A 56,529-nucleotide genomic window follows, 5' to 3' on the forward strand; every position below is an offset into this window, starting at 1 on the left:
AGACGAGGACGTTCGTGCCGGGGCGCATGTCGCCGGAGATGATGTCCCAGGCCGAGACGACGAGGTCGTTGCCGGCGGTCAGGATTTCGGTGTGGGGCAGCCCCCCCGTCGCGATCACCACGACATCCGGCTTCTCGGCTTCCACGGCCTCGGCGTCTGCCCAGCGGTTGAAATGGAAGGTGACGCCAAGCTTCTCGCACTGGTTCACGCGCCACTCGACTATGCCGATCATCTCGCGGCGGCGCGGGCTCAGCGCGGTCAGGCGGATCTGGCCGCCGGCATGCGGAGCGAGCTCGAAGAGCGTGACTTCGTGCCCGCGCTCGGCGGCCACACGTGCGGCCTCGAGCCCCGCCGGGCCGGCGCCGACAACCACCACCTTGCGGCGCGTGCTCGCTTTCGGAAGAACATGCGGCACGCTCTCCTCGCGCCCCGTCGCGGCATTGTGGATGCAGAAGGCCGCGCCCCCCTGATAGATGCGATCGAGGCAGTAATTGGCGCCGACGCAGGGGCGGATGTCGTCTTCGCGCCGCTCGGCGATCTTTCGAACGATATGCGGGTCGGTCATGTGCGCCCGCGTCATGCCGACCATGTCGACCTTGCCCGAGGCGACGGCGTGGCGCGCCGTCGCGACATCCGGAATGCGTGCGGCATGGAAGGTCGGGAAGTCGGTCGCGGCCCGGATCTCACCGGCGAAATCGAGATGCGGCGCGCTCGCCATGCCTTGGATCGGGATCACGTCGGTCAGCCCGGCGTCGGTGTCGATGTGGCCGCGCACGACGTTGAGGAAGTCGACGAGCCCGCTGTCCTTCAGCCGGCGCGAGATGGCGAGACCATCCGCGCCGTCGAGGCCACCGTCCATCCGCTCGTCGCCGGTGTAGCGGACTCCGACGATGTAGTCCGGGCCGACGCGCTCGCGCACGGCGCTAAGCACGTCGAAGGTGAAGCGCAGCCGGTTGTCGAGGTCGCCGCCGTAGGGCGCGTCGAGATCGTTGGTGAGCGGCGACCAGAACTGGTCCATCAAATGGCCGTAGGCCTCGATCTCGATCCCGTCCATGCCGGCCGCCTTCATGCGCTCGGCAGCATCCGCATAGTCCTTCACGATGCGCTCGATGTCCCAGTCCTCGATCCGCTTGGGAAAGGCACGGTGCGCGGCCTCGCGCTCGTGCGAGGAGGAGACGACGGGCAGCCAGTCACCCTTGTCCCAGCGGGTGCGGCGGCCGAGATGGGTGAGCTGGATCATGACGGCCGCGCCCTCCTCGTGGACGGCGTCGGTCAGCTCGCGCATCCAGGGCACGACCTCGTCCTTGTAGACGAGGATGTTGTTGAAGGCGGGCGGGCTGTCACGCGAGACGGCGGCCGAGCCGGCCGTCATCGTCATCGCGACGCCGCCCCGCGCGCGCTCAACGTGATAGGCGCGGTAGCGCCCCTTTGGCATCCCATCCTCCGGGTAGGCCGGCTCGTGCGCCGTCACGATGATGCGGTTGCGCAGCGTCAGATGCCTGAGCTGGAAAGGCTGGAGAAGCGGATCGCCGGACATGCATCACCTCCGGCCCAAGAGGGGGCGATCGAGAGGCTAGGCCTGAATGTACAGTGGTGTCAATCTGGAAGACATTGACGTGCATGTTCGCGACGGTGATGTACAATGCGCCTGAGAGGAGCGGAAGATGGCGATGGAGCGGACGAGCGGAGATGGCGGCTGGCGTGGTTCGCCCGACATCTGGCTGAACGTCGCATACGATGCGCTGCTGGAAGGCGGCGTCGATGCCGTCCGCATCCAGGTCCTTGCCAAGACGCTCGATCTGTCGCGAACAAGTTTCTACTGGTTCTTCAAGGATCGCGACGCGCTCCTCGCCGCGCTGATCGAGCGCTGGCGGGAGACGAACACGCGCAACATCGTGCTGCGGTCGCAGGCCTATGCGGAGACGATCGCTGAGGCGATGCTCAACGTCTTCGACTGCTGGCTCGACCGCGCGCTCTTCGACGCACCCTTCGAATTCGCGGTGCGAAGCTGGGCACTCCAGTCCGAGGACACACTGCGCGAGGTTCAGGAGGCCGACCGCGACAGGCTGGCGGCTCTGGGCGAGATGTTCAAGCGGTTCGGCTTCGCCGAGAGCGAGGCGGACGTGCGCGCGCGCACCGTCTATCTCGTCCAGATCGGCTACATCTCCATGCAGACGCGTGAGGACAGCGAGACGCGGCTGCGTCGCCTGCCAGACTATGTGGAGATCTTCACCGGCACGCGCCCGCTGGCGCGCGAGTTCGACCGTTTCCGCTCGCGCCACATGGCTGCGACCGGGTGAACGGTCGCGAGGTCAGCCTACGGCGCTGTTTCCTCGCGCACGATCAAGCGCGGCACTTCAGCCGAAGTCGACGCGCGTCAGCTCACGGGACACATCCCAAAGCCGGGCGGCGACGGCGGTGTCGAGCGCCCGCTTCGGCGGCGCCTCCTCGCGCGGATAGCCCCTTATCCCGCTGAGCTTGTCCGGTCCGTAATAGTGTCCGCTGCGCGCGGCCGGGTCGGTAGCCGCGTAGAGCGTCGGCAGGGCGCCCTGCCAGACCGGCTGGAACAGGAAGGGCAGGAAGCGCCGGGCACGACCCTGGATGCTGTTGGCGCCCGCGCCGTTCGGCAGGAGGTCGGTGCGCGAAATGCCGGGATGGGCGGCCATGCTCGCGATACCCCAGCCGGCCGCTTCGCTGCGCCGCGCGAGTTCGAGGGCGAACATGATGCAGGCGAGCTTCGACTGGCTGTAAGCCGGCCCGGCCTTGTAGTTGCGCTCGGCCTGCAGGTTGTCGAAGTCGATCGCACCCTGGCGCGCGGCGACGCTGCCGAGCGTCACGACACGCGCATCGCGGCCTTTGCGCAGAAGCGGCAGGAGATGCGCGGTCAGCGCGAAATGGCCGAGATAGTTCGTGCCGAACTGCAGTTCGAAGCCGTCCGATGTCTCCCGTCGGTCGGGGGGCGTCATGACGCCTGCATTGTTCACGAGGAGGTCGAGGCCGTCTGCCTCGCCCGCCAGCCGTTCCGCGAAGGCCGCGATCGAGGCGAGGTTCGCCAGGTCCACCTCACCGAAACGCACGGCGGCGCCTGGAACCTGTGCCTCGATCTTCGCCACCGCATGCGTGCCTTTTTGCAGATTGCGGCCCGCGAGTACAACTTCGGCGCCAGCGCGTGCGAGTGCCAGAGCATCCTCATAGCCGAGCCCGCCGGTGCCCGTGACGACCGCTTGGCGCCCGCGTTGCGATGGCATGTTCTTCGACGTCCATTTCGTCATGGGCTGCTCCTTGCCCGCCAGGCCGGCGCCTCCCCGATGGATGCTTCCGACCGTCTCGATGGACGGGAAAGTGCACTCGAAGGCATGGAAGCTCCATGCCCGGAACGTCGAAAAACTTGCCTGATCCTGCAAATGACGATGCGCGAAGGTCACCGGTTTCAGGCGCTTTGCAACTCCCGCCCGCCATACTGGTCGTAGAGGCGATGCAAGCTGGCAGCGTCACGCTTCGGCGCTATTCCGAAGGTGCGGGAATACTCGCGGCTGAACTGCGAAGCGCTTTCGTAGCCGACCTGATAGGCGGCCTCCGAAACGCTCGCCGCGTCAGCGATCATCAGCCGGCGCGCTTCCAGAAGGCGAAGCTGCTTCTGGAACTGCAGCGGCGTCATGGAGGTCATGGCCTTGAAGTGCTGGTGAAAGGACGAAGGGCTCATGCGGGCTTCGCTCGCCAATTGCTCCACACGCATCGTGCGGGCGAAGTTCCGACGCAGCAGGTAGATGGCCCGCACAATGCGTTCGGTGTTCGATTCCGGCAAGGCGAGGTTGCAGATTTCTCCCCCGTGCGGCCCACTCAGAAGCCAGTAGCAGATTTCGCGCATCACTGACGGGTAGAGGATGGGAACGGCCTTCGGCGTCTGCGACATGCGGATGAGGCGGCTGACGCAATCGGCCAGCGGCTCGTCGACCTTGCCGACGAAGGCGCAGGGGCCGGGCCCCGATGCGGGTTCGGGCGTGGCATCCATCTGGTTCAGCACATCGCGCAGCATCGCGATGTCGAGGTCGATCATCATGCCGACATAGGGAGCTGCCTCGCTCGCTTCGATGACACGTCCGCAGGCCGGCATCTCGACGCTGACGACGAGGCATTCCAGTTCGCGATATTCCAGCCTCTCGGCGCCGAAGAGGATTTCCTTCGCTCCCTGAAGCACCACGCAGAGCGAGGGGCTGTAGATCTGCCGGATGGGCATCATCGCCTGGAAGGATCGGACAATGTTTACGCCTTCCATCGCAGTCGGGAAAAGCCCTTGTCCGCCACCCTGCGCGTCGATGTGCGCGGTGGCGGTGGCAAGAAGTTGGGGGAGTGGCAATGCGGTCTCCGCGTCGGTCCACGATCGTGCGATCAACGATCGTCCCACGATCCAGGTTGTGACACCATAAACGATGCGGGGCGTCGTTACAGGCAACTTCGCGTGTCTCGACAGGACTTCCCAGAGGTCCGGTGCGTCGCCTGCGTTCAGGGGCCTTCGCAATCCCCCGCTCGCACCAGTTCGCGCTGGCCGACCTCCCGCGCATAGGCGCGCAGGCCGTTCTCGTCGAGCATCACGATCCGGTAGCACGGGTGGTCTTCGACCCAAAACGGCGTCGGATCGTCGAGTTCGGCTGCGAAGCGGTGGGCGCTGGACTGGCCCGACGAATAGGCAAAGCCTTCCGCGCTCGTTCCCGAGAGCGCCACGTGGATGTGGCCGAAGAGGATGTGGCGGACCCCGCCGCGATGGGCACGCAGAGGCGCGAGCACCGCTTCGGCATCGTGCAGGCCGATATTGCGGAAATGGGCGAGGCCGCAGGAGAGCGGCGGATGGTGCAGAAAGACTGTGACGGGGGTGTCGCCGGCCTCTGCCAAAGCGCTCTCCAGCCAGCCTCGGCGCGCCGCGCAATAACGCCCGCCGAGCGTCTTCGGATGATGGGTGTCGAGGAAGAGAAGCCGTCCATACGCGGTGTCGAGAACGGATTGGACGAAGCCGCCCGCATCCACCGGCTGTTCCGGAAACGCCTGCCGGAAGTTCAGCCGGTCGTCGTGATTGCCGAGCATCAGGCGCACCGGCATCGGCAACGGCGAGAGGATGTCGCGCAGCAGCGCGTAGGCGCCCGGTTCGCCGTCGTTGCAGAGATCGCCGGTGATCGCGAGGAGATCGGCGTCCGCGTGCCGGGCCATGACGTCCTCCACCACAAGCTCGAGTCGCGCCGCCGGGTCGAGCCCGTAAAGCGTCAGTCCGCGCGGCACGAGATGGGTGTCGGTAATCTGGATGATCTTCATGGGGCTCGCTCCGCATCGGGGCGCGGGCGGAGCCTCGGCTCCGCCCGCGGGTTTGGCTTTCCGATCGCGTGCTCAGTCGATCAGCGCGTTTGTCTGCTCGACGATCTGCTCGAGGGCCTGTTCAGGCGTGATCTCCCCGCGCATCACCGTGCCGATGATGTCGCGCTGGGTGCGCCAGATGCGCACGGAATCGCCGCCCGGATAACCGGCCCAGGGCATCGACTTGTCGGCCTGTCCGGCCGCGGTCGCGACATTGGGGTTCTCGCGGTAGTAGGGCGCCAGGAAGTCCTCGCCGGTGGCGCGGATGTTGGTCGGAAGGTAGCCGGTGATGCGCACGATGATGTTCTGCGCCTCCGGCCCGGTGACGAACTTCGCGTATTCCCAGGCGGCCTGCTGCTTGGCTTCGTCCTGCGTCAGCATGACGATGGCGTTGCCGCCGGTGGGCACGCCGCCGTTCTCCTTGTCGTCGAGCGGGAAGGTGGCGGTCTTGAGCTCGAAGCGATCGCCGACCAGCTCCTCCACGCTCTGCACGTGGGCGGGCGTGGAGAAGAGGAAGCCGGTGCGCCCGGCGCCGAACTGCTGACGCGACTGGTCCCAGTCGAGGACGCCCTGGCCGCCGCGGGTGACGAACTCGCGGGTAAGCTGGAGCGCGCGCAGGCCGGTCTCGCCGTCGAAGCCGGCCTTGCCGCTCTCGGGGTCGGTCAGCTCGCCGCCCTGCTGGTAGATCAGCGCCTGCCACAGCCAGTCGTCCGGCCAGCCGCCGATGTCGTAGGCCATGCCGGCCACGCCCTCGTTCTCCTCGCGGATGCGCTCGGCGAGGTCGACGAGCTCGTCCCATGTGTCGGGCATGGCGTCCGGGTCGGCGCCGACGGAGCGCACGAGATCCGGATTGATGTACATGATCGGCGAGGAGGCGTTGACGGGCAGGCCGTACTGCATGCCGCCGACAACGCCGAGGGCGGCCATCTGCGGGGTGAAGTTCTCGTCGAGAAACGCTTGCCCGCCATCGGCCTCGATGAAGGGGGCGAGATCGGTGATCTGACCGCGCGCGGACAGCGTTTCGGTCAGTTCCGACAGGAGGTGGTAGCCGGAGAAGAACACATCGGGCGCCTCGCCCGTGACGACCGAGCGCAGCACCTGCTGATGGCCGGCGTTGTAGTCCGGCGCGGGCGCGAGGAAGTTGATGCGGATGTCCGGATGAAGCTTCTGGAATTCCTCGGCGATCGGCTGGTGGAAGCGCGTGAAGCCGGGAAGGTTGTAGAGGACGTTGAGCGTCACCTCTTGCGCGCCGGCCAACGTGGGCAGGCAGACGCCGAGCGCGAGCGCTCCCGCGGCGATGCGGGTCAGGAACGACATGGAAGTCTCCGTTTTAGGGGTCGAGGGGTCTACTTCACGCCCGTCATGGTAATGCCGGCGATGAACTGCTTTCGGGCGAGGAGGAAGCACGCGACCATCGGCGCGGTGATGATCGTGGCGCCTGCCATCAGCGCTCCGTAGTCGGCGCCCGCTTCGGCGTCCGAGAAGAAGAGCATGCCGAGCGGCGGCGGTGCATAGGAAATGTCCGTGACGACGATGAGCGGCCAGTAGAGGTCGTTCCAGTGTGCCACGACCGAGAAGACGGAAAAGGCAGCGAGCACGGGCAGCGACCCGCGCAGGACGAGCCCCCAGCAGATCTCCATCTCGGTGAACCCGTCGAGGCGCGCGGCCTCGATGATCTCGTCGGGATAGGAGCGGAAGCTCTGGCGGAACAGGAAGATCGCGAACACCGAGAGAAAGAACGGCGCCATCAGCGCGAAATAGGTGTTGAGGAGCTTCATCTGCGCCAGCCCGACGAATAGCGGCAGGGCGAGCGCTTGGATCGGCACGCAGAGCGCGGCGATCACGAGCGTCAGGAACAGGCGCGAACCGGGGAAGCGCAGCTTGGCGAGCGCATAGGCGGCGGGGACGGCCGTCGCGACCTGAACGACGAGAATGCCGAGGCACACGATCACGCCGTTCAACATGAAGGTGCCCATCGGGGCCTGCGTCGCCGCACGCCCGTAGTTGCGCGCGGCGGCGAATTCCTCCGGGATCGGCCACAGCGAGATGTTGAAGATCTCGGCCGGCGGCCGGATCGAGGTCAGCGCCATCCAGTAGAAGGGCAGGAGCGTGAACACCGCGCCTACGGCGAGAAGAAGGTGCGGCACGAGCCTGCGGATAGCGGCGGGCATCAGTAGTGCACCTTCCGGTCGAGATGGATCGTCTGGCCTATGGAAAGCGCCAGAACGATCAGGAGGAAGAGGAGCGTCAACGCCGCCGCATAGCCGGTTTCGGCGTATTCGAACCCTTCGAGATAGATCGTGTAGAGCAGCGTCTCCGAGCCCGAACGCCCCTTCGTCAGCACCGCGACCGTCTCGAAAACCTTGAAGGCGGAGATCGAGGTCGTGACCGCGACGAACATCGTGGTCGGGCCCAGCATCGGCCAGGTCACCGTCAGGAAGCGGTCGATCGGGTTCTTGGCGCCGTCGAGCCGGGCCGCCTCGTGCAGATCCTTGGGAACGCCCGCGAGGCCGGCGAGGAACAGCACCATGTTGAAGCCGAGCACCTGCCACACGCCGATCAGCGCCAGTGTCGGCACGATCAGCGACGGATTGGCGAGGAAGGAAACGGGCGGGGCACCGAACCACTGGATCGCGGCGTTTACCGGCCCGAGCGTCGGGTGGAGGACGAACTGCCAGACGGTCGCCATGGCGACCAGCGTCGCGGTGACGGGCAGGAAGTAGGCGACCTCCCAGATGCCTCGCGTGCGGGTTCGTCCATGCACCAGAAGCGCGATGCCGAGCGCGAGCCCGACGCCCAGCGGAATGACGATCGCGGCGTAGACGACGGTGTTCCACAGAGCGCGCCGGAACACGGGATCGGCGAGCGCGCGGGTGAAATTGTCGAGCCCGGTGAACTCCATCGAGATCGCGCCGAGGCGGTAGTCTGTCAGGCTGAAGACGACGAGCGAGAGGAGAGGGAGGATGTAGATCGCAAGCAGAAGAAGGATCGCGGGCGCCGCGAAGAGGAGTCCGCGCCGGACCACTCTGCGCTCGATGCGACCGGGACGGCGTGTCGTGCCGTCAGCGCGGGGAGGCGCAAGTTCGGCCGTGGCGCTCATGCCGCCATCCGCCCGGCCACATCGCACGACAGGCGCGCGCCGTCGGCGCCGAAGAGGTGCGCGCCCTCCGGCGAGAAGCCGATCGCCGCCTCCTCGCCCTCGGCCGCCATCGGCGCGGAGCCGGCCGGCCTCCTCATGGTCAGCCGGACGTCTGCCTCGCCCGCGAGCGCCAGCGTCACATATCGGTCGGCGCCGTGCATCTCGCTGCGCAGAACCCTCACACGGAAGCCGTCTGCCGCCGGATGCAGAGCGTCCGGCCGAAGCGCGAGCGTGACCGGGCCGCCGTTCGCACCTTGGCTGACGAGGCCGACATCGCGCCCGAACGCGGAGACACGCCCGTCGCTGCCGATAACTGCGGGAAGGGTGTTGATCGTCGGCGAGCCGATGAAACGCGCAACCGCCAGCGAGGCCGGCCGGTCGTAGAGATCGTCGGGCGTGCCGACCTGGAGGATGCGTCCACCTTCCATCAGGGCGATGCGGTCCGACATGGTCATCGCCTCCACTTGATCGTGGGTGACGTAGACGAAGGTCGCGCCGAGACGGCGGTGAAGCGCGGCGAGTTCCTCGCGCATATGCGCCCGAAGGCGGGCATCGAGATTGGAAAGGGGCTCGTCCATCAGGAAGGCCGAGGGGTCGCGGACAAGGGCCCGTGCGAGGGCTACGCGCTGGCGCTGGCCGCCGGAAAGTTGCGCGGGCTTCCGGTCGAGAAGCGCCCCGATCTCGAGCATCTCGGCGGCGCGCGTCACCTCCGCGTCGATCTCGCGTGTCAGCCTGCCGCGGCCCGGCGAAAAAGCGCCGAGGACGGGAAGGCGCGCGGCAAGCGAGAGGCGGCGCATGCGCAGCGGCGTCGCGATGTTCTGGCGCACGCTCATATGCGGGTAAAGCGCGTAGCTCTGGAACACCATGGCGAGGTTGCGGTCGGCCGGGTCGGTATCGGTCACGTCCTGCCCGCCGATCGAGACCGTGCCCCGGTCGGGGCTTTCGAGACCGGCGATGATGCGCAGGAGCGTGGACTTGCCGCAGCCCGACATGCCGACGAGCGAAAGGAACTCGCCCGCACGGATCGAGAGGTCGATCCCGGAGAGCACGTCGCCCGCGCCGAAGCTCTTGCCGATGCCCGACAATTCCAGGGAACGCGCCGTCATGACACGACCCTCCGGCAGAGGCCGGGATCGGCTGGCGATGGCTTCATTTGGCGAGCTTGGATGGCCATGCGTTCCCCGACATCTCCTCGAAAAGGATGCGGTCGCTCTAACGCTCGCCTGTAACAAAGCGATGACGTATGGAAGCTTTCTTACGTCGGCTGCAGGATCCTGGCCGATATGAGTTCCATCGCTTCCGCGACACTCTGGACGATCGGCACGTCGTCGACCGCCGGAGCGTCGTTCATGGCCAGCACGAGGCGGCCGAATTGCAAACCGAGCGCCATCTCGGAGAGGGTGCCGACGCCGCCGCCGACCGCCACGAGCGCGACGCAGGCACGCGCGATGATGGCGTTGCGTGCGGGCCCGATGCCGGTCGCGATCGGGATGGCGACGAACGGGTTGGCGGCTTGCCACTCGTCGTCGGGCAGGATGCCGATCGGGATGCCTCCCGCTTCCGCATGGCCGCGACAGGCCGCCTCCATCACACCGTTCCTGCCGCCGCACAGGAGTTGCAGGCCATGGCGGGCCAGTTCGGCGCCCAGGGCCTCAGCCGTTTCGAGCTGATGGGGCTTGGCCTCGCGCGGGCCGATGATGCCGACCGGCACGCGGCGAAGCTGTGCCGCCTGTGACAGGAGCCGAAGCGCGCGAGCCGGCGAGACGGCCTCGCCCCGGTGCCCCCCGTCCGCCTTCGTCCACGCGAACCGGACCGGATCGAATACGCACCCGTTCCAGATCGGACGCTGCAGGGCGCCACTCCATAGTATCTGCTGCAAGATGGTCTTTCCTTATGTCTTCATTCGCGCGGTGATGTGGGAAAAATCCTGAGCCCGGCGACAAATTGCTCGCAGATAGCGCGCGGTGATGTAAGTTATGTTACAGATTGGTATCGGAGGGAAATGCGTGTCTGCACCGGATGAACTGACCGACCGGCAGCGCGAGATCGTTCGGCTCGTTGGACAGCAGAGTTACTCGACGATCGAAGCGCTGGCGCAGCGTTTTGAGGTCTCGATGCAGTCGATCCGGCGCGATGTCATCCATCTCGATCGGCTGAAGCTCCTTCAGCGCTTTCACGGCGGTGCCGGCGCCACCGACAACACTGTGAGGCTCGGCTACGGAGAAAAGCGCCTGCAGGCGCTGGACGCCAAGCAGCGCATAGCGCGCGCCGCTGCGGCCCTTGTGCCGCCCGGCAGTTCGATCTTCCTCGATGTCGGCACCACGACCGAGGCGCTCGCCCGTTCCCTCGCCGAGCGAGAGGTCGCGCTGCGCGTCTTCACCAACAGCATGGCGATCGCAATGGCGCTGGCGGGACGACGACAGCTGGAACTGTATGTCTTCGGCGGTTCGGTTCGCGGGGCGGACGGATCGCTGACAGGGGCGGCGACCCTAGCCGGAATCGACGCGATGGGGTTCGACGTCTGTTTCATCGGTTGCTCCGGGGTCGACGACCGCGGCCGGGCGACGGACTACGATCTGGAAAAGATCGCCGTCAAGCAGGGCGCGATGCGGCGCTCTGACAGCCGTGTGCTGTTGGCCGATGCGACCAAGTTCGAACGCCGCGCGATCGCGGCCATCGCCCCCTTGGCCGACTTCGCCAGTGTGGTCAGCGACGGCGAGCCGAACGCGGCGCTTCGCGCGGAGATCGGCCGGCTCGTCATCGCCGATTGAGGTGGCGTCGCCTGTGGGCGCGCCTGGCAGGCTCTTCCCGCATCCGGCAGAGCGGCGGGCCCACGCTCAGTCGGCCGTGCGTTCCCAAGTTGGGAACGGATCGGTCAGCTTTCTCCACCGCTCTGGCTGAAACTCCGTCTCCGGCACGAGACACGCATCGAGACGCCTGCGAAGAGCAGCCTCGTCCATCGTGCGAGCGCCGATGAAGACGAGTTCCTGACGTCGGTCTCCCCAGACCGGATCGATGTAGGGTCCGACCGCGGCGCGCCATTCGTCGCTGTCGGGCCAGCGCGCCTTCGGCACGGACGCCCACCAGAGCCCGGCCTTCTCGGTGCGCACGAGTGCCCCGGCCTGGCTGAGGCTGCCGACGAAGCGCGGGCGTGTCGCCAGCCAGAAGAAACCCTTCGCACGCACGACCCCCGGCCAGTTCTCACCGATGAAAGCCTGGAGACGTCCCGGATCGAAGGGCCGCCGCGCGCGGTAGACGAAGGAGCGGATGCCGTATTCCTCCGTCTCGGGCAGGTGATCCGCGAAGCCGTAGAGCTCCTTGTACCAGAGAGGATGTTGTTGCGCCTTCTCGAAGTCGAACCGTCCCGTGCCCAGGATGTCGTCGTTCGAGACGCTGGCGAAATCGGTTTCGATGAGCTTGGCGTCCGGGTTCAACCCCTTGATGATTGTCCGTGCGGCCTTCGCCCCGTCCGCTCCTGCCGCGGAGACCTTGTTGAGAATGATCACGTCGGCAAATTCGATCTGGTCGACGAGCAGGTCGATAATGGTGCGCTCGTCCTCCTCGCCGAGGCTCTCACCACGGTCGCGCAGGAAGTCCTGAGAGCCGAAGTCCCGCACGAGATTGGCCGCGTCCACAACCGTGACCATCGTGTCGAGACGTGCGACATCCGCAAGGCTCCGCCCGGCCTCGTTGCGGAATTCGAAGGTCGCGGCGACGGGCAGCGGTTCCGAGATGCCTGTGGATTCGATCAGGAGATGGTCGAAGCGGTCCTGTTCGGCGAGCGCGCGCACTTCCTTCAGAAGGTCGTCGCGCAGCGTGCAGCAGATGCAGCCGTTCGTCATCTCAACGAGCTTCTCGTCGGTGCGCGACAGCTCGGCACCGCCGTCGCGCACCAGGCTGGCGTCGATGTTCACCTCGCTCATGTCGTTGACGATCACCGCGACACGCTTGCCCTCGCGATTGTTGAGGACATGGTTGAGCAGGGTCGTCTTGCCGGCACCCAGAAAGCCGGAGAGAACGGTGACCGGCAGCCGGCGGGGGCGGTCGGCTTTGAAGAGCATGGCAGGCTCCTGGCATGGGTTCAGTCTCAGGCCGCCCGGCCGTCGGGCCGGGCGTTCGCTTGCGAGGCGTGGCGCTCAGTGCGCGATCATCTCGGCGACGATCTCGTCGGCGTCGAGCGATGACGGGTAGTAGGTCGGCCAGTTCGTCACCTCTTCGAGGAGGGCGGCGCGGTCGTCACCCCAATAAATATGGTAGTGATCGGTGTTCTCCGGCGCGATGCGGTGGTCGCTGAACTGGATGAACTGCGGCGCTGCCTCGTCACCTTCGGTCTTTTGGAAGATGAAGCGCACGCCGCGGTTGCCCTTGGCGTAGGTCAGGACCTCGTAACCGTCATAGGTGTAGTGACCCTCCGTCGGCTCGCCATCCTCGTAGAAGGTGACGACATCGCCCGCGATGGTGATGCGGTCGACCTCGGTGCGGTAGCCGGTTTCGTAATATTCGGCGTACTCCTCAGCGGTCATGTCGCCGCTCTCGGCCTTGTGCTCCCACACCGGATCGAGCGTTCCGTCTTGAAGATACGGGTAGACCGACTGCCAGTCGCCCTCGTAGTCCGACAGCGGGCGATCGGCGATCTGGCTGTCCTCGAAGTAGCCGGCGTAGATCTGCGGATCGCCATGGCTGTGCGCGTGTGCGCCGTCGCCATGACTATGCCCGGCGTGGTCGTCCCCCGTGGCTTCATGATCGTGGTCGTGACCGGCATGGTCGTGCTCTTCGCCCTCGTGGACGACACCGCTGCCGCCCACCACGGCGATGTTGTAGGGCATGCCCTCGACATCGATCGTGCCGGCTTCTTCGAGGGTCTCCTTGTCGATCCGACGCACGAGGCCCGCATTGGGATCGCTCATGACGATTTCGTCGCCGGCCATCGCGATGCGCGGCCGCGGATCGTTCCAGTGTCCGTCCATGGAGTAGGGCTCGGTCACACGCGCGCTGTCCGTCAGCGTCGCCTCGAGAACATCCAGCTTGTGGAGCGTGCCGTCCTCGGTCAGCACGTAGCCGAAGCGCGCGTTGGCCGGATCGAGTGCGAAGTCGATGCGCCGGAACGGCAGGTCGACGTGGCGCAGATGCGGCTCGTCCACCGGATCGACGACCACAAGGCCGTCCGCGCCGTAGTTTCCGAGGAACACCTGCATGGCACGCGAACCGATCAGCGTCCCCGTCTTCTGTCCTGCGGGGAGGTCAGCGCCGTATTCGAGCATCGCGGTCTCGATGCCGTCCGCTCCGGTGGTCACGGCCAGCACGCCCTCGTCGCAGCCGGCGATAAGGTACGCGCCGGAGAAGGCTTCACCGTGGATGCCTGTGCAGGTCGCCAGGTCGCCGAGGAGTTCACCTTCTTTCGTCGTTTCCTGAAGGCCGACTCGCGAGGGTGCGGCGTCGCCTTCCACCGGCGCGTCGGAAGCCACGCTCGTCACCCAACGGTTGCCGATCGGGGCGACGAAGCCGTGATGGGCGCGGGACTGGGAAAGCTGCGTCGAGGCGATTTCGCCTTCCGAGAGCGCGTGTCCATCGACGATCGCCGCGTAGCCCCCGCGATCGAAGTTGATGGCGACCTTGCCGTCGTGATCCACGACATGGAACGGTCGCGGGCCGGTGAGGCTACCCTCGATCGCGGTGGGATCTTCAATATCGATGTCGGAATGGTCGCCATGCGAATCGAGCGCGATGCCGCTGCGGAAGAAATGGACGGCATCATCGTCGGACTGGACCGCGACGACGGCAGCGCCGTTGTCGACGCCGTAGAGCCTCGCCTGTCCGTTGGTTTCGAAGCTCCATCGATTGTCCGGTTCGCCGAGGTCGAAGGCGGTGACGCGCCCTTCGGCATGGTCGCCGACGAAGACGCGATAGAGCGTGACATCTCCGCCCTCATGGCTGCGCCCCTCATCCTGGGCATGAGCGCTGACGGTGAGGACCAGTGCGACGGCTGTGGTGCAGCCAAGTGAACGCAGCATTCCTGTATTCCTTGATCGGTGGTGGAGGGAGAGGGCGGGCGAGCCGCGCGGCCGCATCAGTTCGCGGTCAGCGCGCCCGTCATGGTCTGGACGTTGTGGCGCATGAGCGAGACGTAGTCGGGCGCCGGACCGTTCGGATCGGAGAGAGCATCGGAGTAGAGGATGCCCTTGAGCTCGGTTCCAGCTTCGGCCGCGATCCGCTCCACAAGGCGCGAATCCGAAATGTTCTCGGCGAAGACGGCAGTGGTGCCAGCCTCGCGCATCTGCCGGATCAGCCCCGCGACATCGGCGGCCGAAGCTTCGGATTCGGTGGAGATGCCCTGCGGCGAGAGGAACTGCAGGCCATACTCGCCCTCGAAATATCCGAAGGCGTTGTGGCCCACGACGACCGCTCGACGGTTCTCGGGCAGCGCGTCGATGCTCTCGCGGATTTCGGTGTCGAGCGCGTCGAGTTCGGCAAGGTACGCGTCGGCGTTCGCGGTGTAGCTCTCACAGCCCTCGACATCGGCCCTGCAGAAGGCGTCGCGCGTGTTCTGAACGTAGATCTTCACGTTCGGCACGGACTGCCAAGCATGCGCGTTAAGCGCGCCCGCATGGAAGACCGCCTCGCCATCGACGAAGTGGTAATGCCCGCCGCCGGGCTCCTCCTTAGCCTCGATCCCGTCGCTCAAGGCCGCGATATCGGCTTCCGTGCCGCTGGCCGTCACCAGCCGATCGATGAAGCCTTCCAGACCGAGCCCATTGGTGAGGACGACGTCTGCGCGCGCGATCGCGATCGCGTCGGCCGGTCGCGGCTCGTAGACATGCGCGTCGGCGTTCGGCCCGACGAGTGTCGAGACTTCGACACGCTCGCCGCCGACCTCCTTTGCGAAGTCGCCTAGGATGGAAAAGGTGGCGACCACTTGCAGCGGTTCTGCCGCCAGCGCGTGCGTGGATGCATACGTTATAACATATCCAGCGAGTGCAAGTTTGGCGAGTGAGCGTTTCATCGGCAAAGGTCCGTTGGTTCAGGCGGTTGAGGGCGGCGAGGGCCGGCGGAAGGTAAAAATGGCGGCACGCATGGCGACAACGACAACGCTCGAGTGCGAAGACGAACAGGCATCGTTGCTGCCGCCATGCGTCATCCACTTGCCGGTCCTCGACTTCCGCACTCTGATGACGTCCTTGAAGCGTAAACCTCTGCGGGCCGTCGGACCCGACACGCGCGTCGGGGCGCTGGGCCCGGTCACGCTGGCGCCGCGAGGTCGGGCAGGCCTCAGCAGCCTGTCGATGATGATGGTGATCAAAGCTTCAGACATCCCCCTCTCAGGCTTCGGGGTTCGTATCCCACCCGTTGCGATACCTAGGCGACAACATTGTTATGTTATTACATTCGTCGCGAGCTGACTGCAAGGCAAAAAGGTGTAAAATGCGGTGGCGTACGTACCCGAACCGCGCCCTCTACCAATATCCCGCGGGCTCATTCGAGCTCGCGGAAGGGCGATCGGCGATCGTTCGGCGCGCCCGAATGATGAACGGCCGCTCAGAAACGTGTGTCGAGAGCGGCCGCTTGGTCACCTATGCCGGGCGTAGACTAAGAGATGCGGCCATGAGGGGGCTCGCGAGCCTCTGCCACCCGCGCGGTCGACGCGCAGAAGCGTCGACAGCTCCGCGCGCTTCCGCTAGCGATCCCGGACAGCGTCAACCCGGCCCATCCTGAGAATGAGGCTTCAGGATACCGGGGCGGTGGGCACCTGCTGGCGGCGGTCGCAACTCCATGACGCGTTCGTCCGCCGTAAGCGCGACATCGCCTCAACGGACCTGTCGATGCGGATGAAACCTAGACTGCGCGCAGCGTCGGGCGGGAGATCGCGGCGCCCTCCCACAGCTCGTCGTTCAGTCGCTCGAGCCAGCCGGCGCCCGCCTCCGCTGCCGCCGGCGAATGGAGGGAAGCGAGAACCGATGGGTCGAGCCGTTCCGCTTCGGCCAGCAGAGATTGCCATCCTGCGAAGTCACCCGGCCAAGCGGAAGCGCTGACGGCTGCGTTCAGCGCGACGAGCGCATCCGCCTTGCGGTGCTGCTCGGCGAAGTATCGCCATTCGGGCATGACGACGAGCCGGCCGCCGAGCCGGGCAACCTCGTGAACGGTGTTGTCACCGGCCGACGCGACCACGATATCGGCCGCCGCGAGATGGTCGGTGACGTTGTCGACCCATCCGAGTTCGCGCAGGTTCGCGAAATCCGTTTCATGGCCCTCTCGCAAGGTGGGGCCGAGCACGAGCCAGAGCGCATCGGGTACAGCGCGGGCGGCAACCGTCAGCGGCGCGTAGGGGGTGCCTGCTCCTCCGCCGCCCGTCAAAGTCACGACGATCCTGCGGTCGGGGTCGAGGCCGAGCTTGCGCCGGGCGGCAAGCTTTTCGGGCACCGGGTCCCGCGTCGTGCAGAGCCCCCCGGTGTAGAAAGTCCTGGCGCGGAGATAGTCGGGATAGTCGGCCTGCTCCAACCGTTCGTCGAAGGGGGCGAGCATCCCGACACTGGCCTCGTAGGAGCCGATATGGCCGATGTCCGAGCGATCCCCATGCATGCGGATCTGCACCGCCGGAACGCTGGCCGCGCGAGACAGAAGCGTGATCTCGGCCGAGACGTCCACAACGAACAGGCCGGCCTGCCGGTCGTCCAGATGATCGAGGATGGTGCGCATGGTGCGACGCATCTCGGCCACGCCGAGCGGAACGCAGTGCATGACCTGCGGGGTCGGCTCCGCGAAAAGTCGCTCGGTGGGCACGGCCGCGCCGATCATGTCGGGCAGCGGAACGATCTCGATGTCGCGCGCGAAACCCTCGAAGAGCTGTGGCCCCGCAGTCAAAACGGACACGGGGCGGTCTGGCGCCATGCGCTCGATCAGCGCCATGGCGCGGTTGGCGTGCCCGCGGCCCTGATGGTGGACGAAGAAGGCGATCGGCTTTTTCATCATGTCGTTCCGACGCTGTCAGGAGAAGAGGACATCGCTCGTACGGGCTGAGGCGAGGATTTCTGCGTGTGTCGGTCGCCGTCGGACCTCGATCTCCGGTGAATCCTCGCTCCAGCCGATCAGCCCGGCATCGCGGAACTGGCCAAGCCAGTAGTCCATGCACCAGCGCCCATGACGCTCATGGAAGAGCGCGGCGTTGCGTAGGATGTGATCGAACTGGTGAAGCGGCGGAACGTGGACGACGTGGTGCTGGTGGTAGGCGCGCGCGCCGCCCGTCCAGAAGGCGCCGACGCCCGCCGCCTTCACGCGCGCGGCGAAGTCCGTCTCCTCGCCGCCGTAACCGAAGAAGGCCTCGTCCATTCCGCCGAGCGTGCGCCATCGTTCTGCGCGAAGGGCGAAGGAAAGGCCCCAGAGCTGCCCGGTATCCGGTTCGGGAGCGATCCCCTTGGCGGGCACCGGCGGTTTTGAAGGGTGGACGCGGCCGATCTTGTCGAGATGCCTGAAGTCCAGTGCGGCGTCGACGCCGCCTGCCGGCAGATAGAGAACCTCGCCGAGGAAGAGGGCGTCGGCCCGGTCGAGTGCATCGGCATAGGACGCCACGAGCGTCGGCGAGGGGATGCAGTCGACGTCGAGGAAGATCAGACCATCTGCCTGCGCGAGCTCCGCTGCCCGGTTGCGCGCCGCGGCCAGCGGCATGGGCTCGCCGGGAACGGTGACATGACGGACCGCGCACCCGGCGGCCGGGAGATCGGGTTCGGGCTCCTCCTGCATCCAGGCGATCACCAGTTCGGATGGTGCGATCGTCTGCTGGGCGAGGCCTTCGATGAGATTGCGCAGATGCGCGGCACGCCCGCGCACGAGGGTCAGGACGCTGGTTTGCATGCGTTTCGCGCCAGCGCCTGAAAGTGACGCACGCCTTCGATGATCCCCTCGGCATGAGTACGGCGCGATACGTAGGAGTGCTTCAGATCGGGCAGGTTCGGCAGCCCGTCGGAATGGTTAGCGACGATGATCGCCTGCGGGATCGTGCGCAACATCTCGATGTCGTTGCCGCTGTCGCCCGCCACGTAAACGGCGCTCTCGGCAAGGCCGTAATGCCGCCTGACGTGATCGACCGCAGTGCCCTTCGAGGCGCGCAGAGGCAGGATGTCGAGGTAGCGGCCATGGCTGTGGATCACCGATGCCCGCACGCCGGCGCGCTCCAGCCGCTCGCGCACCAGGCGCACGGTGTCCGGCCTACCGTCGGAGAAGTAGGAGAGCTTGAATGCGCGTTGTTCTAGCGGAGCCTGGGGGCGGATGCAGGACAGTCCTTCGAGCGCGTCTTGCGCCCTGTCGCGCTCCCACGCGCGCGCAACGATGGCGCGCCAGCGATCGTCCGCCGTATAGGTCACGCCGCTGCGGTCGAGATGATAGACCTCAGATCCGACAGACGTGATCATGACCTGTGGCCGAGGCGCGTTCTCCTGCTCGAGGATCGCCATCGCGCTATGAAAGGACCGGCCGGTCGCGACGCCGAAGGCAAGGTCGTCCTGCTTGCGGCGCCAATCTCCGAAGATGCGGATGCCTTCGAGGCAGCCGACGAGTGTGTTGTCGATGTCGCTGATGAGAAGTCGGCGCGGTGTGGCCACGCTTCGTGCCGGTGATAGCACGTCACGAACGAGTTCGTCGTAGCGCTCGGCGTGCCGACGCCAGTCATAGGCGGCGGCGACCCGCGCTCCGCTCTTCGACAAACGCTTGCGCAGATGCGCATCCGACAGGATGCGCAGGATCGCCTCCGTGATCGCGCTGTGATCGTGCGGATCGACCAGGAGTCCGTTTCCGCATGTCTCGACAATGTCGTTCGGGCCACCGCTGTCCGTCGCAACGATCGGCAGGCCGGCAGCCGATGCTTCCAGCAGCGTCAGTCCGAACGGCTCGTTGAGAGCGGGGTTGACGAAGATGCCGCCGCGTTCGCGTGCGTAGGCGTAATAGGCCGGGACATCCTGTGGATCGTGATGCTTGGGGTAGGCGACGGTCCCGTAGAGATCGTATCGATCGATCAGAAGGAGAAGCTCGCGCATGGTCTCGGCCATATCGCCGTCCAGATCGGCGATATCGGCGCGGTTGCCCGCGACGATCACGAGATTGGCGCGCTTGCGAAGCGCGGGGTTTTCACCGAACGCCTTGACCAGAGCCGCAAGGTTCTTGCGCGGAACAGGGCGCGCGATCGCGAGAACCACAGGTTTGTCCGGAACCAGAAGGAAACGGGCGAGCTCGGCGTCGACCGAGGGACTGGGTTCTGCGTTCGCATAGGCTTCGAGATCGCTGCCCGGGGGCAAGATCCGGATGCGACCGGCATCGTAACCGAGATATGAGGCATACTGCACTTCGGCCTCGTCCCTCGAGGAGGCGATCAGAAGACTCGCTTCGCGCAACGCGGTCTCTTCGGCCTCGATCCGTTCCGCCATTCCATGGCATTCACGCCCCGAAGCGCGAAGCGCCTCCTCCTTCACGCGGCCCAGCGAGTGGGCGGTGAAGAAGAAAGGGATGCCAAGCCGTTCCTTGACGATCGCCGCGACACGCGCTGCGTCCGCATAGTGGGCGTGGATCAGATCGGGTCGCCCCTCGGCCTCGATGAAGGCCATGAGGTTTTCGGCAAAGCTCTCCACCTCCCGGTGCATCGCTTCCTTCGGCAGGTAGTGCGGGTCGGCAGAAGCGATGCGCACGATCTCGACACCGGGCATGACGGTCTCGCGAGGTGTCTCGTAGGTTTTGCCGAATCCGTCGAAACAGCGGGTCGCGATGACGGCCCGCGACATCGCATCGCGTCCGGCAATGGCGCGTGTCAGATCGAGAAGGTATCGGATATGTCCGCCGGTGTCGGCCGTAAGCCCGTACTCGACATCAACGCCCTTCAGGCACCCTTGCAGTGCGATATGCAGAACGAACACGCAAGACCCCTCACGCTTTACTCGGACAGGAGTGCGGATGCCGCTCTCGCACACACACAGCGCTCCGTTGCGGGTCGCCCAGATCGCGCCAAGCATCTTCCCCGTCCCGCCGACCGATCATGGCGGCACGGAGCGTGTGGTTCATGACCTGTGCACCGCCTTGCTGCGTGCAGGGGTTGATGTAACGCTGTTCGCCCCCTCGGACAGTGCGACAAATGTGTTTCGGATCGGCGCGCTGCCGAGCCTCGCGGCCCTAGAGAAGGAGCACGGCACGGTTCCACCCGGAGTCCCAGGTGTTCTCGATGCCGTTCGCATGGAGGAACTTCGGATCCGGCTGGCCGACTTCGACATCGTCCACTCGCACGGCGAGTTCTTCCATGCCGCGCTTCTCGGCGAAGGACGGCGTCGTTCGCTGACGACCATCCACTGGCGGGTCGACCAACTCGATCGCCGTCTCTTCTTCGAGGCGTTTCCCGACCTCCCCGTCGCCGCGATCTCGCAGGCGCAGGCTGCGATGCTCCCGGAGGCGAACAGGGCCGGAGTGGTGCATCACGGCATCGACGCGCAGCGATACCGACTGTCGGAGGAGCCTGGCGCATACCTTGCCTTCATCGGACGGATGACCGACCAGAAGCGCCCGGATGCCGCCATCCGCGTCGCGCGTGCCGCGGGTCTGCCCATTCGCCTCGCGGGCACGGTCGACGTCGGCAATCCCGGTTACTTCGACGAGCGGGTGCGCCCGCTTCTCGGGCCCGATGCGAGCTATCTCGGGCCGCTCGGCGACGCCGCCAAGCAGACGCTGCTCGGCGGAGCGCGCGCGCTCCTGTTCCCGATCGACTGGCCGGAGCCCTTCGGTCTGGTGATGATTGAAGCGATGGCCTGTGGTACCCCGGTGATCGCCTGGCGGCGCGGATCGGTCCCAGAGGTCGTGGAGGAGGGCGTCACGGGATTCATCGTGGAGACCGAGGCCGAGGCGGTGGATGCGATCGCGCGCCTTCATACGCTCGATCGGCCCACGATCCGGCAGCGCTTCGAGCAGCGGTTCACCGCAGACCGGATGGCCGCCGGCTACATCGCGATATACCGAAGGCTGCTGGAGGCGTGATGCGCACCGCGCTTCTGGCCTGGGACTATCCGCCCGCACCAAGCGGGCTGTCGGTCGCCGCGCGAGAGATCGCTGAAAGCCTTGCGCAGGCTGGGTGCGACGTGACCGTCTTCACGCTGGACAGGCATGGCGAGGAGCGTGTCGGCGGCGTGCGGATCGTCGGTTGCGACATCCCTGCCGGCACCGTGCTCGCTCGCCTTCGCCTCTATGGGGCCGTCGGCCATCTCGCCGCGCCGATCGCCTTCCGCCGTGCCGTGCTACGCGAGCATTCGCGCCTGCCCTTCGCCGTCGTGGAAGCGACGAACTGGTACGCGCCGGCCTCCCTTCTCGTCGGGGCGGGGCTGACCGTCGTGACGCGGAACTCGACACCGGCAGCCTTCACCCGTGGCCGCGCGCAGACGATGCGCGACCGGCTGGATGGCTGGGCGGCCGACACGCTGGAGCGCCGTCAGGCGCGCGGCAGCGCGGCGCTGATCTCCAACACCGCGGACCATGCCGCGAAGATGGCCGCGCTCTACGAGCTGGCGGCGGACGTGCCGCATGCGGTGGCCGGGCTCTCGTTGGCGCCTGAGTTCGTGGCGCGCGCCCGCGACGCCAGCTATCCCCTCGCGGGGCCGGCGCAACTCCTGTTCGTCGGGCGCGCGGAGGCTCGTAAAGGCTTCGACGCGCTGCTGGACGCCATCGTGCTTCTGGCCGGCGAGTGCGAAGCCGGTGCGCTGCCCTCGTTCGATCTGCGCCTTCTCGGGGTGCCGCCCGAAGATCTGCCGCGCGACCTGCCGGGCGAAGCGCGCTCGCGCATCGTCGCTCTCGGTCGCCGTCCCGACGACGCCTTGCAGGCCGAGTACGAGGCTGCCCACATCGTGGTCGCGCCATCGCGATACGAGAGCTTCGGTCTCGTCTACCAGGAGGCGCTCGCATACGGGCGGGCCACCGTCGCCAGCGCCGAGGATGCGAGCGCGCGCGCCTTCGTGGGCGAGAGCGGCGGCGGGGTGCTGGCCGCCAAGACCAGTGCTCAAGCCATCGCAGAGGTCCTGCGTCCGCTGATCCATTCTCATGACGCGCGTCTTTGCGCGCGTAAGGGCGCTCTGCGCGCGGCGGGTCGCTTCACGCGCGAGAGCCTCGCCGAGATGACACTGGCGCTCTACCGAACCGCCATCGCTCGCAGTCAGTCACGATAGGGACGCAGGAGAGCCTCCACTTCCTCAAGCCGTCCGTTGCCCGGTGACAGCGTCTCGTAGCGCTGCGACCGGGAGGCGACATGGGCGCGGGACAGGTGATGGTCGATCGCTCCGTGAAGCGAGATCGTGCTCTGCTGCCAGCTTCGCTCCGGGCGCTCGTGGACCGGGCCCGCGAAGCGGACCTCGCGGCGGTTGAGACGGTATTGCACGTCCGGGAAAACGTCGGAGCGGCTTCCATCGACGAGATTGTTGCGCGGCAGGCCGATCGAGAGGAGGCCATCCTCCTCGCCCATCCGCGCAAGCGCGGGCAGAAGGCTGGCGGCCCCATCGGGCAGGGTCTCGTCCGCATCGAGCTGCATGACCCACGCGCTCCTTGCGAGACCTTGCAGCGCGTTGCGCTGCGCGGCGAAGTCGCCGGCGAGCGGGCGGTGGGCGATCCGCACGGCGCCGGGCGCGAAGCCTGCCACCGCAGTGGCACAGGATGAACGCGACGCTCCGTCGGCGAGCACCACGACATCGCTGGCCCAGCCAGCGTGCGGCGGGAGCGCCCTGAGGACTGCGTCGATCTCGTCTTCGCGACAGATCAGGCCGAGCGTCACCGGGCGCTGCCCCACAAACGGGCGAGACGTTCCGCGGGCGGCAGCGGCGCCGTGCGGGCGAAGCATTTCGTGGCGTTCGTCCTTGTGCGGAACGTACCGCCTGGAAACGGCCGTCGCGGCGATGCGAGCCGTATAGGCGTCCATTCCGAACGGAGACCGGTCGAAGCACGCCCAGTCGCCGCCCTCGAGCAGTTTGCGCATAAGCGCACGCGCCTCGCGATCGAAGGCATCGCCCTCGATCACCAGTCCGCACGAGGCGCAGGCGAGCTCGAAATCACGCGTCCGTCCGCTCGGATCGGCCAGCGTGCGATCCGTCGGCTCCAGCATCCGTGCCCGGCACAAAGGGCATCGCGCGGGCGAGTTGATCATGCGGGCTCGAGTGCCTCGCGCCAGATGCGCCCGATTGGGCCGCTCGCGGTTTCCGGCTTGGCGTCGCCGATGAACACCACGACGGGGCCTGGAGCGGATTTGGATGGATCGTAGAAGTCGACGAGACCGGGGTGCAGGCGCTGCAGGAAGGGCGGGACCCTGTCTTCACGACGCAGCAGATGGTCCACCACCACCTGATCGCCGTGCACGGCATTGGGCACGCGGCCGCACGAGCCGGGCTTCATCCAGCGTTGCGGATCGGCGGCGAAGGTCTCGTATACGGAGGAAAGTTCGTCACCGTCCCAGCGTAAGAGCGCGGTCGACAGCCTGCCCTTCAGAAAATGGTCTTCCATCGCGGCCAAGCCCGGCTCAGCCAGCGCGTCCGCATTGCCGGTAAAGACGTTGTCGAGGTCGCACAGGACCGCTGTACCCGAGACGAGGCCAGGGCGGAACGCTTCCATCTTCGACCACCACCCCGGCCAGTCGTGACGGAGGGGAACGCGCTCGATGCGCTCGCCCGTGACGGCGACGTCGCTCAGGCAAAGCACGCGCTCGAAGCGGCTCGAGTGCCGGAACAGCCCGTTGGCCAGCCGTTCCACCCAATGAGCGGCGTAGCGGCCGCCGCCTCTCAGGACCGTCACCAGCGTCGTCATGCATTCATCCTTGCCGGAGACGATCGGCCTGGCGCCGCTTGCGTCGATTTGCGCATGGTAGTGCGGTGCAACGCGCAGGAAAGGACGGCGTTACGCCGACCCGACTTCGATGAAGGACACTGCGTTGAACCATCAAAGCACGCCGGTCGAAACGGTCGCCATCGTCGGCAATGCGCCGGAGATCGGCGATCATTCCGCTGAAATCGATGCCTGCCAAAGGGTCGTGCGCTTCAACAACGCGGCCGGATTCGGCGACAAGGCGGGCAAGCGTGTGACCGATCTCGCGCTCGTCAACCGTGGTGGACAGCCGCGGGAATGGGTGGAGCGGGATCGTCTGCGCGGACTTGTCGCGCTGTCGGACGCGCGTGAGGTGATCTTTCCGTTTCCCGCGCTCCTCGACGGACCGGCGGGCGTATGCTGGACGCGGGAGATGACATTGGCGCTCGCCCCGTTCAGCCTGCGTCCGCGCTTGCTGGACGAGGCGCTTCATCGGGACGCGAGGATGACGCTGCGCGATTTCGGCGCCATGGGGCGGCTCGACCCGAGCTCCGGCTTTCTCGTCACCTTCGATCTTCTGCGGCGGATGCCTCATGCACGCGTGCGCGCGTTCGGTTTCGGGTTCGCCGGCTGGCCTGGTCATCCGTGGGCGGCCGAACGCCGGTGGTTCGAGCAGCAGCATCTGCGAGGTCGGCTCGATCTCGTGCCGCTCGCGACGTCGGCGGCTTCCAGCGATTGAAAGCGTGCGTTCGCGGTCCAGATGCTTGGTCGTATCCACTCGAGGAGGACAGACAGCTGCTTCAACGCACGATCACCGACGCACTGGCTCGTCTTGTCGCCTCGCGGGACGATACCGACCTTGCGCCCTTCGTGGACGCGCTTCGCGAGTTCGGACATCTGACGCGGTACGTGGTGGCGTCGGACGAGGGTGGCCTGCGATACGAAGCGCCTTCGGCCGAGGTGCTGCGTGATCTCTGCGAAATTGGCGGAGCGGACCTGGCCACGGCCCGCGTGTTCGAAGGTCATCTCAACGCTCTTCAACTCATCGCTCTCTACGGGACGAACGATCAGCAGCGCCGCGTGCGCGAGGCAGTGTCGGATGGCGCGTTGCTGGGTGTCTGGGGAGCCGATGGCACGCCGCCGCTCACCTGCTCGGGACATGGCACGCTGGCGGGTGTCAAGCGCTACGCGTCGGGGGTCGGCGTCGTCTCGCTCGCCATCGTCGCGTTCACGGATGGCGAGGGCGCTCTCCATCTTCTGCTCATGCCGGTGGATGATCAGGAGCGCGTGAGCCTCATGGACTGGGATCATCGCGGCATGCGGCGCTCGCGTTCGGGCCAGTATGACTTCACCGGGCTGTCCGTCGGACGAGAGCACCGCCTGGGCGCCCCCGACGACTATCGCCGGGAGCCGTATTTCGTGGGCGGCATCTGGCGATGCTGCGCGGCCCAGCTCGGGGCGATCGAAGCGCTCGTCACCGCGCTCGTCGACGATCTGACCGCAAGCGGACGAGACGCGCATCCGCTCCAGATGGCGCGGATCGGCGAGGCGATCCTGACGGCGCGCACGTGTCGATTGTGGGTGGAGGATGCGGCCTGCCGCGTCGAGGCGTCAGCGGCGGCGGGGGCGCCTCCGGCGGAGATCGAGCAGGCCGTTTCACTTGCGGCCTATGCCCGGCTCGCGACCGAAAAAGCGGCGATGAGCGTGATCGAACTGTGTGAGCGGGCGCTCGGCCTCAGCATGTTCGCCGGTGCCCACCCGGCCGAAGCGCTGTCTCGCGATCTCGCCGTCTATATCCGGCAGGCCAATCCGGATGCGGTGCTCCTGCAGCATGGGCGGGTCCTGATGCGGGACTTCGCCCGGTGACGGTGGGGCGGTGGCGAGAGCGAATGGCGTCGGCACCCGTCGCCGGCGCTGCCCGCCTTGTCGGCGAGGGCGGCCTGGTGATCCTCTCGCCGCACCCGGACGACGAAACCATCGGATGCTCGACCTTCATTCGCGAGGCCGGGCGGTCGCGACGGCCGCTCGGCATCGTCGCCATGACGGACGGGGAGGGTTCGCATCGCTCCTCACGAACCTTCGATGCGAAGAGGCTGGGGGCCATCAGGGCACGCGAGCAGGAGGCCGCGGTGCGCGCACTGGGCTGCGACCATGCACGCTACCTGCGGCTTGCCCTGCCGGACGGCGCCTCCGGGCGTAGCGCAGGTTTTTCCACGGCCATCGACGAGGTGGCTGCATTCTGCGTCGAACTCGGTGCGACGGCGTTGGCCGCTCCCCATCCCGATGATCCGCATCCGGACCATCATGCCGCCGCGGCCATGGCCTCGGCTCTTCGCGGCCGCATGCCTCGACTTCGCATTATCTTCTACGAAGTCTGGATCCGCCGTCTGGACGCAGAGGATGGCTGGAGGGAGGACGCGCTGACGCCCTTCCGTCTTCGCACCGACCCGCGTGCCAAGAGGACGGCGATCGACGAGCATGCGAGCCAGCTCGGACGGGTCGTGGACGACGATCCCGACGGGTTCGCGCTACCGGCGTGGTTCATCGACGACGCCTGCGGACCATTCGAGCCCTGCTCCTGGCTGGCTCTTCCCGGCACCGGCCCAGGTGCCGAGCACTTCGCCGAGCTCTACGCGGAAGGCGGTGACCCCTGGCATGTGCGCTCGTCCGCCTACGAGCTCGAAAAGCGCGAGGCGGCTGTGAACCTGCTCGGGGAGCGGCGCTATCCTCGAATGCTGGAGGCTGGATGTGGGGAAGGGCATCTGACGGCGGCCCTCCTGCAGGCCGGTATCACAGCGCAGGCCATCGGCTTCGATCGTGAGCCGCTGATCGTCGATCGGGCGAACGCGATGGGGTGGGGTTCGAGCGCCCGTTTCGTCACCGGCACGATGCCAGATGCCATGCCGGCCGGCGGCTACGATCTCATCGTCTTCTCCGAAGTCCTCTACTTTCTCGGCGAGGCGGAACTCACGCAACTCGCCGCGCAGGTTCGGGACCTTCTCAATCCGGGCGGGTCGGTGCTCGCCGTGTGCTATCGTGGCCGGACGGATACGCCTCTCAGCGGTCGCGACGCGCTCGATTTCTTCGCGGCGGCCCTCGGCGACGAGTTCGTCACCGAAGCGGTTCACGAGACGCGCGACTATCGAATGGAGCTCCTCGAGCTTCGTCCAGCGCCAGACGCAGGGCCGGAATCAGTCGCCGAAGATCGGAAAGGCGCAACCTCGTCCGGCGGAGACGCGGGCTGAGATCCTCGGCCTCCTGCCATGCGAGCGGGCCGCCCTGCGCAGCAAGCCGCGCGGCATCCGCTGGGTCGAGGGTGAGCGCGCCGAGCGCCTCCGAGCGCCCCTGCCGTGACGGAGCGCCGAGATATGCGGCCCTCGCCCGTAAGCGCAGGACCAGGGCGTCGGCCGGCTCGAGAAGTTCGTCGACGACAGGATCCTCTTCCAGCCGATCGCGCGCGAGCTCGTCGGCCAGCCCACCGCGTGCGCGTCCGTCGAGGCGGCAGGATGTGTGCACTATGGGCTCGTCCGCATAGCGGATGCGCATGCCGAGAGCTTCGCAGCGCCGTCGCAGCGCCCGATCCTCGCCGGAGGGTGGCGTCGGCAACGGTCCGGCTTTCCTGTAGGCTCCCGCCGCGATCGCAAAATTTGCGCCGCCGATATTGCCGTGGTTCGGCCAGGGATTGTCGGGGTCCGGGCAGAGGAGCGCCGCGATCTCGCGCGAGGTTTGGCGATATTCCCGGACAAGCGCCTGGCTCGCCGGATCGGCCGCAGGCAGCAGAGAGGCCTCCTCCGGAAGAAAGCCGATCCGTCCGCAGACGAGGTCGAAGCCGCGAGCAAGGTCTGCCGCGTAGGCGGCGCGCAGCCCGGGGAGCACGACCGTATCGGCGTCCGTCGAAAAGAGAGAGGCGCATGGCGCCGCGTCCGCGGCGACATCGAACGCCAGGCGACGCGCGAGAGGCGCTGTGCCGAGCCCCTCGCGGAAATGACAGTCCACGAGAAGCCAGGGCCGCTGCCACCCGCTCATGACGCGAAGGGCAATCTGCGTGGTCGCATCCCGGCAGCCATTGGCGACAAGCACCACGCCATCGCTGCGATCGAGGTCGGCATCGAGCGCGGAAAGGCTGCGGGCGATGTGAGCTTCTTCGTTCCGGGCGGGTATGCACGCGACGAAGGAGCAGCCGATGAGTTCGCCCGCGTCTCCGAAAGCCTTCAGATCTGGATGAAGTGACGCTTGCAGAGGCTGCCCTTCGCAGGGATCGGAAACTTTCACCGGCAAACCCGCGTCGAGGTTTCGGTGAGAGTTGTCCGTCCGAAAGCCATGCTAGCCATCCCTATCAAAGGCAGTAACGTCAAGATCAGCTTGCCCGCCCCTTTCGATAAGGCCGGGGCAACTCGACGTCCACCGACGAGAGCCCGGCGCACGTCTTGAACCTGAGGAGTTCACGTACCCTGCTATGTGTCAGATTGGCGCATGTCTGAAACGGGCGGGCCTTCTTGATGGAAACATAAGGATGCTGCCGTAGTCCATTTCCCTACGGAAGGTGGTCGTTGCCGTCCGCGAGTTGATGCCGCCTGGGGGCAACGTGAACCAAACCGCCTTGCATCTCGCCGCGCCCGAGCCGCGCGATGTAGCGCTTCAAAACATGGCGACGGGTGTCATCGTCGTCGACGCCGGCGGTGATATCATGCTGTGCAACGCCGCCATTCCGCGCCTGTTCCGAATTTCATCGGCATCCGTTCCGATCGGCATGCCCTTCCATGGATTCCTGCGTGCGCTGGCGCCTGTGGTGGGGTGGGACGAAGCACGCACAGTGCGGATCATCGACAATCATCGCCTCTGGATGACGCGGTCCGAACCAACGGCGGTGCGGCATCACTTCGACAACGGTTCGGTGCTGTCCATCGTCTGCCGACCATTGGCTGATGGCGGAGCGGTCCTGACCTATGACGACGTGACCGAAGCTGTCGTGCATGCCCGTGAAAGCCGAAAACACGAAACGCGGGCGGAGGACTCCGAACGTTCGTTTCGGCTTCTGGTGAAGGGCATCACCGACTACGCGATCTACATGCTCAACCCGGACGGTACAGTCGCCAACTGGAACGCCGGTGCTCAGCGCGCGAAAGGCTATACCGAGGACGAGATCGTCGGCAGACACTATCGTGTCTTCTATGACGTAGCCGATCAAGCGGCCGGGGTGCCGGATCGCAATCTGGCGACGGCGCTCCGCGAAGGCCGCTTCGAGGACGAGGGTCCGCGATACCGCAAGGACGGCACTTCGTTTCTGGCGCACGTCGTGATCGATCCGATCTTCGAGGAAGACGGATCACTTCTTGGCTTCGCGAAGATCACGCGCGATAGAACCGAACATTTCCACAATGCCGAGCGTATCGCGCACATGGCAAGGCACGACGCTTTGACAGGCCTGCCGAACCGCGTCCAGTTCGTCGAGCGACTGGACGACGCGATCGGCGCGCTGGCCGGCGCAGGCGGGAAGGTCGCGCTCGTGAACATTGATCTCGACGGCTTCAAGCAGATCAACGACACCCATGGCCATGCCGTCGGCGACACCGTGCTCAAGACGCTCGCACAACGTATGACCGCCGATCTTCGCGAAGGCGAGATCATTGGCCGCTTCGGTGGTGACGAGTTCGTAGCGCTCAAGTCGTACCGGCACGCCGGCGAATTGGAAGCGTTCATCGCGCGGACGCAGGGCGCGCTCTCGGAGTCCATCGACCTTCAGCACTGCAACCTCGTCCTGGGAGCGAGCTTCGGTGTTGCGAACTTCCCGGCCGACGCTGACAGCCGTGAGAAGCTGATGAGCAATGCGGATTTGGCAATGTACCGCGCCAAGGCCGCGCTGATCGAGAAGGTATGTTTCTACGAGGCGTCGATGGACGAGGCCGAGCGCGAGAAGCGCAAGCTTGCTGCCGACCTCTGGCGGGCACTCGAACATGGCGATCAGTTCTATCTCGACTACCAGGAGCAGCGCAGCGTCTCCGGGCAGGAGATCATCGGATACGAGGCGCTTCTGCGCTGGCGTCATCCAGAACGAGGGCTCATCTCGCCTGTACGCTTCATTCCGATTGCCGAAAGCTGCGGCGCGATCGTCGCCCTCGGAGACTGGGTTCTGGAAACCGCGTGCCGCGAAGCGGCCCGCCGCGGTCTTACCCGCATCGCCGTGAATTTGTCGCCGCTTCAGCTCGGCAATGTGTCACTCATCGGCAAAGTGCGCGAGACGTTGACGCGGACCGGCCTTGCTCCACACTGCCTCGAGCTCGAGATCACCGAGACGGCCGTCATTAACGACCGTGAGCGCGCGCTTCACATTCTTCGCCAGATCAAGGCCATGGGCGTCGCGATCGCCATCGACGACTTCGGCACCGGCTTTTCGTCGCTCGAGACCCTGCGTCTGTTTCCCTTCGACCGCATCAAGCTCGATCGCTCCTTCACCACGGACCTCGAACATGACGGTAAGGCGCAGGCTTTCGTCAAAGCGATCCTGATGCTTGGCGCCAGCCTCCAGATGGCGGTCCTAGCGGAGGGCGTCGAGCGAGAAACCCAGATGGCGTTTCTCGCCGGCGCGGGCTGCGGAGAAGTCCAGGGCTTCCTGTTCGGACGACCTCGCAGCCTCGAACATCTCACCATCCAGGCGGAAAGCTGCGGTTGACCGCGACGTTCGCGGGTTCTGCACGTCGCAGTCGAGAATCGGTTTGAAGAGCTTTCGGACCGCAGCCGGCGCAGGAAGCTATGCGTCGCTGCCCGGCACGTGTGTTTCTCCCGCGCCGGGGGGCAGCGGCAGCGCGGACAGGCGCCGATCCTCCTTCATCTCGAACCACATGGCGTTGAGGATGGCGAAGGTGCAGGCGAGGCCGACGCCGAGAACCCAGGAGAAGTACCACATCGCGTTAAGCTCCTTCAGTAGGCGTTGGGATTGCGGCCGATGGATTCGGCCGTCACCGGGCCGCTCATCACGCGGTAGACCCAGGCGGTGTAGAGAAGGATCAGCGGCAGGAAGATCACCGTCGAGACGAGCATGATGAACAGCGTCAGATGGCTCGACGACGCGTCCCAGACGGTGAGGCTGATCGCGGGGTTCAGCGAGGACGGCAGGAGGAACGGGAAGAGCGCGAGGCCCGAGGTGGCGATGATGCCGACGATCGAAAGGGAAGAGCCCGCGAGCGCCGTTTTCCAGCGATTGCCCTTCAACCCGAGGAAGGCGAGCGCGGCGCCAACAAGTCCCAGCACCGGCGCTGCGATCGTCCACGGATAGGCCGTGTAGTTGGCAAGCCAGGCCCCCGTCTCAACCGCCACGGTCTTGCCCAGCGGGTTCGACGGAAGGCCGGTGTCCTGCAGGCTGGTAACGACGTAGCCGTCCATCCCGAAGGCCACCCAAAGGCCGCCAAGGGCAAAGAGGACGAGGGTGGCCAGGGCCGCCCCCATGCCGTAGCGCCGCGAGCGCGCGGCGACCGGTCCCGTGGTGCGCGCTATGATCACCGCCGCGCCGTGCATGATCACCATCGACACCGACACGAGCCCGGCCAGAAGCGCGAAAGGCGTGAGCAGCCCGAAGAAGGAGCCGGCGTAGGACGGGCGCAGTGAGGCATCGAGCCCGAAGGGTACGCCAAGGAGGACGTTGCCGACCGCCACGCCGAAGATCAGCGCCGGCACGAAGCCGCCGATGAAGAGGGCCCAGTCCCACGTCGCGCGCCAGCGCGGGTCCGAGACCTTGCCGCGGAACTTGAAGCCGACTGGGCGAAGGATGAGCGCGAGCAGGATCACGATCATCGCCAGGTAGAAGCCGGAGAAGCTCGCCGCATAGAGCGCCGGCCAGGCCGCGAAGATCGCGCCGCCGCCGAGGATCAGCCAGACCTGATTGCCTTCCCAGGTCGGGCCGACGAGGTTGACGAGAAGGCGGCGCTCCTCGTCGGTGCGCGCCGCGAAGGGTAGGAGCGTGCCGACACCCAGATCGTAGCCGTCGGTGAGGGCGAAGCCGATGAGGAGGATGCCGAGCAGCGCCCACCAGATCAGCCGCATGGTTTCATAGTCGAGAGGGATCGTGGTCATGATCGGGTTTCCCTGGCGGAGCGTTCAGTGGCGGTCGGGCGCGGCGGCCGCGCCCTGCGGCACGTGCGCGCCGCCGGTGAAGCCGTCGATGAGCTGGTTGGTCCTGGAGGGGCCGGCCTTGATGACCTTCAGCATCAGGATCACCATGATCACGGCGAGCACCGAGTAGAGCGTCGTGAAGAAGCCGAGGCTGATCGCAAGGCTCGTCACTGAGAGGTCGGACGCGGCGTAGAAGGTCGGCAGCACGCCCTCCACGGCCCAGGGCTGGCGTCCGTACTCGGCCACGAACCAGCCGGACTGGATGGCGATCCAGGGGAGCGGCAGGCTCCACAGCCCCACGTGGAGGAAACGGCGATCCTCACCCAGCCGGTGCTTGGACGCGAGGAAGAAGCTCCAGGCGAAGAACACGATCAGGTAGAAGCCGATCGCCACCATGATCCGGAAGGTCCAGAAGAGCGGCGCGATGCCTGGCACGGTGTCGAAGGCCGCCTGGGTGATCTCCTCCTGCGTCGCGTTCTCGACGTCGTCGCGGTAGCGCTTGAGAAGCAGCGCGTAGCCGAGGTCGCCCCAGTTCTGCGCGAAGGTCTCGCGCGCTGCCTCGTTGCCCGCGTCGGCGCGGATCTCCTGCAGCGCACCGTAGGCGACGAGGCCGTTCTGGATGCGCGTTCCCGCCAGTTCCACGAGGTCGAGGATGCCGGGGATCTCACCGTCGAGCGAGCGCGTGGCGATGAGCCCGAGCGCGTAAGGAACGTGGACGACGTAGGAGTTCTCGCGGTCGCCTGGAATGGCGAACAGGTTGAAGCCGGCGGGCGCGGCCTCCGTCTCCCACATGGCCTCGATCGCGGCGAGCTTCATCTTCTGGTGCTCGGTCGCCGCATAGCCGCTCTCATCGCCGAGGACGACGACGGACAGGGCGGAGGCCAGGCCGAAGGAGGCTGCCACCGCCATGGAGCGCTTGGCGAGATCGGTGTGGCGACCGCGCAGGAGGAACCAGGCGCTGATCGACATCACGAACATCGCGCCCGTGACGTAGCCGGCGGAAACCGTGTGCACGAACTTGGCCTGCGCCACCGGGTTGAAGATCACGGCGGCAAAATCGGTGATCTCCATGCGCATCGTGTCGGGGTTGAACACCGAGCCGACCGGGTTCTGCATCCACCCGTTGGCGATCAGGATCCACAGGGCCGAAAGGTTGGCGCCGAGCGCCACGAGCCAGGTGACGATCAGGTGCCCAACGGCCGACAGCCGGTCCCAGCCGAAGAAGAACAGGCCGATGAAGGTGGCTTCGAGGAAGAAGGCCATCAGGCCCTCGATCGCCAGCGGCGCTCCGAAGATGTCGCCGACATAGTGCGAGTAGTAGGCCCAGTTCATGCCGAACTGGAACTCCATCACAATGCCCGTAGCCACGCCCATGGCGAAGTTGATGCCGAAGAGCGTACCCCAGAACAGCGTCATGCGGCGCCAGATCTCGCGGCCCGTCATCACGTAGACGCTCTCCATGATCGCCATCATGAAGGAGAGTCCGAGCGTCAGGGGCACGAAGAGGAAATGATACATCGCCGTCGCCGCGAATTGCAGCCGCGACAGTTCGACGACCGTCATGTCGACCATGGGTCAGTCCGCCCTTTGGTGAGAGGCCGATTCCGGCCGGGTACGGGCAAGGCTTAAGACCCGCCCGTTCCGGCGGCTTTGATCTCGATCAAGGGCCCGGCGACTTGCGCCCGCTACCACTTCGCGGGAAACACAAGTGGGACGAGGCGCATGAGCGGCAGGGTCGGACAATCGCGCGAGGAGGCTCGGCGCCAGCGCCGCTTCCTGAAGGGACTGAGGCGCGACGGCGGCGCGCCGCTCCTTGTCGCGCTCGTCCTCCCGCTCCTGTCGGGCGGGCTTCTGGTCGCGCAGGCGGGCGTGCTCGCGACGGTTCTGAACGCTGTGATCGCGGAAGGCACCGCCCTCGCGGAACTCTCGCGCCTCCTGTTCCTTCTGGCAGGGCTCGTCGCCGCTCGCGCGGTGCTGGCCTTCGCGGGAGAGCGCGCCGGCATCGGCGCTGCGGAGCGCATCAAGGAGCACCTGCGGGCACGATTGTTCGCGCGCATGCTCGCCCACAATCCGGACTGGACCGCGAGCCGCTCATCCGGCGCACTCTCCAGCGCGATGGTCGATCAGACGGAAGCGCTCGACGGCTTCTTCGCCCGCTTCCTGCCCGCCGCAGTCCAGGCTGCGTTCCTGCCGATCGCCTTCGCAGCGGCGGTGATGCCTGTCGATGTCGTGGTCGGGCTCCTGTTCCTCCTGACCGCGCCGATGATTCCGCTCTTCATGGCGCTCGTCGGCTGGGGCGCGGAAGGCGCGGCGAACGCACAGGCGCGCGCGCTTTCGCGACTTTCAGGATACTTCGCCGACCGATTGCGCGGGCTTTCGACGCTGAAGCTCTTCGGGCGGGCCGAAGCGGAGGCCGAGGCGATGCGCACCACCGGCGAGGAGCTGCGCGCGCGCACGATGCGGGTCTTGCGGATCGCCTTCCTTTCCTCGGCGGTGCTGGAGTTCTTTGCCGCGCTCGGCGTGGCGGGCGTCGCGCTCTATGTCGGCCTGTCCTATCTGGAGATGATCGACCTCCGTTTCGGCTCAGAGCTGACGCTGACGGCCGGCCTCTTTTGCCTTCTGATGGCGCCGGAGGTGTATCACCCGCTCCGCCTCATGGCCGCGCATTACCACGACCGCGCCGGCGCGATGTCCGCGGCCGCGGAGATCGAGGCGGCGTTCGGCGAGGAGACGCCGTTCCCGCACACGCCGTCGGCGGTTCGCACGCTGCCGGCTGGCGCGCTCGCAGTGGAGGTGCACGGGCTTGCGCTCGAAACGCCGGGCGGCCGGCGATCCATCCTGCGCGACAGCGACCTGAACTTGCGAACCGGCGAGCATGTCGCGCTGCTCGGCGCCAGCGGCTCGGGCAAGACGACGCTTCTGGAAGCCTGCGCGGCGCTTCGCAGTCTTGCGGGCGGAGAGATCCGCATCGGCGGCGCTGCACTCGGCGACATCCCGGAGGACGAGCTGCGCGAGCGGGTCGCATTGATCGGCCAGCGACCCCGGCTCTTCCACGGCACGATCGCCGAGAACATCGCGCTTGGCCTTCCGCACGCATCCGAGCAGGCGGTCAGCGAGGCCGCTCGTGCGGCGCTCGTCACCGATTTCGCCGACCAGCTTCCGCTCGGGCTTCATACGCCCGTGGGCGAGGGCGGCTTCGGCCTGTCGGGAGGCGAGGGGCATCGGATCGGCCTTGCGCGGCTCTATCTGCGCGATCCGTCGGTGATCCTTCTCGACGAGCCGACGGCCCATCTCGATGGGGAGAACGAACAACTCGTTCTCGACGCGCTTCTTCGCTTCGCGCGCGGCCGCACGCTTCTGGTCGCGACCCATTCGGCCGCGCTCGCCACCCGCATGGATCGCACGGTGCGCCTCTCGGCGGGCCGGTTGCTCGTACCCGCCAATGCGGCCTCCACCGCTGCGGCAACGGAAGATGCCGCATGAACGCGCTGCTCGCCTTCCATCCGCTCTTTCGCCGCCACGCACGCGCTTTCGCGGCGACGCTGGCGCTCTCGCTGGTCACGCTGGCCGCGGGCGTGACGCTGCTCGGCGTCTCGGGCTGGTTCCTGACCGGCGCATTTCTCGCCACCGCCCTCCTGTCCTTCAACCTCTTCGCGCCCTCGGCGGCCGTGCGAGGGCTCTCGCTCCTCCGCGTCCTGTCGCGCTACGGCGAGAAACTCGTCGGACACGACGCCACCTTGCGCATTCTCGCGGACATCCGGGCCTGGCTCTTCGGGGTGCTTCTTCCGCAAGGGCTGCGAAGGGGCGAGGGCCTGCGTCACGGCGATCTCGTCTCGCGGCTCACCGCCGACGTCGATGCCCTCGACATCGTCTTTATTACAGCGATCGGACCACTGGCGACTGCGGTCGCGGTGGGCTTCGGCGTATCGCTCCTGCTCTGGTTTCTGTTGCCGGCCGCTAGCTTTTTCTACGTCCTGGCCTTCCTGGGCGCCGCGATCCTCGTTCCGCTTCTCCTTGTCCTGTCGACGCGCCGCCTCGGGGCGCGGATCGTAGCGGCCGCCGCCGCCTTGCGCATTGCGACGCTCGACGGGATCGAGGGGCACGGCGACCTGCGCGGGCTCGGTGCCGCTAATGTCGCCCTGGAACGGCATGCGGAAGCCGCAGCAACACTCAGCACCCTCCGCCGCCGGATGGGCACCCGCGCGAGCCTTGCCGCCAGCGCGGTTCAGCTTCTCACGGGCGCAGCGCTTCTCGGCGTTCTCGTTCCCGGCATCCAAGCCGTACAGGCTGGCACGCTCGCCGGCCCGGTGCTGGCCGGCCTCGCGCTGGCGGTGATCGGGTCCTTCGAAACGAGTGCGCTGACGGTGAAGAGCGTCGCCAAGCTCGGGGCGGCGATCGCGGCCGCTAAGCGTCTTCGCGAGATCGCAGACACCCCCTCCCTCGTGGCCGATCCGGCCGCGCCGGTCGCCTTGGCCAGCGGTGGCGATCTTGTGCTTCACGACGTCTCCTTCCGCTACCGCGATGGCCGGCCGGTGCTCGACGGTGTCACGCTGGCGGTCGCCTCCGGCGAACGGATCGCCATCCAAGGTCCGAGCGGAGGCGGCAAGTCGACGCTGCTCGCCCTTCTCCTGCGCCTCGCCGACCCGACCGCCGGCTCGATCGCGATCGCGGGCGCCGATCTGCGAGCCGTTACGCAGAGCGAACTCCACCGTCGCATCGCGCTTCTGGAGCAGAACGCGCCGGTCTTCATGGGAACGGTGCGCGACAATCTCCTCGTCGCGCGCGCAGACGCCACCGACGCCGAGCTCTGGATGGTGCTGGAGAAGTCGCGGCTGGCGGACACCGTTCGCCGGCTTGCGGCGGGTCTCGATACGGAACTCGGCGAAGCCGGGCGCACGCTGTCGGCGGGCGAGGGCCGGCGGTTGTGTCTGGCCCGCACGCTTCTGTCGCCTGCCTCGATCCTCGTTCTCGACGAGCCGGCAAGCGGCCTCGACCGCGATACCGAGCTTGCCTTCCTTCAGGACCTGGCCGGGGCGTGCGCAGGGCGCACGGTGATCCTCGCGACCCACGCCGAGCTTCCGGCGGGCGTGGCGGATCGCCGCTTCCTGATGCGGAACGGTCGCCTTTCGCCGGCGACCTGAGCCCGAAGCGTCAATGGTTTCCGGCGAGCCGTTTCAACTCGTTCACGAAGCGATTTCCCAGAAGCGGTTTTTCCACCAGCACCACGTCCATGGCTTGCGCGCGCCGACGCTCGGCCGGCTTGGGACAGGTCGTGATCAGGATCGCGGGGGTCGGGCTGCGCGCCTGCAGAAGCTCGATGAGGTTCAGACCGTCGCAATCGGGCAGCCTCAGATCGACCACCAGGCAGTCACATCCCTGACGGCCCCGATGGCCGAGCGCCGCTCCCCCGCTCGGGAAGGAGACGACGAGGAAGCCCTCCAGTTCGAGCACGAATTCCAGCGAACGGCGCACCGCCGCGTCGTCCTCGACGACGAAGATGGTCGGCCTTCGGGGTTCGGCGGATAGGATCATGCGCGGTGGACCGGCGCGGGAGTGCGGAAGGAGCATCAGACACCGATCAGCACCGCTGCGCCTTGATCGACGTCAAACCCGTGCCCTGTGACATCGTCAGCGGGCTGTCAGCCCGGCAGGACTCCGGCCTTCAGCGCGAGACGGACGAGTTCGGGAAGGGAGCGCACCCGCATCTTCGTCATGACGTTGGCGCGATAGATTTCCACTGTCCGGGCGCTGATCTGCAGGTCGAAGGCGATCTGCTTGTTGGCGTGCCCTTCCACGAGACCGTTCAGAACCTCACGCTCGCGCGACGTGAGCGTCTCGACGCGCGCCTGAATCTCGCTGCGCTCCTCGTCGGATCGGTGCAATCCTTCCTCGCTGTCGAGCGCGGCGGTGACGGACGCCAGAAGCGCGTCGTCGTCGAAAGGCTTCTCGATGAAGTCCGCAGCCCCTTCGCGCATCGCCTCCACCGCCAATGGTACGTCGCCATGACCGGTCATTACGATCACCGGCAGCGGCACCTCATGCGCTTTGAGGCGCTTGAGGAGATCGATGCCCGACATCTGCGGCATGCGCACGTCGGTCACGACGCAGCCGCGCAACGGCTCCGCGAGCGCGGCCAGAAAGGCCGGCGCAGAGGCGTAGGTCGCGACCGGCAGGCCCGCCGTGTCGATCAGGAACGCCAGCGAATCGCGCACGCCCGCGTCGTCGTCGATGATGTGAACCTTCGGCTCGGTGGTCATCCCCTCAACTCCTGGCTGGAAACGCCCGGGACGGTGAAGCGGAAGATCGTTCCACCTCCGGGGTTCTCTTCGCACCAGATACGGCCCCCATGCGCCTCGACGATGGTGCGCGAGATCGAAAGCCCGACGCCCATTCCCTCGCTTTTGGTGGACACGAAAGGCTGGAACAGGCGTTCGGCAACGGCGGGATCGACGCCCGGCCCCGTGTCCGACACGGCGATGCGCACCATGCCATCCTCGGCGCTCTCGATGCGGATGCCGAGCGCGCGCCGCTCCGCGTCCGCCATTGCGTCCACGGCGTTGCGTATGAGGTTGAGAAGCACCTGCTGGATCTGCACGCGGTTGACCAGGACGTGTTCGGGGGCCTCGCAGCGCATCTCGATGCGGATGCCCTTTTCGCGTGCGCCGACGAGCGCGAGCGCGCTCGCTTCCTCGACCAGCTTGGACAGACTTTCGATCTTCTTCTCCACGTCCCCTCGCGTGACGAAGTCGCGCAGGCGTCGGATGATCTCGCCCGCGCGCAGCGCCTGCTCGCCGGCCCGCTCGAGCGCCGCGCGCAGCCGGATCGCCGCCTCCTCGTCCGCCGGCCGGTCGAGAAGCCGGCGCGAGCCTTTCAGATAATTGGCGATCGCAGAGAGCGGCTGATTCAACTCGTGCGCAAGCGTGGAGGCCATCTCGCCCATGGCCGAGAGACGGGAGATGTGAACGAGTTCGCCCTGCAGGTCCTGCAGGCGGCTCTCGGCCTCCTGGCGCTCGGTCAGGTCGCGGATGAAGCCGGTGTAGAAGGGCTCGCGCGTACCTTGCATCTCGCCGACGGCCAGCTCCATCGGAAAAATGGAGCCGTCGCGCCGCTGGCCGACGACCACGCGTCCCGTGCCGATAATGCGCCGCTCCCCGGTGCGCTCGTAGCGCTCGATGTAGCCGTCGTGGTCCCGTCTGTAGGGCTGCGGCATCAGAATCGATACGTTCTGCCCGAGCGCCTCGTTCGCACTCCACCCGAACAGCTTCTCCGCGGCCTTGGAGAAGGAGCGCATGATCCCGTCGCGGTCGATGACGATCATCGCGTCGGGCACCGTGTCGAGGATCGACTGGAGATGGGCCTCACGGCGCGCGAGATCGGTTGCAGCCGCCGCAGCCAGACCGCGCGTGCGGTGAAGCCAGGCTCCGAAGAGGCAGATCGAGAGGCCGACGAGCGCGAAGGTGACCGTCGAGCCGAGATGCTGGGGCAGGCCGTGCGCATGGCCGAGAAGGGGCGGTGCGACGAAAAGCGAAAGGATGGTGGCTGCCGCCCCGGACCCCGCGCCGGCGATCGCCACCGCCGCGATGACCGCCGGCACGAAGAGGAGGAAGGGCTGGTCGTCGGAAAAATAAGCTTTCGTCAGGAGCCGAAGGCCTGCCGCGGCGCCGACGGCAGCGACCGCCACGAACACGCCGAACAGGACGGTGCGCAGCGAACGCCTTGGCGACGAAGAGGCGTGAGGGGTTCGGTCGGCGGGAGGTTTCAAGACTTAGGTAGTTCTCCTTACGGACATCCTCTGAATGTCGCCGCGCGCCAAGTCATCGTAGGCCTTCGGGAGCTTCAATCCCAGAAGGGACCGGGCCAATGCAAGCGCCCTGTACGATCGAATTTCCCGGCGTCTACACCGCAAGCGCCTGTCCGCGCTTCGCGATCCGGTCGATTGAGGACCTCTTCGCCACCCATGGACGCTCTTTTCCGGTCGGCCGCGGTGCCAGCCTCTATGCGGAGGAGACGGCGGCCGACCAAGTCTACCTCATCGTCGCAGGCTGCGTGCGCGTCGGCCGCTACGAGGCGGACGGCAAGCGTCAGATCAACGCCTTTCATTTCGCCGGCGAGATGTTCGGCTTCGAGCCTGGGCGCCGGCATCGCTTCTTCGCCGAGGCGGTGAGCGCCTGCGAACTGACCGTCCTTCCACGCGCCACGCTCCAGAATCTTGCCGCCCTCGACGGTGCCCTTGCGCGCCGCCTTTGGGGCCACGCCGAGGACGAGCTCCAGCGCGCGCAGGAGCACATGCTCCTCTGCCGTCAGGCCGCCGTGTCTCGCGTCCTTCATTTCATCGAAGGGGTCGCCGAACGGCTAGGCGACCCCTTCGAGGTCGAGCTGCCGATGAGCCGTCAGGACATGGCCGACCATCTCGGCCTGACCATCGAGACCGTGTCGCGCGCCATGACATGCCTTTCCGCCAACGGCGAGACGAGCACCACGGGCGCGCGTCGCGTCCGGCTGCGCCGCCCTCACCAACTCGCCGCCTGAACTTTCCGCCCAACGATCCGGAGCTCTCTGATGCCGCACGCTTACCGAAATATCATGCTGACGCTTCTCCCGGAGGCCCAGGAGCGCACCGTCCCGAGCCCGGCAACGAACTTCGCGGTGGCCCTCGGGTCAGCCTTCGGCGGCGCCGTGACGATCGATTTCCTGGCGCCCAAGCCCGCCTGGATCCCCTACAGCCTTCTGACCGACATGCCGCTCGACCTTCTGGCCCGTGAGGAGAGGCGACTGGAAGAGCAGGCGCGGGCGAGCCTCGACTTCGCTGCCGAGGCTGCCGCCGCGGCCGGGCTCGAACGGGAGACGAACCTCATAACGCTCGACTTCCTTGCACTTGTCGGCCGCGCGGCCCTGCGAGCGCGCCTGCAGGATGTGATCGTGATGGACGCTCACGGCTCGGCGCTGCGCGACGAGATCGAGATCGTCGAGGCGCTGATCTTCCGCACGGCACGCCCGCTCATCCGCGTGCCTGCAGGCCATGGCCGCGCTCTGCCGCGAAAGATCGTTGTGGCCTGGGATGGCTCCGTCCCGGCCGCGCGTGCAGCCCGCGAAGCCTTGCCTCTGCTCCAGGCGGCCGAAACGGTGGAGATCGTTACGGTTCAAGGCGAGAAGGACGTTTCCGATATCGCGCCCGGCGAGAAGCTCGCCGTCTATCTGTCGCGCCACGACGTGCGTGCGACCCAGACCTGCCTGACGGCCGCGCGCCGCGACGTCGCGCAGGCTCTGCGCGAGCACGCCGAGGGAAGTGGAGCTGGCATGATCGTCATGGGCGCCTACGCCCATTCGCGCCTTGCACAGGCGTTCCTCGGCGGCGTCACGTCCTCACTCCTGCGCGACACGCCCGTGCCGCTTCTCCTGGCGCACTGAAGGCCCTGTCCGCCATGCGCCGCATCACGATCCGCAACGGTCTCGATCTTGTCTTTCCCGGAGCGCCCGTTCAGCGCATCCGTGACGGAGCTGCGGTTTCGCGCGTGGCCATTCTGGGCTCGGATTTTCCGGGTCTTCGGCCCGCGCTGGCGGTCGAGAAGGGCGCGCGGGTGCGGGCGGGCGAGCGCCTTTTCGCCGACCGTCGCACGCCCGAGATCGCGCATGTCTCGCCGGTGGCCGGCGTCGTGCGGGAGATCACCCTCGGCCGACGCCGGACGCTCGAACGCATTGTCATCGAGCGCGAGGGCGATGAGGCCATCGGCTTCGCCTTGCGCGCCGAGATGACCCGCGAGCGCGTCGCCGCACTGCTTCTCCAGTGCGGCCTCTGGCCTTCGTTCCGGACGCGGCCCTTCGGCCGCACGCCGGTGCCGGGTGCTGAGAGCGACGCGATCTTCGTGACGGCGATCGACACGCGCCCGCTCAGCCCGGACCCTGCCGTACCGATCGCGGAAGCGCGGAGCGAGTTGCGCATCGGGCTTGAGGCGCTTCGTCATCTGACGGACGGGCCCGTCTACCTTTGCCAAGCGGGCGAGAACGACTTCCCCGCCCCGGCCGGTGTCACGCCGGTCGCGTTCTCGGGCCCGCATCCGGCCGGGCTGCCCGGCACCCATATCCATCGCCTCCGCCCAGTCGGCACGGAGCGTTCCGTCTGGCACATCGGCTACGACGACGTTCTGTCGATCGGCCATCTGCTGCTCACCGGGCACGTCCGGGCCGAGCGGATCGTTTCCTTCGCTGGCCCGCTCGCGGCCGCGCCCACCCTCTTGCGCACGGTTGCGGGGGCTTCGCTCGACGAACTCGCCGTGGGCGAGCTGGCGAGCGGGCAGGCCCACCTCCTTTCCGGGTCCCCGGTCGAGGGGCGGCACCAGCCTTTCCTCGGCCGTTTCGACCTTCAGATCAGCGCGATGCTGCCGCGTGAGGGGGTGCCCCGGTCGCCCTCGCGCCTGGAGCGCATCCGATCGCTCTTCGCGGCGAGCGCCGGCGTGCTCATCCCGAACGCCGCGCACGAGCGCGCGGCGCCGGCCCGGATCCTGCCCGTGCCGTTCCTTCGCGCGCTCGGCATCGGCGACAGCGAGACGGCGTCGCGGCTCGGGGCGCTCGAACTCTGCGAGGAGGACATGGCGCTCCTTTCCCATCTCGACGGCCTAGACTACGGCGCGCTGCTGCGCCGAACGCTGGACGATCTGGAGGCGGCGCGATGAATGCGCTGGCATCGACCCTTCGGCGAGCGGGCGAGCCGCCCCTGCTCCTGGCCGGGCTCTGTCCCCCGCTGGCCGTGCTTCTCATCATCGAGGGCCCGACGCTGCTCCTGCGCTTTGCCGTTCTGGCCTGCATCGCGCTCGGCTGGACATTCGTCTTCGCGCGGGTTCGCGGGCGTGCGATGCGCCTCGACGGTCTCGTCACCGCCGCGCTGCTGGCGCTGCTCCTCCCCGCCGAAGCGCCGCTCTGGCATCTCCTTCTCGGCGCCAGTTTTGGCGTCGTCCTTGCCGAGGAGATCTTCGGCGGACGCGGGCGGGGCTTCGTGCATCCCGCAGTGGCGACGCTCTGCTTCCTCGCCTTCTCCTTCACAAGCCCGGACTATCGTCAAGATCCCGGCGTTCCGCTGCTTGCCGTCCTGCCGGCCTTCGCGCTTCTGATCCTCGCGGGCCAGGCCTCCTGGCGCCTTCTCGGAGCCGCCTTTGCGATGCTCTGGCTCGTGCTTGCGCTCCAGGGCGGCGCCGATCCGCTCGACGTCCTCTCCTCCGGCGGGGTCCTGATCGCGTTCGTGTTCCTCGGGGCCGATCCGGTGGCCTCCGGCGCGACGCAGGCGGGGCGCTGGCTTCACGGTGCGCTTCTCGGCCTTCTTGCCGGTCTCTTCATGCAGGCTGGGCCCGCCTTCGGCTCGGTGGTCTTCGCCGTTCTCATGGCCTCGATCTTCGCGCCGACGCTCGACGCGCTCGTGGTCGCGCTTCACGCACGCTGGCGGGAGGCCCGTCATGCGCTCTGAGCGTTCCCGCAACCCCTTCGCCCGCATTCTGGCCCGGCCGAACGACGATCGCGGCAAGACGCTTTTCGTCGCGCTTTTCGTCGCGCTCGGCTGCGGACTCCTCGTCTCCACCGCCGCCGTCGCGCTGCGCCCGATCCAGGCGGCGAACGTGGAACAAGCGCGTGCCCGGCAGATGCTCGCCATGCTCGAGGGCGTGCCGGGCATCGGAGAGATCCTCGCCCAATCGGCGGTGGAGCTTCTCGTGGTGGACCTCGATCGAGGGATCGTCGATCCGGAACGCGAGCCCGCGAGTTTCGATCAGAGCGCGGCGGCGGATGATCCCGCAACGAGCACCGAGCTTTCGAGGGCGGAGGATCTCGCAGGAATCGGGCGGCGCGAGAACCATGCGCTTGTCCATCTCCTCACCGATCCGGCGGGCGAGATCGCGCTCCTGGTGCTGCCGGTGCGCGGCACCGGCTACCAGTCCACCATCCGTGCCTACCTTGCGCTCGAAGGCGACCTGTCCACCGTCGCCGCCTTCGCCGTCTACGAGCAGGGCGAGACGGCGGGCCTCGGCGCGCGCGTCGCCGAGCCGTCCTTCACGGGGCAATGGCCGGGCAAGGCGATCTTCGAGGACGGCGAGGTGATGATCGACGTCGTACCTTCCGGAGCGAGCGGCCCCTACGAGGTGGACGGGATCTCCGGTGCCACGGTCACCAGCTACGCGGTCGCCGACATGCTCCTCTTCTGGATGGGCGAGCGCGGCTTCGGGCCCTTCCTCGACAATCTTCGCAACGGAACCGCCCGATGAACGCCGCCCTTCGCACGCTCGCCGACCCTCTCGTCGACAAGAACCCCGTCACCGTCCACATCCTCGGCATCTGTTCGGCGCTGGCGGTGACGACTTCGATGTCCACCGCGTTGACGCTCTCGGTGGCACTGACGGTGGTGCTCGCGCTGTCGGCCGGGATCATCAGTCTCATCCGCCATCACATCCCGTCCTCGATCCGGTTGATCGTCCAGATCACGATCATCGCCTCGCTGGTGATCGTGGCCGACCAGATTCTCATCGCCTTCGCTTACGAGATCAGCCAGCGCCTTTCGGTGTTCGTCTCGCTCATCGCCACCAACTGCATCGTGCTTGGCCGCACAGAGGCCTTCGCCTCGAAGAACCGGCCGGGGCCGAGCATGGTGGACGCGATCGGCAACGGGCTCGGCTACTCGCTGGTGCTTCTCGTGGTCGCCGCCGTTCGCGAGCTTTTCGGCGCCGGCACGCTGTTCGGAATGGTCGTTCTGCCAACGGCGGCGTCCGGCGGCTGGTACCAGCCCCTCCGGCTGATGCTGCTCGCGCCGAGCGCCTTCATCATCCTCGGCCTCCTCGTCTGGGCGCTGCGCTCGTGGCGCACCGCGCAGGCGGAGGCGCCCGAATTCACCCTGCGGGCGGGCGAAAGGACGGTTTCCTGATGCTCGACCTCTTCCAGCGCTCGATCTTCGAGGAGAATCTCGCACTCGCCTTCTTCCTCGGCATGTGCACCTTCCTCGCCGTCTCCAAGCGCGTGGAGACCGCGCTCGGCGTCGGCCTCGCGCTCATCGTGGTGCAGTCGCTCTCCATTCCGCTCAACCATCTCCTCCATGCCTATGTCCTGTCACCCGGCGCGCTCGCCTGGGCCGGGCTGCCGGAGGTCGATCTCTCGTTCCTGCGCCTCATCACCTTCATCGGCGTCGTCGCCGGCATGGTGCAGATCATCGAGATGGTGCTCGACCGTTTCGTGCCGGCGCTCTACGGCGCGCTCGGCATCTATCTGCCGCTGCTGGCCATCAACTGCGCCATCATCGGCGGCTCGCTGTTTATGGTAGAGCGCCAGTTCGACCTCGCCGAGAGCGCAGTGTTTGGCCTGGGCACCGGCATCGGCTGGGCGCTCGCCATCCTGACGCTTGCCGCGATCCGGGAGCGCCTGCGCTACGCGGACGTGCCGGCGGGACTGCAGGGGCTTGGGATCGCCTTCATCGTCACAGGGCTGATCTCCATGGGCTTCACGGCCTTCGTGGGAGTGCGCGTCCTGTGACCGAGATCCTCCTCGCTCTTCTTCTCACCGTCGCGCTTCTCCTCGCGCTCGCTTTCCTGCTCCATTCGGTGCGCGAGATCCTTCTGCCCGCGCGGCCGGTGACGGTCAGCGTGAACGGAGAGCGCTCAATCGAAGGACGCGCGAACTTCAAGCTCCTCGACATCCTGAATGGGGGCGGCGTGCCCGTCCCGTCCGGCTGCGCGGGGGCCGGCACCTGCGGTCTTTGCCGCGTCGCGCATGTGGAAGGCGCGGGCACGGCGCTGCCGACGGAGAAGGCGAGGCTCACTCCGACCGAGCTTCGCGAGGGTACGCGCCTCGCCTGCCAGGTGGTGGTGCGCGGCGATGTCGCGGTGGAGGTGCCTGAGGACATTCTCGGCGTCTCCGCGATGCAGGCCACCGTCTCGTCCACGCGTTCCCTCACGCCGCTGATCAAGGAGATCGTGCTCGATCTGCCCGAAGGCGCTGCCTTCCGCTTCACCGCCGGCAATTTCGTGCAGGTCACCGCGCCGGCCTTCGATCTCCAATACTCGGCCATCGATATCGATCCGGCCTTCGAAGGCGAATGGGACCGCCTGAAATTGCGCGAGCTGAGGGCCGGAACGTCCCGGCCGGTCTCGCGCGCCTATTCGGTGGCAAGCCGCCCGGCGGACCAGGGTCGGATCGTGCTCAACATCCGTCTCGCCGTGCCGCCTCCGGCGCTCAAATCCGCCGCTCCCGGCATCGTCTCCTCGTTTCTGTTCGGCGTGAAGCCGGGGGATCAGGTGGAGATCGCCGGTCCCTACGGCCATTTCGCCGCGCAGGAGACGGAGGCCGAGATGGTCTTCATCGGCGGCGGCGTCGGCATGGCGCCCTTGCGCGCGATCATCTTCGACCAGCTTGAGCGTGTCGGGACCGCGCGCGCGATCACCTTCTTCTACGGCGCGCGCTCGGCCGCCGAGCTCTTCTACCGCGACGAGTTCGAGGCGCTCGCCGCCCGGCATCCGAACTTCCGCTTCGTGCCAGCGCTTTCAGAGCCTGCGCGCGGGGATGCCTGGGACGGCGAGACCGGCTTCGTCCACGACGTCGCCTTCCGCACAATGCTTCGCGACCACCCGGCGCCGGAAGCTTGCGAGTACTACCTCTGCGGCCCGCCGCTGATGATCGAGGCCGTCTACGCCATGCTCGACGAATGCGGCGTGGAGCCTTCCGCCATCTTCAACGACGATTTCGGGATCTGACGGAATGAACCGACGCGCCCTTCTCCTTGGTGCCGGTGCCGCCGGCCTCGTTGCCGCGCTTCCGCGCGCAGCCGCCGCCGATGGCTCGACCCTTCACGGCCGTGCCTTCGGCACACGTTGGCGGGTGGTTCTGGCGAGCGCGTCCGAGCCGGATCTTCGGCACGAGATCGAGGCGATCCTCGATGCGGTGGACGGGTCGATGAACCCCTTTCGGCCTTTATCCGAGATCAGCCGCTTCAACCGCTCGCAGGCGGCGGGATGGCACGGCGTCTCGCAGCCCTTCGCCCATGTCGCGGGCGCCGCCCTCGATTGCGCCGCCGAGACCGCTGGTGCTTTTGACCCGACCGTCGGTCCGGCAGCCAACCGCTTCGGCTTCGGCCCGATCGAGGGGACGCGGGTCGGCGCCTTTCGCGAGCTTGCGGCTGGAAGCGGAGCGATCCACAAGAGTGACGGCTCGCTGTCGCTCGACCTTTGCGCCATCGCGAAGGGCTATGCGGTGGACCGGGTCGCAGCCCATCTTGCTGATCGTGGCCACGCCGACTTCCTCGTGGAGATCGGCGGCGATCTTCGCGCAAGCGGCCGCTCGCCTGCCGGCCGCCCCTGGCAGCTCGGCATCGAGGATCCGCTGCGAGGTGGCGTCGCCCATCTGGTCCGGCTCGATGCTGAGGCGCTGGCCACCTCCGGCGACGCGGTGAACAGCTATACGCTGGCCGGACGTCGCTACGGCCACCTGATCGACCCCGCAACGGCGCGCCCGGTCGCGAACGACGTTGCCTCCGTCTCGGTGATCGCTCCCGACGCGACGAGGGCCGACGCACTCGCCACCGCTCTTCTCGTGATGGGGCCCGAACGGGGCCTCGCCTTCGCGAACGCACGCGCCATCCCCGCTCTCTTTCTCCTGCGCGAAAAGGAGACGCTTGTCTCCCGCGCGAACGCGCCTTTTGCCGCGCGTCTCCTCACCTGACGGGGCGTGAAATTCATGCACACCATTCTTCTCGCGGTGCTTCTTGTCTTCCTGTCAGTCGGGGCCCTCGCGATCGGCATCCTCTTCGGTCGCAAGCCGATCGAGGGGTCGTGCGGAGGCATCGCCTGCGGCCATTCCTGCGCGTCCTGCGGGCGGGGAGGGGAGCGATGAGACCGGTGCTCGCCCGCGTCGCCGATCACATGCGCACCGATCTCGTGACCCTGTCGCCCACGATGGAAATCGTGGAAGCGGTGTCGATCCTGATCAGTGCGCGCGTCTCGGGTGCCTGCGTCCTCGACACGTCCGGCGAGCTCGTCGGCGTCCTTTCCAAGCGCGACTGCCTGAAGGCCGCGTTGAACGCTTCCTACTACAAGCAGTGGGGCGGTACGGTCGCCGACCACATGTCCACCGCGATCGAAACGCTGGACGCGGACGCCGACATCGTCGCCGCGGCCGAGCGCTTCGTGGCGAGTACCTTCCGCCGCTTCCCGGTCCTGCGCGACGGCCGCCTCGTTGGCCAGATCAGCCGCACCGACGTGCTCGAGGCACTCTCGGCGCAATGGCGCTGAGTCTTCTTCCCATCGAAACCAGGAGAACAACCGATGACCAAAGTTTCCCGCCGCCGCTTCATGGCCGCCACCACGGCCGCCACCATCACTTTGCCGATCGCCACAGCCGCGCGGGCGCAGGAAGCGGAAGGCGCTGCCAGCGTCTCCGTTGAAGAAGCCTTGCGCAACCGCCGCTCCACGCGCCGGTTCGCCAATGCCGCGATCCCGCAAGAACAGCTCCTGCGCCTCCTCTGGGCTGCGAACGGAGTGAACCGCGAGGATTCGGACGGCCGCACCGTGCCCGCCTGGCGTTCGGCCAAGAACGTCGACCTCTACGTTGCGCAAGAGGGCGGTGTCGGTCGCTACGATCCCGCGGCCAATGTGTTGGAAACGATGAGCGAGGAGGACCTTCGCGGCGTCGTCAGCGACCAGTCCTACATCGTGCGCGCGCCCGCCGTTCTGATCTACGTCTCGGACCGCGACCGGTTGGCCGAGGCCGCCGGCGAGAGCGCGGCGGACGAGATGGCGATGGCCATCGGCGCCCATGTGAACTCGGCTGTGATGGCGCAGAACGTCTACCTCTTCGCTGCCGCCGAGGGACTCGGAACCGTGCTCATCGGCGGCAGCGCCGACCGGGCGGCGATCGCCGAGGCGCTTTCGCTGGGCGAGGCCCAGACCGTTACCTACATCCAACCGGTCGGGGTGCCGCGCTGAATGAGAGAGACGCCATGATGCGACATATTCTTCTGGCCACGGACCTGACCGCTCGGAGTGACCGGGCGGTCGACCGTGCCGTCCGGCTGGCGCATTCGACCGGCGCGCAACTGACCGTGGTCCACGCCGTAGAAGACCAGAAGGGCATCCGCGAGGAGGTCAACATCCCCTCCTGGCGCAGCCAGAAGCCCGGATGGCAACGCCTCGATCGCCTCATCGAGGCGGCCGGGTCTGAAATCCGGGCGCAGATCGGAGCGCTCGATCACGCAGCGGAGGTCATCGTACGCGAGGGCTCCGCTCCCGATCTCGTCACGCGCCAGATGCAGGAGCGTCGGTTCGATCTTCTGGTCACCGGTGTCGCACGCGACACGGGGCAAGGCCGCGTCGTGCTCGGCTCCACCGTGGAGCGTTCGATCAAGAGCGGGCTCGCGCCGGTTCTCGTGGTGAAGCGCCGTCCGCTCGCTCCTTACGAGCGCGTCGTTGTCGCGACCGATTTCTCGCAGGCCTCGTCACGGGCGCTCGATGTCACGCTCGATCTGTGCCCCGGCGTCACGATCGACCTACTCCATGCCTATGAGACCGAAGAAGAGGGTATGTCCGCCCATCTGCTCGGCGAGGACGATCCGGCCTATCGCCACGTTCGCGCCGAGGCGAACGCCTTCCTCAACCGGCAGCGAGACGGCGAGCGCTTGCGCACGATCCTCGAGCCCGGCCAGCCGCTCTCGCTTCTGAACTCCTACGCGGCGGATCACGGTGTGGATCTCGTGGCGATCGGCACCCACGGACGCACCGGCTTCCTTGCGCGACTTTTCGGGTCAGTCGCCGAGCGCGTGCTTCTTTCGGCCCCATGCGACGTCCTTGTCGCGGGTGAATTGGGAACTCGGCGGCCGATCTAGGCACGACGCCGACTGGTTCCGGAGTGCTGTGCAGGCGAGTCTCAAAACGCACCGTTGCGCCATGACAAGCGCCGCTACAGCCAGCGCAACCGCATCGAGATCATGTTCGGACGTTTGAAGGACTGGCACAGCGCCGCAACCCGCTATGACCAATGCCCAACCGTCTTCTTCTCCGCCATCGCTTTCGCAGCCAACATCCTGTTCTCGCTGCGATCTGTGAGGCGTAAGCTTATGTCGATCCCCATGCCGGTTCTGTAGACCGAGGCTTCAGACCGCAACGCGAATGAGGCTCTTCATGGCCGGACCGCCGGCGTCGATCGCGGCGAAGGCGTCCGCCACCGCGTCGAGGTCGCGCACGTCGGTGATCATGCGCTCGCAGTCGATCGCGCCCGACGCGATCAGCGCGATCGCGTGATCGAAATCTTCCTTCTCGTAGACACGCACCCCGATCAGTTCGAGCTCGCGCCAGAAGAAGCGGAATAGATCGACTTCGGGTTTCCTGGTGTGGATCGCGACCATCACGATGCGCCCGCGCGTCGCCGCGGCATCGGTCATGAGGTTCGTGCCGGCCTGGGTGCCGGAGACCTCGAACACGACGTCCGCGCCCTTGCCGCCGGTGCGTTCCATGATCGCAGCCGCGACGTCGGTCTTCGATGGGTCGAGCGCGTCGAAGTCGAGTTCGGCGACGGTCTTCAGCCGGTGCGGGTTGATCTCGCTGATCGCGACGTTGGCGCCTTGGGCGCGCGCCACCATGGCGATGAGGACGCCGATCGGCCCCGCGCCGATGACGAGAACGTCCTCTCCTGGGGATACGCGGCCCATGCGCACGTCGTGGCAGGCGACCGCCACCGGCTCGCAGAGCGCCGCGTGGTGGAGCGGCAGGTCGGTGGGCAGCGCGTGGACGGCGAAGGACGGCACGCACCACTCCTCCTGCAGGGCGCCGTCCGTGTCGAGGCCGAGGAATTTCAGGTTGTGGCAGATGTGGCTGTGGCCGGCCGCGCAGGCCGGGCAGGCGCCGCAGGGTTCCAGCGGCCGCACCACGACGGGATCGCCGATCGTGCGTCCCTCGACGCCCGAGCCAATCGCGCTGATGCGTCCCGACATCTCGTGGCCGATGATGCGGTTGTGGCCGATGCGCTTGTCCATAGCCCCGTGATAGGCATGCATGTCGGTGCCGCAGATGCCGTTGAAGGCGACGCGCACGCGCACCTCGCCCGGACCCGGCTCGTTCGGCGCCACGTCGCGGATCTCGAAGGTCCGGTTGCCGGTGTAGAAGGCCGCTTTCATCGCGTCTCGTCCGTCCTGGATAAGGGAATGGAAGGCAGGCGATCACCCGCCTTCCGGAGGCGTTTTCTCAGCCGCGCGACAGGAGGTCATCCGGCAGTTCACGGTCGTGGAACTCGCGGAAGACTTCCCGCAGGCGGTCGTTCTCGAAATTGGTGGTGACCCACTCGTTCAGCCATTCGCGCAGATTGTCCTCGCCTTTGGCTATGGCGATACCGAGATTGGTCTCGGCCTGCGTGAACTTGGTCTCCAACGGTTCGCCCGCGCGCCGCTCGTTGATGCCGCCCAGAACCGCCGACTGCGATGAGATGATGTCGATCTGCCCGGAAACGACGGCGGTGATGAGCGTGGCGTCGTCCTCGAAGCGCAGGATTTCGGCGCCGCTCGTCTTGGCGGTGATGTCCTGGTCGTTCGTGGTGGCGCGCGTCACGCCGATGCGCTTGCCTGTCAGATCCTCGTAGGAGGCGATCTCCTCGGCCGCGGGCGCGGCGACGATGATCGATAGCGTGGCGTAGGGGACCGTGTAGTCCACCGCCTGCTTGCGCTCCTCGGTGATGCCGAGCGCGGATACGAGAATGTCGGCGCGTCCCGTCTGGATGGTGGGCACGCGCGCGGCGTTGGTAATCTCCACGAGCTCGAGTTCGACGCCGAGATCCTCGGCGATGAGGCGCGCGGTCTCCACATCCGAGCCGGTCGCGTTGAGATTTCCGTCGACGTAGGAATATTGCGGAATGCCCATGGCGACCGCGATGCGGACCTTGCCCGCCGCGCGGATGTCCTCCAGCCGGTCCGCGTGCGCGAACGAGGTGAGCGCCACCAGCGTGGCGCCCGCCATCAGGGCGGTCTTCGTGAACATCTTCATCTCTACTCTCCCATATCGCCCGCATGTCGCAGGCACTCCTCCTGATCCTGCCGACGCCTCACAGGTCGTTGGCGAGGAACTCCTTCAGCTCCGGGGTCTGCGGCGTGGAGAGAATCTCCCGTCCGCCCGTCTCCCAGACCCGCCCCGTGTGCATGAAGATCACTCGGTCGGCGGCCTTGCGCGCGAACCCCATCTCGTGGGTCACGACGATCATCGTCATGCCGCCCTTGGCGAGGTCCTCCATCACGCGCAGCACCTCGCCCGTCAGCTTGGGGTCGAGTGCGGAGGTCACCTCGTCGAACAGCATCACTTTCGGGCTCATGGCGAGCGAGCGGGCGATCGCGACGCGCTGCTGCTGGCCACCGGAGAGCTGCTCGGGATAGGCCTCGATCTTCTCCAGAAGGCCGACCTGCGCAAGCACCCGGCGCGCGGTCTCGATCGCTTCCCCGCGCGGCGTCTTCTTCACGCGACGCAGTGCCAGCATGATGTTCTCGGCCACGTTCATGTGCGGGAAGAGGTTGTAGGACTGGAACACCATGCCGACGTCCTGGCGCAGCGCGCGAAGATCCAGCCGCTCGTCCTCGACGCGGTGGCCGCACACCTCGATCGTGCCGCCCTGAATGACCTCCAGCCGGTTGATGCAGCGCAGCGCCGTCGACTTGCCGGAGCCCGACTGCCCGATCAGCGCCACCACTTCGCCGGGCGCGATCTCGAAGGAGATGCCCTTCAGCACCTCCAGTGATCCGAAGCGCTTGACGACGTCCCGAAGGCTAACGACGGCCGACATTGAGTTTCCTCTCGAGCGAGCGGCTCCAGACCGACAGCGGGTAGCAGACGCAAAAGTAAAGGAAGGCCGCGATCCCGAAGACCAGGAAGGGCTGGAATAGAGTGTTGTTGATGACCTGCGCCGAGCGCGTCAGCTCCAGGAAGCCGACCACGGAGGCGAGGGAGGTGTTCTTCACCAGCTGCACCATGAACCCGACCGTGGGCGGCGTGGCGATGCGCATGGCCTGGGGCAGGATGACGTCGATCAGCGCCTGCCAGCGCGACAGGGCCAGGCATTCGGCCGCCTCGACCTGCGTGCGGTTGATCGATTCCACCGAGCCGCGCCAGATCTCGCCGAGATAGGCCGAGGAATAAATCATCATGCCGAGGCCCGCGGCAAGGATCGCCGAGACGTCGATCCCAACGACGCCGAGGCCGAAATAGATGATGAACATCTGTATCAGCAGCGGCGTGCCCTGGATGATCTGGACGTAGACGAGCGTCAGGCGGCGCAGCCAGCGCCGGCGCGAGATCCGGCCGAGCATGACGATGAATCCGGCCACGCCGCCGAGCGCGAAGGCGAGTGCTGAGAGGACGACCGTCCACCACAGGCCGTAGAGGAGGTAGATCAGATGATTGGTGGTGAAGCCGCCGGTCATCGCATCCTCCTCAAAGGCTCGTGCCGAGCCGACGGCGGCGCGGGAAGGCGACAAGGGCGATGGCGTGGAACGCGCCGCGCATGAGGTAGGTGATCGCGATGTAGAGGGCCGCGATCACGATGTAGGTCTCGATCGAGCGGAAGGTGTTGGACTGGATGTTGTTGGCGACCCCGGTCAACTCGTCCGCCGAGATCTGCGAGGCGATCGAGGTGGAGAGCATCATCAGGATGAACTGGCTGGTGAGGGCGGGGTAGACGCGCTCGATCGCCGGCAGGAGGATGATGTCGCGGTAGATCTGGAAACGCGAAAGGCCAAGCGCCTCGGCGGCCTCGATCTGGCTCGGATGGATCGAATCCATGCCCGCGCGCACGATCTCGGCTGTGTACGCGCCGACATTGATGACCATGGCGAAGACAGCCGCGGTGATGATCGGCATGCGGATGCCGATCGAAGACAGGCCGAAGAAGATGAAGAAGATCTGGACGATGAAGGGCGTGTTGCGCACCGCCTCGACATAAATGCCGACGAGAGTGCGCATGACGGCGTATCGCGAACGCCGCGCCACCGCGCACAGTACGCCGATCACGAGCCCGATTGCGACGGAGAGCACGGTGATCTGCAGCGTCACGAGCGCGCCGGAGAGGAAGTCCTGCCAGTAGGGCAGGAGCGCCTCGAAGTTCATTTCGTATCGCATGGGCCTCCCCTCCCGCTTCCGGCCCGCTCAGCGTGCGAGCCAGCCCCCGTCGACGGCGATGACCGTGCCGTGCACGTAGTCGGCGGCGGCGGAGGCGAGGAACACTGCCGCGCCACCGATGTCTGAAGGCTCGCCCCAGCGTCCCGCAGGAATGCGGGCGAGGATGGCCGACGAGCGCTCGGGGTCCTCACGCAGGGCCTGCGTATTGTTCGTCACGAAATAGCCCGGCGCGATGGCGTTGACGTTGACGCCGCGGCCCGCCCATTCGCAGGCAAGCAGCTTCGTGAGGCCCGCGAGCCCGCTCTTCGAGGCGGTGTAGGACGGGATGCGGATGCCGCCCTGGAAGGACAGGAGCGAGGCGATGTTGACGATCTTGCCGCGCCCGCGCTCCAGCATGTGGCGGCCTGCCGCCTGGCTGAGGAAGAACGCCGACTTCAGATTGGTGTCGATCACCGCGTCCCAGTCGGCCTCGGTAAAGTCCACCGCATCGGCTCGGCGGATGATGCCGGCATTGTTGACGAGGATGTCGAGCGCACCGAAGTGCGCGACGGTGTCGTCCACAATGGCCTGCAGCGGCTCGGTCGTGGACAGATCGGCGCGGATCTCGTGGAAGCGCCCGCCGGCCGCTTCCACGCCGGCGCGCGTCTCGTCCATTGCGGAGCGGCCGACGGCGACGATCGCCGCCCCGGCCTGGGCGAGAGCGAGCGCGATGCCCTGCCCGAGGCCCGTATTGGCGCCGGTTACGACGGCTATGCGCCCGGACAGGTCGAAGGGATTGGTCATGTCGCCTACCTCAAATCGCCGATCGCGATGTGGTCCATGTCGGTGAAGCTCTTGTTGTCGCCGGCCATCGCCCAAACGAAGCCGTAGCTCGAGGTTCCCGCGCCCGAATGGATCGACCAGGGCGGCGAGAGCACGGCCTGCCCGTCGGCGACGACGAGGTGCCGCGTGTGGTCGCCTTCGCCCATGAAGTGGAACACGCGGTGCTCGGCCTGCACGTCGAAGTAGAGATAGGCCTCGCTGCGCCGGTCGTGGGTGTGGGCGGGCATCGTGTTCCAGACGCTGCCTTCCTCCAGAAAGGTCGCGCCCATCACGAGCTGGCCGGAGGCGCAGGTCTCGGGATGGATGTATTGGAAGATCGTGCGCCGGTTCGCGGTCCCTGTCGCGCCAAGCTCAAGGCGCCGCGCGTCGGCGGGCCTCAGATGGCGCACCGGATGGTCGGCGTGGGTCGGCGCTGAGACGAGATAGAAACGGGCCGGATCGCTCGCCTGCGCGGATTCGAACAGCACCTCCCGCACACCCCGGCCGACATAGAGGCCGTCCAGGCGTGCTGCCTCGTGGACGCTACCGTCGACCGACACGCGTCCCGCACCCCCGAGATTGAGGATTCCGAGTTCGCGCTCGGCCAGGAAATGCTCCTGACCGATGGGCTTCGACGTCTCCAGGCGCAGCGCCGCCTCGGACGGCATCGCGCCGCCAACGACGAGGCGGTCGGTGTGCCAGTAGGTCAGCGCTACCTCGCCGGGCACGAAGACACGCTCGATCAGGAAATGGCGTCTGAGTTCGTCGGTGCCGTAGGCCCGCACGGCCTCGGGATGAGTCGCTTGGCGGATTTCAATGGGCATGGCTGCTGGTCCTGGTGCTGGCGACGGTCAGGCGATCGGCGGCGCCGTCCGCGTCGTCGTCGATGAAATGGTCCGGATCGAGCCGCCCCCGGTCCTTCAGTTCACCGAGCATTTGACCGAGATGGTGGCCCATGGCGCCGACCGCGGCGTCGGCGTCGCCTTGGCGCAGAGCCGCGAGCACGGCTGCGTGCTCTTCCACGACGCGCGACAGGCGCCCTTCTTCCGGGAGGGTCAGAAGCCGGTAGCGGTCGATCTGGACCTTCACCTGCTGGATCGCGTCCCAGATGCCAGGAAAGCCGGCGATATGGCTGATCTCTTCGTGGAAGGCGGTGTCGAGTTCATGGAAGAGGGGCCGATTCTGTGCGCGGGCGGCAGCTTCGAGCGCGCCGAGGTTGGCTTCCAGCACGTCGAAGCGCTCGCG

Annotated in this window: 52 protein-coding genes and 2 pseudogenes (2 of these 54 cut by a window edge); 23 read left to right on the forward strand and 31 right to left on the reverse strand. The window is 66.9% G+C overall.

The features are described from left to right. A protein-coding gene (locus tag H1343_RS04665; RefSeq protein WP_185984766.1) for an NADH:flavin oxidoreductase crosses the window boundary here: on the reverse strand, window positions 1–1,537 show its 5' portion. Its footprint begins 500 nt before the window's first position; the window shows 1,537 of its 2,037 coding nt (coding positions 1–1,537); the start codon lies at window positions 1,535–1,537; its stop codon lies off the left edge, out of view. A gap of 133 nt (window positions 1,538–1,670) precedes the next feature. Between H1343_RS04665 and H1343_RS04670 the strand changes: the two genes are divergently transcribed. Further along, window positions 1,671–2,300: a TetR/AcrR family transcriptional regulator gene (locus H1343_RS04670; RefSeq protein WP_185985487.1), complete on the forward strand. Its 630-nt coding sequence runs from the start codon at window positions 1,671–1,673 to the stop codon at window positions 2,298–2,300. Window positions 2,301–2,357: 57 nt separating this feature from the next. Here the strand turns inward: H1343_RS04670 and H1343_RS04675 are convergent, their stop codons facing one another. The 8 genes from H1343_RS04675 to H1343_RS04710 all read right to left on the reverse strand — a co-directional run bounded on the left by H1343_RS04675 (window position 2,358) and on the right by H1343_RS04710 (window position 10,193). Further along, on the reverse strand, window positions 2,358–3,272 hold the full coding sequence (locus tag H1343_RS04675) for an SDR family oxidoreductase (protein ID WP_185984767.1): 915 nt from the start codon (window positions 3,270–3,272) through the stop codon (window positions 2,358–2,360). 158 nt (window positions 3,273–3,430) lie between these two features. Then, on the reverse strand, window positions 3,431–4,357 hold the full coding sequence (locus H1343_RS04680) for an AraC family transcriptional regulator (protein ID WP_246333326.1): 927 nt from the start codon (window positions 4,355–4,357) through the stop codon (window positions 3,431–3,433). A 146-nt stretch (window positions 4,358–4,503) separates the two neighbouring features. After that, on the reverse strand, window positions 4,504–5,304 hold the full coding sequence (locus H1343_RS04685; protein ID WP_185984768.1) for a phosphodiesterase: 801 nt from the start codon (window positions 5,302–5,304) through the stop codon (window positions 4,504–4,506). 72 nt (window positions 5,305–5,376) lie between these two features. After that, complete coding sequence (locus tag H1343_RS04690; protein ID WP_185984769.1) at window positions 5,377–6,660, reverse strand: ABC transporter substrate-binding protein; 1,284 nt, start codon at window positions 6,658–6,660, stop codon at window positions 5,377–5,379. 29 nt (window positions 6,661–6,689) lie between these two features. Continuing rightward, the gene (locus tag H1343_RS04695) at window positions 6,690–7,514 is read right to left on the reverse strand and encodes a carbohydrate ABC transporter permease (protein ID WP_185984770.1); all 825 of its coding nucleotides are present in this window, start codon (window positions 7,512–7,514) and stop codon (window positions 6,690–6,692) included. After that, window positions 7,514–8,443: a carbohydrate ABC transporter permease gene (locus H1343_RS04700; RefSeq protein WP_185984771.1), complete on the reverse strand. Its 930-nt coding sequence runs from the start codon at window positions 8,441–8,443 to the stop codon at window positions 7,514–7,516. Before H1343_RS04700 ends, H1343_RS04695 begins: the two co-directional genes overlap by 1 nt. After that, a complete protein-coding gene (locus tag H1343_RS04705) occupies window positions 8,440–9,588 on the reverse strand; it encodes an ABC transporter ATP-binding protein (protein WP_185984772.1) in 1,149 nt (382 codons plus the stop codon). The genes H1343_RS04700 and H1343_RS04705 overlap by 4 nt, the downstream gene beginning before the upstream one ends. 149 nt (window positions 9,589–9,737) lie before the next feature. Beyond that, complete coding sequence (locus H1343_RS04710) at window positions 9,738–10,193, reverse strand: TIGR00725 family protein (protein ID WP_246333328.1); 456 nt, start codon at window positions 10,191–10,193, stop codon at window positions 9,738–9,740. A gap of 295 nt (window positions 10,194–10,488) precedes the next feature. On the opposite strand from H1343_RS04710, the gene H1343_RS04715 reads away from it, so the two are divergent. Continuing rightward, window positions 10,489–11,253: a DeoR/GlpR family DNA-binding transcription regulator gene (locus H1343_RS04715; RefSeq protein WP_210270082.1), complete on the forward strand. Its 765-nt coding sequence runs from the start codon at window positions 10,489–10,491 to the stop codon at window positions 11,251–11,253. Between the two features lie 66 nt (window positions 11,254–11,319). Here H1343_RS04715 and zigA read toward each other — a convergent pair whose 3' ends face one another. From zigA to H1343_RS04745, 6 genes and pseudogenes are all read right to left on the reverse strand, one after another. Further along, window positions 11,320–12,543 (reverse strand): zinc metallochaperone GTPase ZigA, encoded by a 1,224-nt coding sequence (gene zigA, locus H1343_RS04720; RefSeq protein WP_185984774.1) that lies wholly within the window; start codon window positions 12,541–12,543, stop codon window positions 11,320–11,322. A 75-nt stretch (window positions 12,544–12,618) separates the two neighbouring features. Then, window positions 12,619–13,218 (reverse strand): annotated as a pseudogene (locus tag H1343_RS17140) (ZinT family metal-binding protein); the annotation flags it as partial. A gap of 1,331 nt (window positions 13,219–14,549) precedes the next feature. Next, complete coding sequence (locus H1343_RS04730) at window positions 14,550–15,482, reverse strand: metal ABC transporter solute-binding protein, Zn/Mn family (protein ID WP_185984776.1); 933 nt, start codon at window positions 15,480–15,482, stop codon at window positions 14,550–14,552. Between the two features lie 830 nt (window positions 15,483–16,312). Continuing rightward, window positions 16,313–17,443, reverse strand: a complete 1,131-nt coding sequence (locus H1343_RS04735; protein WP_185984777.1) for a glycosyltransferase — start codon at window positions 17,441–17,443, stop codon at window positions 16,313–16,315. 18 nt (window positions 17,444–17,461) lie between these two features. Next, a complete protein-coding gene (locus H1343_RS04740; RefSeq protein ID WP_185984778.1) occupies window positions 17,462–18,325 on the reverse strand; it encodes a glycosyltransferase family 2 protein in 864 nt (287 codons plus the stop codon). Then, complete coding sequence (locus H1343_RS04745) at window positions 18,307–20,373, reverse strand: HAD-IIB family hydrolase (protein WP_185985490.1); 2,067 nt, start codon at window positions 20,371–20,373, stop codon at window positions 18,307–18,309. Before H1343_RS04745 ends, H1343_RS04740 begins: the two co-directional genes overlap by 19 nt. A 37-nt stretch (window positions 20,374–20,410) precedes the next feature. Between H1343_RS04745 and H1343_RS04750 the strand changes: the two genes are divergently transcribed. Both H1343_RS04750 and H1343_RS04755 read left to right on the forward strand, forming a co-directional pair. Continuing rightward, on the forward strand, window positions 20,411–21,478 hold the full coding sequence (locus H1343_RS04750) for a glycosyltransferase family 4 protein (protein WP_185984779.1): 1,068 nt from the start codon (window positions 20,411–20,413) through the stop codon (window positions 21,476–21,478). Then, window positions 21,478–22,656: a glycosyltransferase family 4 protein gene (locus tag H1343_RS04755; protein WP_185984780.1), complete on the forward strand. Its 1,179-nt coding sequence runs from the start codon at window positions 21,478–21,480 to the stop codon at window positions 22,654–22,656. Before H1343_RS04750 ends, H1343_RS04755 begins: the two co-directional genes overlap by 1 nt. On the opposite strand, the gene H1343_RS04760 is transcribed toward H1343_RS04755, so the two are convergent. Beyond that, window positions 22,644–23,582 (reverse strand): glycosyltransferase family protein, encoded by a 939-nt coding sequence (locus tag H1343_RS04760; protein ID WP_246333330.1) that lies wholly within the window; start codon window positions 23,580–23,582, stop codon window positions 22,644–22,646. The two genes, H1343_RS04755 and H1343_RS04760, sit on opposite strands and share 13 nt — an antisense overlap. Window positions 23,583–23,620: 38 nt before the next feature. Then, window positions 23,621–24,277, reverse strand: coding sequence for a hypothetical protein (locus H1343_RS04765; protein WP_185984782.1), 657 nt, complete (start codon window positions 24,275–24,277; stop codon window positions 23,621–23,623). A 124-nt stretch (window positions 24,278–24,401) separates the two neighbouring features. Here H1343_RS04765 and H1343_RS04770 point away from each other — a divergent pair, with 124 nt between their 5' ends. From H1343_RS04770 to H1343_RS04785, 4 genes are all read left to right on the forward strand, one after another. Continuing rightward, window positions 24,402–25,013, forward strand: a complete 612-nt coding sequence (locus H1343_RS04770) for a glycosyltransferase family 29 protein (protein WP_246333338.1) — start codon at window positions 24,402–24,404, stop codon at window positions 25,011–25,013. A gap of 131 nt (window positions 25,014–25,144) precedes the next feature. Then, on the forward strand, window positions 25,145–26,140 hold the full coding sequence (locus H1343_RS04775; RefSeq protein ID WP_185984784.1) for an acyl-CoA/acyl-ACP dehydrogenase: 996 nt from the start codon (window positions 25,145–25,147) through the stop codon (window positions 26,138–26,140). Window positions 26,141–26,163: 23 nt separating this feature from the next. Then, window positions 26,164–27,519: a bifunctional PIG-L family deacetylase/class I SAM-dependent methyltransferase gene (locus H1343_RS04780; RefSeq protein ID WP_185984785.1), complete on the forward strand. Its 1,356-nt coding sequence runs from the start codon at window positions 26,164–26,166 to the stop codon at window positions 27,517–27,519. Between the two features lie 1,400 nt (window positions 27,520–28,919). Further along, entirely contained in the window at window positions 28,920–30,944 is a 2,025-nt protein-coding gene (locus H1343_RS04785) for a putative bifunctional diguanylate cyclase/phosphodiesterase (RefSeq protein WP_210270083.1), read from the forward strand. A 78-nt stretch (window positions 30,945–31,022) separates the two neighbouring features. On the opposite strand, the gene cydX is transcribed toward H1343_RS04785, so the two are convergent. The 3 genes from cydX to H1343_RS04800 are packed head-to-tail and all read right to left on the reverse strand — an operon-like array spanning window position 31,023 to window position 33,952. Next, the gene (cydX, locus tag H1343_RS04790) at window positions 31,023–31,178 is read right to left on the reverse strand and encodes a cytochrome bd-I oxidase subunit CydX (RefSeq protein WP_185984787.1); all 156 of its coding nucleotides are present in this window, start codon (window positions 31,176–31,178) and stop codon (window positions 31,023–31,025) included. Window positions 31,179–31,192: 14 nt separating this feature from the next. Next, window positions 31,193–32,341, reverse strand: coding sequence for a cytochrome d ubiquinol oxidase subunit II (cydB, locus tag H1343_RS04795; RefSeq protein WP_185984788.1), 1,149 nt, complete (start codon window positions 32,339–32,341; stop codon window positions 31,193–31,195). Between the two features lie 24 nt (window positions 32,342–32,365). Continuing rightward, window positions 32,366–33,952, reverse strand: a complete 1,587-nt coding sequence (locus H1343_RS04800; RefSeq protein ID WP_185984789.1) for a cytochrome ubiquinol oxidase subunit I — start codon at window positions 33,950–33,952, stop codon at window positions 32,366–32,368. Window positions 33,953–34,102: 150 nt separating this feature from the next. Here H1343_RS04800 and cydD point away from each other — a divergent pair, with 150 nt between their 5' ends. Both cydD and cydC read left to right on the forward strand, forming a co-directional pair. Next, entirely contained in the window at window positions 34,103–35,863 is a 1,761-nt protein-coding gene (cydD, locus tag H1343_RS04805) for a thiol reductant ABC exporter subunit CydD (RefSeq protein WP_185984790.1), read from the forward strand. Beyond that, window positions 35,860–37,521 (forward strand): thiol reductant ABC exporter subunit CydC, encoded by a 1,662-nt coding sequence (cydC, locus tag H1343_RS04810; protein ID WP_185984791.1) that lies wholly within the window; start codon window positions 35,860–35,862, stop codon window positions 37,519–37,521. Before cydD ends, cydC begins: the two co-directional genes overlap by 4 nt. Window positions 37,522–37,531: 10 nt before the next feature. Here the strand turns inward: cydC and H1343_RS04815 are convergent, their stop codons facing one another. From H1343_RS04815 to H1343_RS04825, 3 genes are all read right to left on the reverse strand, one after another. Further along, on the reverse strand, window positions 37,532–37,912 hold the full coding sequence (locus H1343_RS04815; protein WP_185984792.1) for a response regulator: 381 nt from the start codon (window positions 37,910–37,912) through the stop codon (window positions 37,532–37,534). 107 nt (window positions 37,913–38,019) lie between these two features. Next, window positions 38,020–38,637, reverse strand: a complete 618-nt coding sequence (gene fixJ, locus H1343_RS04820; protein ID WP_185984793.1) for a response regulator FixJ — start codon at window positions 38,635–38,637, stop codon at window positions 38,020–38,022. Next, the gene (locus H1343_RS04825; RefSeq protein WP_246333340.1) at window positions 38,634–40,142 is read right to left on the reverse strand and encodes a sensor histidine kinase; all 1,509 of its coding nucleotides are present in this window, start codon (window positions 40,140–40,142) and stop codon (window positions 38,634–38,636) included. Before H1343_RS04825 ends, fixJ begins: the two co-directional genes overlap by 4 nt. A gap of 98 nt (window positions 40,143–40,240) precedes the next feature. Here H1343_RS04825 and H1343_RS04830 point away from each other — a divergent pair, with 98 nt between their 5' ends. From H1343_RS04830 to H1343_RS04895, 13 genes and pseudogenes are all read left to right on the forward strand, one after another. Then, complete coding sequence (locus H1343_RS04830; RefSeq protein WP_185984794.1) at window positions 40,241–40,909, forward strand: helix-turn-helix domain-containing protein; 669 nt, start codon at window positions 40,241–40,243, stop codon at window positions 40,907–40,909. A gap of 54 nt (window positions 40,910–40,963) precedes the next feature. Further along, window positions 40,964–41,788, forward strand: coding sequence for a universal stress protein (locus H1343_RS04835; protein ID WP_185984795.1), 825 nt, complete (start codon window positions 40,964–40,966; stop codon window positions 41,786–41,788). Between the two features lie 14 nt (window positions 41,789–41,802). Continuing rightward, window positions 41,803–43,050 carry an NADH:ubiquinone reductase (Na(+)-transporting) subunit A gene (locus tag H1343_RS04840; RefSeq protein WP_185984796.1) on the forward strand — a complete coding sequence of 416 codons (1,248 nt, stop codon included), beginning with the start codon at window positions 41,803–41,805 and terminating at the stop codon, window positions 43,048–43,050. Continuing rightward, a complete protein-coding gene (locus tag H1343_RS04845) occupies window positions 43,047–43,835 on the forward strand; it encodes an RnfABCDGE type electron transport complex subunit D (protein ID WP_185984797.1) in 789 nt (262 codons plus the stop codon). The genes H1343_RS04840 and H1343_RS04845 overlap by 4 nt, the downstream gene beginning before the upstream one ends. Beyond that, on the forward strand, window positions 43,825–44,625 hold the full coding sequence (nqrC, locus tag H1343_RS04850) for an NADH:ubiquinone reductase (Na(+)-transporting) subunit C (protein ID WP_185984798.1): 801 nt from the start codon (window positions 43,825–43,827) through the stop codon (window positions 44,623–44,625). Before H1343_RS04845 ends, nqrC begins: the two co-directional genes overlap by 11 nt. Then, window positions 44,622–45,278, forward strand: coding sequence for an NADH:ubiquinone reductase (Na(+)-transporting) subunit D (locus H1343_RS04855; protein WP_185984799.1), 657 nt, complete (start codon window positions 44,622–44,624; stop codon window positions 45,276–45,278). Before nqrC ends, H1343_RS04855 begins: the two co-directional genes overlap by 4 nt. Next, complete coding sequence (gene nqrE / locus H1343_RS04860; protein WP_185984800.1) at window positions 45,278–45,880, forward strand: NADH:ubiquinone reductase (Na(+)-transporting) subunit E; 603 nt, start codon at window positions 45,278–45,280, stop codon at window positions 45,878–45,880. Before H1343_RS04855 ends, nqrE begins: the two co-directional genes overlap by 1 nt. Beyond that, window positions 45,877–47,097, forward strand: a complete 1,221-nt coding sequence (gene nqrF / locus H1343_RS04865) for an NADH:ubiquinone reductase (Na(+)-transporting) subunit F (protein WP_185984801.1) — start codon at window positions 45,877–45,879, stop codon at window positions 47,095–47,097. The genes nqrE and nqrF overlap by 4 nt, the downstream gene beginning before the upstream one ends. Before the next feature lie 4 nt (window positions 47,098–47,101). After that, on the forward strand, window positions 47,102–48,061 hold the full coding sequence (locus H1343_RS04870; protein ID WP_185984802.1) for an FAD:protein FMN transferase: 960 nt from the start codon (window positions 47,102–47,104) through the stop codon (window positions 48,059–48,061). A gap of 167 nt (window positions 48,062–48,228) precedes the next feature. Then, on the forward strand, window positions 48,229–48,630 hold the full coding sequence (locus tag H1343_RS04880) for a CBS domain-containing protein (protein ID WP_185984804.1): 402 nt from the start codon (window positions 48,229–48,231) through the stop codon (window positions 48,628–48,630). 33 nt (window positions 48,631–48,663) lie between these two features. After that, window positions 48,664–49,323, forward strand: a complete 660-nt coding sequence (locus H1343_RS04885) for a nitroreductase family protein (RefSeq protein ID WP_185984805.1) — start codon at window positions 48,664–48,666, stop codon at window positions 49,321–49,323. Window positions 49,324–49,337: 14 nt separating this feature from the next. After that, window positions 49,338–50,219: a universal stress protein gene (locus H1343_RS04890; protein ID WP_185984806.1), complete on the forward strand. Its 882-nt coding sequence runs from the start codon at window positions 49,338–49,340 to the stop codon at window positions 50,217–50,219. A gap of 60 nt (window positions 50,220–50,279) precedes the next feature. Beyond that, a pseudogene (locus H1343_RS04895) lies at window positions 50,280–50,477 on the forward strand (hypothetical protein); the annotation flags it as partial. Between the two features lie 9 nt (window positions 50,478–50,486). Here the strand turns inward: H1343_RS04895 and H1343_RS04900 are convergent. The 8 genes from H1343_RS04900 to H1343_RS04935 form a co-directional block, all read right to left on the reverse strand. Then, on the reverse strand, window positions 50,487–51,506 hold the full coding sequence (locus H1343_RS04900; RefSeq protein ID WP_185984808.1) for a zinc-dependent alcohol dehydrogenase: 1,020 nt from the start codon (window positions 51,504–51,506) through the stop codon (window positions 50,487–50,489). A 67-nt stretch (window positions 51,507–51,573) separates the two neighbouring features. Continuing rightward, on the reverse strand, window positions 51,574–52,365 hold the full coding sequence (locus H1343_RS04905) for a transporter substrate-binding domain-containing protein (RefSeq protein WP_185984809.1): 792 nt from the start codon (window positions 52,363–52,365) through the stop codon (window positions 51,574–51,576). Between the two features lie 58 nt (window positions 52,366–52,423). After that, window positions 52,424–53,152, reverse strand: coding sequence for an amino acid ABC transporter ATP-binding protein (locus tag H1343_RS04910; protein ID WP_185984810.1), 729 nt, complete (start codon window positions 53,150–53,152; stop codon window positions 52,424–52,426). Next, window positions 53,136–53,789: an amino acid ABC transporter permease gene (locus tag H1343_RS04915; RefSeq protein ID WP_185984811.1), complete on the reverse strand. Its 654-nt coding sequence runs from the start codon at window positions 53,787–53,789 to the stop codon at window positions 53,136–53,138. Before H1343_RS04915 ends, H1343_RS04910 begins: the two co-directional genes overlap by 17 nt. A gap of 10 nt (window positions 53,790–53,799) precedes the next feature. Continuing rightward, on the reverse strand, window positions 53,800–54,483 hold the full coding sequence (locus H1343_RS04920) for an amino acid ABC transporter permease (RefSeq protein WP_185984812.1): 684 nt from the start codon (window positions 54,481–54,483) through the stop codon (window positions 53,800–53,802). A 27-nt stretch (window positions 54,484–54,510) separates the two neighbouring features. Further along, entirely contained in the window at window positions 54,511–55,266 is a 756-nt protein-coding gene (kduD, locus tag H1343_RS04925; RefSeq protein ID WP_185984813.1) for a 2-dehydro-3-deoxy-D-gluconate 5-dehydrogenase KduD, read from the reverse strand. A gap of 5 nt (window positions 55,267–55,271) precedes the next feature. Next, window positions 55,272–56,108: a 5-dehydro-4-deoxy-D-glucuronate isomerase gene (kduI, locus tag H1343_RS04930; protein ID WP_185984814.1), complete on the reverse strand. Its 837-nt coding sequence runs from the start codon at window positions 56,106–56,108 to the stop codon at window positions 55,272–55,274. Further along, window positions 56,098–56,529: the 3' portion of a GntR family transcriptional regulator gene (locus tag H1343_RS04935; RefSeq protein WP_246333342.1), read on the reverse strand. 336 nt of this gene lie beyond the right edge of the window; only the last 432 of its 768 coding nucleotides appear in the window; its start codon lies beyond the right edge, outside the window; the stop codon is at window positions 56,098–56,100. Before H1343_RS04935 ends, kduI begins: the two co-directional genes overlap by 11 nt.

This window comes from Aureimonas mangrovi, assembly GCF_014058705.1.
Lineage (GTDB): Bacteria > Pseudomonadota > Alphaproteobacteria > Rhizobiales > Rhizobiaceae > Aureimonas > Aureimonas mangrovi.

Bases quoted from the DNA above. Each gene is read 5' to 3' on its own strand.
- H1343_RS04670 (WP_185985487.1), top strand. From the start codon at position 1,671: ATGGAGCGGACGAGCGGAGATGGCGGCTGGCGTGGTTCGCCCGACATC.
- H1343_RS04675 (WP_185984767.1), bottom strand. From the start codon at position 3,272: ATGACGAAATGGACGTCGAAGAACATGCCATCGCAACGCGGGCGCCAA.
- H1343_RS04685 (WP_185984768.1), bottom strand. From the start codon at position 5,304: ATGAAGATCATCCAGATTACCGACACCCATCTCGTGCCGCGCGGACTG.
- H1343_RS04690 (WP_185984769.1), bottom strand. From the start codon at position 6,660: ATGTCGTTCCTGACCCGCATCGCCGCGGGAGCGCTCGCGCTCGGCGTC.
- H1343_RS04695 (WP_185984770.1), bottom strand. From the start codon at position 7,514: ATGCCCGCCGCTATCCGCAGGCTCGTGCCGCACCTTCTTCTCGCCGTA.
- H1343_RS04700 (WP_185984771.1), bottom strand. From the start codon at position 8,443: ATGAGCGCCACGGCCGAACTTGCGCCTCCCCGCGCTGACGGCACGACA.
- H1343_RS04705 (WP_185984772.1), bottom strand. From the start codon at position 9,588: ATGACGGCGCGTTCCCTGGAATTGTCGGGCATCGGCAAGAGCTTCGGC.
- zigA (WP_185984774.1), bottom strand. From the start codon at position 12,543: ATGCTCTTCAAAGCCGACCGCCCCCGCCGGCTGCCGGTCACCGTTCTC.
- H1343_RS04730 (WP_185984776.1), bottom strand. From the start codon at position 15,482: ATGAAACGCTCACTCGCCAAACTTGCACTCGCTGGATATGTTATAACG.
- H1343_RS04735 (WP_185984777.1), bottom strand. From the start codon at position 17,443: ATGAAAAAGCCGATCGCCTTCTTCGTCCACCATCAGGGCCGCGGGCAC.
- H1343_RS04740 (WP_185984778.1), bottom strand. From the start codon at position 18,325: ATGCAAACCAGCGTCCTGACCCTCGTGCGCGGGCGTGCCGCGCATCTG.
- H1343_RS04750 (WP_185984779.1), top strand. From the start codon at position 20,411: ATGCCGCTCTCGCACACACACAGCGCTCCGTTGCGGGTCGCCCAGATC.
- H1343_RS04755 (WP_185984780.1), top strand. From the start codon at position 21,478: ATGCGCACCGCGCTTCTGGCCTGGGACTATCCGCCCGCACCAAGCGGG.
- H1343_RS04760 (WP_246333330.1), bottom strand. From the start codon at position 23,582: ATGCTGGAGCCGACGGATCGCACGCTGGCCGATCCGAGCGGACGGACG.
- H1343_RS04765 (WP_185984782.1), bottom strand. From the start codon at position 24,277: ATGACGACGCTGGTGACGGTCCTGAGAGGCGGCGGCCGCTACGCCGCT.
- H1343_RS04780 (WP_185984785.1), top strand. From the start codon at position 26,164: ATGGCGTCGGCACCCGTCGCCGGCGCTGCCCGCCTTGTCGGCGAGGGC.
- H1343_RS04785 (WP_210270083.1), top strand. From the start codon at position 28,920: ATGGCGACGGGTGTCATCGTCGTCGACGCCGGCGGTGATATCATGCTG.
- cydX (WP_185984787.1), bottom strand. From the start codon at position 31,178: ATGTGGTACTTCTCCTGGGTTCTCGGCGTCGGCCTCGCCTGCACCTTC.
- cydB (WP_185984788.1), bottom strand. From the start codon at position 32,341: ATGACCACGATCCCTCTCGACTATGAAACCATGCGGCTGATCTGGTGG.
- H1343_RS04800 (WP_185984789.1), bottom strand. From the start codon at position 33,952: ATGGTCGACATGACGGTCGTCGAACTGTCGCGGCTGCAATTCGCGGCG.
- cydD (WP_185984790.1), top strand. From the start codon at position 34,103: ATGAGCGGCAGGGTCGGACAATCGCGCGAGGAGGCTCGGCGCCAGCGC.
- cydC (WP_185984791.1), top strand. From the start codon at position 35,860: ATGAACGCGCTGCTCGCCTTCCATCCGCTCTTTCGCCGCCACGCACGC.
- H1343_RS04815 (WP_185984792.1), bottom strand. From the start codon at position 37,912: ATGATCCTATCCGCCGAACCCCGAAGGCCGACCATCTTCGTCGTCGAG.
- fixJ (WP_185984793.1), bottom strand. From the start codon at position 38,637: ATGACCACCGAGCCGAAGGTTCACATCATCGACGACGACGCGGGCGTG.
- H1343_RS04830 (WP_185984794.1), top strand. From the start codon at position 40,241: ATGCAAGCGCCCTGTACGATCGAATTTCCCGGCGTCTACACCGCAAGC.
- H1343_RS04835 (WP_185984795.1), top strand. From the start codon at position 40,964: ATGCTGACGCTTCTCCCGGAGGCCCAGGAGCGCACCGTCCCGAGCCCG.
- H1343_RS04840 (WP_185984796.1), top strand. From the start codon at position 41,803: ATGCGCCGCATCACGATCCGCAACGGTCTCGATCTTGTCTTTCCCGGA.
- H1343_RS04845 (WP_185984797.1), top strand. From the start codon at position 43,047: ATGAATGCGCTGGCATCGACCCTTCGGCGAGCGGGCGAGCCGCCCCTG.
- nqrC (WP_185984798.1), top strand. From the start codon at position 43,825: ATGCGCTCTGAGCGTTCCCGCAACCCCTTCGCCCGCATTCTGGCCCGG.
- H1343_RS04855 (WP_185984799.1), top strand. From the start codon at position 44,622: ATGAACGCCGCCCTTCGCACGCTCGCCGACCCTCTCGTCGACAAGAAC.
- nqrE (WP_185984800.1), top strand. From the start codon at position 45,278: ATGCTCGACCTCTTCCAGCGCTCGATCTTCGAGGAGAATCTCGCACTC.
- H1343_RS04870 (WP_185984802.1), top strand. From the start codon at position 47,102: ATGAACCGACGCGCCCTTCTCCTTGGTGCCGGTGCCGCCGGCCTCGTT.
- H1343_RS04880 (WP_185984804.1), top strand. From the start codon at position 48,229: ATGAGACCGGTGCTCGCCCGCGTCGCCGATCACATGCGCACCGATCTC.
- H1343_RS04885 (WP_185984805.1), top strand. From the start codon at position 48,664: ATGACCAAAGTTTCCCGCCGCCGCTTCATGGCCGCCACCACGGCCGCC.
- H1343_RS04890 (WP_185984806.1), top strand. From the start codon at position 49,338: ATGATGCGACATATTCTTCTGGCCACGGACCTGACCGCTCGGAGTGAC.
- H1343_RS04900 (WP_185984808.1), bottom strand. From the start codon at position 51,506: ATGAAAGCGGCCTTCTACACCGGCAACCGGACCTTCGAGATCCGCGAC.
- H1343_RS04905 (WP_185984809.1), bottom strand. From the start codon at position 52,365: ATGAAGATGTTCACGAAGACCGCCCTGATGGCGGGCGCCACGCTGGTG.
- H1343_RS04910 (WP_185984810.1), bottom strand. From the start codon at position 53,152: ATGTCGGCCGTCGTTAGCCTTCGGGACGTCGTCAAGCGCTTCGGATCA.
- H1343_RS04915 (WP_185984811.1), bottom strand. From the start codon at position 53,789: ATGACCGGCGGCTTCACCACCAATCATCTGATCTACCTCCTCTACGGC.
- H1343_RS04920 (WP_185984812.1), bottom strand. From the start codon at position 54,483: ATGCGATACGAAATGAACTTCGAGGCGCTCCTGCCCTACTGGCAGGAC.
- kduD (WP_185984813.1), bottom strand. From the start codon at position 55,266: ATGACCAATCCCTTCGACCTGTCCGGGCGCATAGCCGTCGTAACCGGC.
- kduI (WP_185984814.1), bottom strand. From the start codon at position 56,108: ATGCCCATTGAAATCCGCCAAGCGACTCATCCCGAGGCCGTGCGGGCC.